50 protein-coding genes and 2 pseudogenes (2 of these 52 running past the window's edge) are annotated in these 57,671 nt (G+C 43.7%); 18 read left to right on the forward strand and 34 right to left on the reverse strand.

Going from position 1 to position 57,671, the window contains the following annotated elements; genetic code table 11:
- The 3 genes from QFZ77_RS28770 to QFZ77_RS28780 form a co-directional block, all read left to right on the forward strand.
- A protein-coding gene (locus tag QFZ77_RS28770) for a DEAD/DEAH box helicase (protein ID WP_307444806.1) crosses the window boundary here: on the forward strand, window positions 1–1,719 show its 3' portion. The gene continues 1,212 nt to the left of window position 1, outside the view; the window shows 1,719 of its 2,931 coding nt (coding positions 1,213–2,931); its start codon lies off the left edge, out of view; it ends in the stop codon at window positions 1,717–1,719.
- A 192-nt stretch (window positions 1,720–1,911) separates the two neighbouring features.
- The gene (locus QFZ77_RS28775) at window positions 1,912–2,496 is read left to right on the forward strand and encodes a CBO0543 family protein (RefSeq protein ID WP_307444808.1); all 585 of its coding nucleotides are present in this window, start codon (window positions 1,912–1,914) and stop codon (window positions 2,494–2,496) included.
- Entirely contained in the window at window positions 2,483–2,965 is a 483-nt protein-coding gene (locus tag QFZ77_RS28780; RefSeq protein ID WP_307444810.1) for a CBO0543 family protein, read from the forward strand. Before QFZ77_RS28775 ends, QFZ77_RS28780 begins: the two co-directional genes overlap by 14 nt.
- A gap of 100 nt (window positions 2,966–3,065) precedes the next feature.
- Here QFZ77_RS28780 and QFZ77_RS28785 read toward each other — a convergent pair whose 3' ends face one another.
- Genes QFZ77_RS28785 through QFZ77_RS38005 form a run of 3 tightly spaced genes read right to left on the reverse strand, consistent with a single transcriptional unit; the run spans window position 3,066 to window position 4,439 of the window.
- Window positions 3,066–3,623, reverse strand: a complete 558-nt coding sequence (locus QFZ77_RS28785; protein WP_307444812.1) for an SRPBCC family protein — start codon at window positions 3,621–3,623, stop codon at window positions 3,066–3,068.
- 41 nt (window positions 3,624–3,664) lie between these two features.
- Complete coding sequence (locus QFZ77_RS28790) at window positions 3,665–4,126, reverse strand: SRPBCC domain-containing protein (protein ID WP_307444815.1); 462 nt, start codon at window positions 4,124–4,126, stop codon at window positions 3,665–3,667.
- Entirely contained in the window at window positions 4,092–4,439 is a 348-nt protein-coding gene (locus tag QFZ77_RS38005; protein ID WP_373462664.1) for an ArsR/SmtB family transcription factor, read from the reverse strand. The genes QFZ77_RS28790 and QFZ77_RS38005 overlap by 35 nt, the downstream gene beginning before the upstream one ends.
- 344 nt (window positions 4,440–4,783) lie before the next feature.
- Here QFZ77_RS38005 and QFZ77_RS28795 point away from each other — a divergent pair, with 344 nt between their 5' ends.
- Entirely contained in the window at window positions 4,784–5,170 is a 387-nt protein-coding gene (locus QFZ77_RS28795) for a TfoX/Sxy family protein (RefSeq protein ID WP_307444816.1), read from the forward strand.
- A gap of 126 nt (window positions 5,171–5,296) precedes the next feature.
- Here QFZ77_RS28795 and QFZ77_RS28800 read toward each other — a convergent pair whose 3' ends face one another.
- Together QFZ77_RS28800 and QFZ77_RS28805 are read right to left on the reverse strand one after the other, a co-directional pair.
- Window positions 5,297–6,325 (reverse strand): DUF3231 family protein, encoded by a 1,029-nt coding sequence (locus QFZ77_RS28800; RefSeq protein ID WP_307444818.1) that lies wholly within the window; start codon window positions 6,323–6,325, stop codon window positions 5,297–5,299.
- A 118-nt stretch (window positions 6,326–6,443) separates the two neighbouring features.
- Entirely contained in the window at window positions 6,444–7,943 is a 1,500-nt protein-coding gene (locus QFZ77_RS28805; protein WP_307444820.1) for an MDR family MFS transporter, read from the reverse strand.
- Window positions 7,944–8,083: 140 nt separating this feature from the next.
- Between QFZ77_RS28805 and QFZ77_RS28810 the strand changes: the two genes are divergently transcribed.
- Complete coding sequence (locus QFZ77_RS28810; RefSeq protein WP_307444822.1) at window positions 8,084–8,740, forward strand: TetR/AcrR family transcriptional regulator; 657 nt, start codon at window positions 8,084–8,086, stop codon at window positions 8,738–8,740.
- Between the two features lie 4 nt (window positions 8,741–8,744).
- Window positions 8,745–9,599, forward strand: a complete 855-nt coding sequence (locus tag QFZ77_RS28815) for an AraC family transcriptional regulator (RefSeq protein WP_307444823.1) — start codon at window positions 8,745–8,747, stop codon at window positions 9,597–9,599.
- 80 nt (window positions 9,600–9,679) lie between these two features.
- Here QFZ77_RS28815 and QFZ77_RS28820 read toward each other — a convergent pair whose 3' ends face one another.
- Together QFZ77_RS28820 and QFZ77_RS28825 are read right to left on the reverse strand one after the other, a co-directional pair.
- Window positions 9,680–11,089, reverse strand: coding sequence for a HEAT repeat domain-containing protein (locus QFZ77_RS28820; protein ID WP_307444824.1), 1,410 nt, complete (start codon window positions 11,087–11,089; stop codon window positions 9,680–9,682).
- Between the two features lie 130 nt (window positions 11,090–11,219).
- A complete protein-coding gene (locus tag QFZ77_RS28825; protein WP_307444825.1) occupies window positions 11,220–12,107 on the reverse strand; it encodes a sugar phosphate isomerase/epimerase family protein in 888 nt (295 codons plus the stop codon).
- Between the two features lie 132 nt (window positions 12,108–12,239).
- Here QFZ77_RS28825 and QFZ77_RS28830 point away from each other — a divergent pair, with 132 nt between their 5' ends.
- The 3 genes from QFZ77_RS28830 (at window position 12,240) to QFZ77_RS28840 (ending at window position 14,788) form a co-directional block, all read left to right on the forward strand.
- Window positions 12,240–13,157 (forward strand): helix-turn-helix transcriptional regulator, encoded by a 918-nt coding sequence (locus QFZ77_RS28830; RefSeq protein ID WP_307444827.1) that lies wholly within the window; start codon window positions 12,240–12,242, stop codon window positions 13,155–13,157.
- A 125-nt stretch (window positions 13,158–13,282) separates the two neighbouring features.
- A complete protein-coding gene (locus tag QFZ77_RS28835) occupies window positions 13,283–13,606 on the forward strand; it encodes a UxaA family hydrolase (RefSeq protein ID WP_307444828.1) in 324 nt (107 codons plus the stop codon).
- A gap of 21 nt (window positions 13,607–13,627) precedes the next feature.
- A complete protein-coding gene (locus tag QFZ77_RS28840; RefSeq protein WP_307444830.1) occupies window positions 13,628–14,788 on the forward strand; it encodes a UxaA family hydrolase in 1,161 nt (386 codons plus the stop codon).
- 53 nt (window positions 14,789–14,841) lie between these two features.
- On the opposite strand, the gene trhA is transcribed toward QFZ77_RS28840, so the two are convergent.
- From trhA to QFZ77_RS28855, 3 genes are all read right to left on the reverse strand, one after another.
- Window positions 14,842–15,486, reverse strand: a complete 645-nt coding sequence (trhA, locus tag QFZ77_RS28845; RefSeq protein WP_307444832.1) for a PAQR family membrane homeostasis protein TrhA — start codon at window positions 15,484–15,486, stop codon at window positions 14,842–14,844.
- Between the two features lie 131 nt (window positions 15,487–15,617).
- The gene (locus QFZ77_RS28850) at window positions 15,618–16,217 is read right to left on the reverse strand and encodes a glycerol-3-phosphate acyltransferase (protein ID WP_307444834.1); all 600 of its coding nucleotides are present in this window, start codon (window positions 16,215–16,217) and stop codon (window positions 15,618–15,620) included.
- Complete coding sequence (locus QFZ77_RS28855) at window positions 16,214–17,308, reverse strand: glycosyltransferase family 2 protein (protein ID WP_307444836.1); 1,095 nt, start codon at window positions 17,306–17,308, stop codon at window positions 16,214–16,216. The genes QFZ77_RS28850 and QFZ77_RS28855 overlap by 4 nt, the downstream gene beginning before the upstream one ends.
- A 177-nt stretch (window positions 17,309–17,485) precedes the next feature.
- Between QFZ77_RS28855 and QFZ77_RS28860 the strand changes: the two genes are divergently transcribed.
- A complete protein-coding gene (locus QFZ77_RS28860; RefSeq protein WP_307444837.1) occupies window positions 17,486–17,659 on the forward strand; it encodes a hypothetical protein in 174 nt (57 codons plus the stop codon).
- A gap of 45 nt (window positions 17,660–17,704) precedes the next feature.
- Entirely contained in the window at window positions 17,705–18,463 is a 759-nt protein-coding gene (locus tag QFZ77_RS28865; protein WP_307444839.1) for a hypothetical protein, read from the forward strand.
- Between the two features lie 315 nt (window positions 18,464–18,778).
- On the opposite strand, the gene QFZ77_RS28870 is transcribed toward QFZ77_RS28865, so the two are convergent.
- The gene (locus tag QFZ77_RS28870) at window positions 18,779–18,946 is read right to left on the reverse strand and encodes a hypothetical protein (protein WP_307444841.1); all 168 of its coding nucleotides are present in this window, start codon (window positions 18,944–18,946) and stop codon (window positions 18,779–18,781) included.
- 522 nt (window positions 18,947–19,468) lie between these two features.
- Between QFZ77_RS28870 and QFZ77_RS28875 the strand changes: the two genes are divergently transcribed.
- Both QFZ77_RS28875 and QFZ77_RS28880 read left to right on the forward strand, forming a co-directional pair.
- Window positions 19,469–20,506, forward strand: a complete 1,038-nt coding sequence (locus QFZ77_RS28875; protein WP_307444842.1) for a DUF3231 family protein — start codon at window positions 19,469–19,471, stop codon at window positions 20,504–20,506.
- A 76-nt stretch (window positions 20,507–20,582) separates the two neighbouring features.
- Window positions 20,583–20,825 (forward strand): annotated as a pseudogene (locus tag QFZ77_RS28880) (hypothetical protein); the annotation flags it as partial.
- A gap of 513 nt (window positions 20,826–21,338) precedes the next feature.
- On the opposite strand, the gene QFZ77_RS28890 reads toward QFZ77_RS28880, so the two are convergent.
- From QFZ77_RS28890 to QFZ77_RS28915, 6 genes are all read right to left on the reverse strand, one after another.
- Window positions 21,339–22,214 carry a hypothetical protein gene (locus QFZ77_RS28890; RefSeq protein WP_307444844.1) on the reverse strand — a complete coding sequence of 292 codons (876 nt, stop codon included), beginning with the start codon at window positions 22,212–22,214 and terminating at the stop codon, window positions 21,339–21,341.
- 379 nt (window positions 22,215–22,593) lie between these two features.
- Window positions 22,594–24,819: a heavy metal translocating P-type ATPase gene (locus tag QFZ77_RS28895; RefSeq protein WP_307444846.1), complete on the reverse strand. Its 2,226-nt coding sequence runs from the start codon at window positions 24,817–24,819 to the stop codon at window positions 22,594–22,596.
- A 95-nt stretch (window positions 24,820–24,914) separates the two neighbouring features.
- Complete coding sequence (gene copZ, locus QFZ77_RS28900; protein ID WP_307444848.1) at window positions 24,915–25,118, reverse strand: copper chaperone CopZ; 204 nt, start codon at window positions 25,116–25,118, stop codon at window positions 24,915–24,917.
- Between the two features lie 17 nt (window positions 25,119–25,135).
- Window positions 25,136–25,468: a metal-sensitive transcriptional regulator gene (locus QFZ77_RS28905; RefSeq protein ID WP_307443690.1), complete on the reverse strand. Its 333-nt coding sequence runs from the start codon at window positions 25,466–25,468 to the stop codon at window positions 25,136–25,138.
- Window positions 25,469–25,571: 103 nt separating this feature from the next.
- Window positions 25,572–25,886 (reverse strand): hypothetical protein, encoded by a 315-nt coding sequence (locus QFZ77_RS28910; protein WP_307444850.1) that lies wholly within the window; start codon window positions 25,884–25,886, stop codon window positions 25,572–25,574.
- Window positions 25,876–26,328: a MarR family winged helix-turn-helix transcriptional regulator gene (locus QFZ77_RS28915; protein WP_307444852.1), complete on the reverse strand. Its 453-nt coding sequence runs from the start codon at window positions 26,326–26,328 to the stop codon at window positions 25,876–25,878. Before QFZ77_RS28915 ends, QFZ77_RS28910 begins: the two co-directional genes overlap by 11 nt.
- Window positions 26,329–26,805: 477 nt before the next feature.
- On the opposite strand from QFZ77_RS28915, the gene QFZ77_RS28920 reads away from it, so the two are divergent.
- Genes QFZ77_RS28920 through cydS form a run of 3 tightly spaced genes read left to right on the forward strand, consistent with a single transcriptional unit; the run spans window position 26,806 to window position 29,286 of the window.
- Entirely contained in the window at window positions 26,806–28,155 is a 1,350-nt protein-coding gene (locus tag QFZ77_RS28920) for a cytochrome ubiquinol oxidase subunit I (RefSeq protein ID WP_307444854.1), read from the forward strand.
- Complete coding sequence (locus tag QFZ77_RS28925) at window positions 28,152–29,180, forward strand: cytochrome d ubiquinol oxidase subunit II (protein ID WP_307444855.1); 1,029 nt, start codon at window positions 28,152–28,154, stop codon at window positions 29,178–29,180. The genes QFZ77_RS28920 and QFZ77_RS28925 overlap by 4 nt, the downstream gene beginning before the upstream one ends.
- Before the next feature lie 4 nt (window positions 29,181–29,184).
- Window positions 29,185–29,286, forward strand: coding sequence for a cytochrome bd oxidase small subunit CydS family protein (cydS, locus tag QFZ77_RS38010; RefSeq protein ID WP_373462665.1), 102 nt, complete (start codon window positions 29,185–29,187; stop codon window positions 29,284–29,286).
- Window positions 29,287–29,330: 44 nt separating this feature from the next.
- Here cydS and QFZ77_RS28930 read toward each other — a convergent pair whose 3' ends face one another.
- From QFZ77_RS28930 to QFZ77_RS28945, 4 genes are all read right to left on the reverse strand, one after another.
- Complete coding sequence (locus QFZ77_RS28930) at window positions 29,331–30,140, reverse strand: substrate-binding periplasmic protein (protein WP_307444857.1); 810 nt, start codon at window positions 30,138–30,140, stop codon at window positions 29,331–29,333.
- Window positions 30,141–30,306: 166 nt separating this feature from the next.
- On the reverse strand, window positions 30,307–31,515 hold the full coding sequence (locus tag QFZ77_RS28935; RefSeq protein ID WP_307444858.1) for a ZIP family metal transporter: 1,209 nt from the start codon (window positions 31,513–31,515) through the stop codon (window positions 30,307–30,309).
- A gap of 21 nt (window positions 31,516–31,536) precedes the next feature.
- Window positions 31,537–32,580, reverse strand: a complete 1,044-nt coding sequence (locus tag QFZ77_RS28940) for a multicopper oxidase domain-containing protein (RefSeq protein ID WP_307444860.1) — start codon at window positions 32,578–32,580, stop codon at window positions 31,537–31,539.
- A gap of 377 nt (window positions 32,581–32,957) precedes the next feature.
- On the reverse strand, window positions 32,958–33,896 hold the full coding sequence (locus QFZ77_RS28945; protein WP_307444861.1) for an NHL repeat-containing protein: 939 nt from the start codon (window positions 33,894–33,896) through the stop codon (window positions 32,958–32,960).
- A 294-nt stretch (window positions 33,897–34,190) separates the two neighbouring features.
- Between QFZ77_RS28945 and QFZ77_RS28950 the strand changes: the two genes are divergently transcribed.
- A complete protein-coding gene (locus QFZ77_RS28950) occupies window positions 34,191–35,135 on the forward strand; it encodes an alpha/beta hydrolase (protein ID WP_307444862.1) in 945 nt (314 codons plus the stop codon).
- A 467-nt stretch (window positions 35,136–35,602) separates the two neighbouring features.
- Here QFZ77_RS28950 and QFZ77_RS28955 read toward each other — a convergent pair whose 3' ends face one another.
- From QFZ77_RS28955 to QFZ77_RS28965, 3 genes and pseudogenes are all read right to left on the reverse strand, one after another.
- On the reverse strand, window positions 35,603–37,072 hold the full coding sequence (locus QFZ77_RS28955; protein ID WP_307444864.1) for a methyl-accepting chemotaxis protein: 1,470 nt from the start codon (window positions 37,070–37,072) through the stop codon (window positions 35,603–35,605).
- 203 nt (window positions 37,073–37,275) lie between these two features.
- Window positions 37,276–39,099, reverse strand: coding sequence for a heparinase II/III family protein (locus tag QFZ77_RS28960; RefSeq protein WP_307444866.1), 1,824 nt, complete (start codon window positions 39,097–39,099; stop codon window positions 37,276–37,278).
- A gap of 114 nt (window positions 39,100–39,213) precedes the next feature.
- Window positions 39,214–39,617, reverse strand: a pseudogene (locus tag QFZ77_RS28965) (LLM class flavin-dependent oxidoreductase); the annotation flags it as partial.
- Window positions 39,618–39,860: 243 nt separating this feature from the next.
- On the opposite strand from QFZ77_RS28965, the gene QFZ77_RS28970 reads away from it, so the two are divergent.
- Window positions 39,861–40,406, forward strand: coding sequence for a hypothetical protein (locus tag QFZ77_RS28970; RefSeq protein ID WP_307444868.1), 546 nt, complete (start codon window positions 39,861–39,863; stop codon window positions 40,404–40,406).
- 135 nt (window positions 40,407–40,541) lie between these two features.
- Here the strand turns inward: QFZ77_RS28970 and QFZ77_RS28975 are convergent, their stop codons facing one another.
- The 10 genes from QFZ77_RS28975 to QFZ77_RS29020 all read right to left on the reverse strand — a co-directional run.
- Window positions 40,542–40,808 carry an aldo/keto reductase gene (locus tag QFZ77_RS28975; protein WP_307449923.1) on the reverse strand — a complete coding sequence of 89 codons (267 nt, stop codon included), beginning with the start codon at window positions 40,806–40,808 and terminating at the stop codon, window positions 40,542–40,544.
- A gap of 209 nt (window positions 40,809–41,017) precedes the next feature.
- Window positions 41,018–41,926 carry an SGNH/GDSL hydrolase family protein gene (locus tag QFZ77_RS28980; RefSeq protein ID WP_307444870.1) on the reverse strand — a complete coding sequence of 303 codons (909 nt, stop codon included), beginning with the start codon at window positions 41,924–41,926 and terminating at the stop codon, window positions 41,018–41,020.
- A 64-nt stretch (window positions 41,927–41,990) separates the two neighbouring features.
- Window positions 41,991–42,671 (reverse strand): GntR family transcriptional regulator, encoded by a 681-nt coding sequence (locus QFZ77_RS28985; protein WP_307444872.1) that lies wholly within the window; start codon window positions 42,669–42,671, stop codon window positions 41,991–41,993.
- A 156-nt stretch (window positions 42,672–42,827) separates the two neighbouring features.
- A complete protein-coding gene (locus QFZ77_RS28990; protein WP_307449926.1) occupies window positions 42,828–47,282 on the reverse strand; it encodes a X2-like carbohydrate binding domain-containing protein in 4,455 nt (1,484 codons plus the stop codon).
- Window positions 47,283–47,378: 96 nt separating this feature from the next.
- A complete protein-coding gene (locus QFZ77_RS28995) occupies window positions 47,379–49,058 on the reverse strand; it encodes an extracellular solute-binding protein (protein WP_307444874.1) in 1,680 nt (559 codons plus the stop codon).
- Window positions 49,059–49,176: 118 nt separating this feature from the next.
- The gene (locus tag QFZ77_RS29000) at window positions 49,177–50,073 is read right to left on the reverse strand and encodes a carbohydrate ABC transporter permease (protein ID WP_307444876.1); all 897 of its coding nucleotides are present in this window, start codon (window positions 50,071–50,073) and stop codon (window positions 49,177–49,179) included.
- A gap of 19 nt (window positions 50,074–50,092) precedes the next feature.
- Entirely contained in the window at window positions 50,093–51,058 is a 966-nt protein-coding gene (locus QFZ77_RS29005; RefSeq protein ID WP_373462668.1) for an ABC transporter permease, read from the reverse strand.
- Between the two features lie 214 nt (window positions 51,059–51,272).
- Window positions 51,273–53,579 carry a helix-turn-helix domain-containing protein gene (locus tag QFZ77_RS29010; protein ID WP_307444878.1) on the reverse strand — a complete coding sequence of 769 codons (2,307 nt, stop codon included), beginning with the start codon at window positions 53,577–53,579 and terminating at the stop codon, window positions 51,273–51,275.
- A 114-nt stretch (window positions 53,580–53,693) separates the two neighbouring features.
- Window positions 53,694–56,072, reverse strand: coding sequence for a glycosyl hydrolase family 95 catalytic domain-containing protein (locus QFZ77_RS29015; protein ID WP_307444880.1), 2,379 nt, complete (start codon window positions 56,070–56,072; stop codon window positions 53,694–53,696).
- A gap of 135 nt (window positions 56,073–56,207) precedes the next feature.
- A protein-coding gene (locus tag QFZ77_RS29020; RefSeq protein WP_307444881.1) for a glycosyl hydrolase family 95 catalytic domain-containing protein crosses the window boundary here: on the reverse strand, window positions 56,208–57,671 show its 3' portion. The gene runs 258 nt beyond the window's last position; the window shows 1,464 of its 1,722 coding nt (coding positions 259–1,722); its start codon lies beyond the right edge, outside the window — the gene reads right to left on this strand; it ends in the stop codon at window positions 56,208–56,210.

A 57,671-nucleotide genomic window follows, 5' to 3' on the forward strand; every position in this document is an offset into this window, starting at 1 on the left:
GAGCAAATCAAGAGACTCATGGAAAGCGTGAACCCGGAAGAAGGTCTGTCCCTGCAGGATATCTTTCAGCTTCACCTGTTAAGTGAATCAGAAAAGGAAAGAACCCAAAAGGAAAGTCTTACGGCGGAGGAAGAAGCGGATAATGAAGAACGGCTGAAGCTGGAAGTCGAGCTGAATGCGCATCTCTTGGCGCTGCTGCGTCAGCTTGGACAGCCTTCGGAATTAAAGGAAATTGCTGTGCCGGAGGGGTTGCGTGCTGAGCTTCGCGGATATCAACGCGAGGGCTTCACGTGGCTGAGCTTCCTTAGGAAATTCGGGCTTGGCGCCTGTTTGGCCGATGACATGGGACTCGGCAAGACCGTTCAATTCATCACGTATTTACTCCATCATAGAGAGGAGTCCGAGCACCCTGCCCTACTTATCTGCCCTACTTCTGTGCTTGGCAACTGGCAGAAGGAGCTTGTCCGCTTTGCTCCAGATTTAACGGTTTTTCTTCATTACGGGAAGGGACGACTAAGCGGCGAGGCACTTTCTACGGTTTTGAAAGAAACTGATATTGTGCTTACCTCTTATACGACGGCTTTAATGGATCAAGAGACTCTGCAGGAAACCATGTGGAGTTCCCTTTGCTTGGATGAAGCCCAGAATATCAAGAATGCCCACAATAAACAATCCGCAGCAATCCGTACGCTCAAAGCTCGGCACCGCATTGCACTGACAGGAACACCTATTGAGAATCGATTGTCCGAGTTGTGGTCGATCTACGACTTTCTTAATCCGGGTTATCTCGGGAATCAACGCGGGTTTCAACATCGTTTTGCGAATCCGATAGAGAAGCACCACGACGAGGAGCGAACAGCACAGCTGCAGAAACTCGTCAAACCTTTCATGCTGCGCCGTAAAAAGAAAGATCCTGCGATCCAGCTCGATTTGCCCGATAAGCTTGAAACGAAAGTCTATATCAATCTGACCGCCGAGCAAGGAGCACTCTATGAGCAATCCGTCAAGGATCTCATGGAACGCATGCAAAAGCTGGAAGGCATGGAACGCAAAGGAGCGATTCTAGCAGCCTTAACGCAGTTAAAGCAGCTATGCGACCACCCTAATCTGCTAACGAAGGAAGCTGATCTATCGGAGGAAACTCTGCTTTCCGAGGAAAACCGCGAAGCCTTCGTGATGCGATCCGCGAAGCTTGAGCGGTTGGTTGCCATGGTCGGTGAACTCAGGGACGAAGGCGACTCCTGCCTAATTTTCACTCAGTATATAAGCATGGGGCGGATATTGGCAGACGTGCTGCGGGCTGAGCGGAATGAACCGGTATTGTATCTGAACGGAAGCACACCCAAGTTGGAGCGCGATAAGATGATCGATACGTTCCAAGCCGCAGATGGATCGGGGCCAGGCATCTTTGTACTGTCGCTGAAGGCTGGCGGAGTCGGACTCAACTTGACCGCAGCGAACCATGTGTTCCACTTCGACCGTTGGTGGAACCCTGCCGTAGAGAACCAGGCCACGGACCGCGCCTACCGGATGGGACAGACGCGCAATGTTCAAGTACACAAGTTCATCTCCCTCGGCACATTGGAGGAACGAATCGATGAGATGCTCGAGAGCAAGATGAGTCTGAGTGAGAACGTGATTTCCACCTCTGAAGGCTGGATTACGGAACTCTCAAACGAAGATTTGAGAGATTTGTTTGCACTTCGTAAGGAGTGGTGAAATCTGCTAATAAAGAATGATAGCCTCCTCAAATATGAGGAGGTTTTTTTATTTCATATTATTTCTGCGCTTGGCTGGGCTGGGAGATAATTCTTCCTGTTTCCCTTTTAGTTTCTCTACAATCACCATTGGAGATAATATATATTTATTTACATGATATCTGTTAAATAATGCGCCAATTGGGAGGTAGTATTGTCAGTTCTGAGGGAAGGCATACTAACTTTGGTTGGCAAACGGTATGAAGATGAGGGTGGATCTGTCATTATGATTCTGGAAAGAAAAATTATTATCCTTGTTTGGATATTGGGGCTTGCAATGGTCATTTTATTCGTTCAACGATCGAATGCACGCCGATTTATTCTCGCCTATTTTACCTCCCAGGCTATCGTTTGGTTTTCCGTAATCCTGCTTATCAAGCTGAGGATCATTTCTTTCCCAGTTCGTGAGTTCCCGAGAGCAACAGATATCGGATTTACGATGACGTATGTACTGTATCCAATATTATGTGGTATCTACATTATCCTTGAGCCGCGGCGCTCGAGGGCGATAAATACCCTCTATTTGCTGCTATGGTGCGCAGCTCTTGCCTTGTTAAATGATATGTTAGCTAAGTACACTCAACTGTTAGATTATAAGTTCCTCGACTGGTTCATGGGCAGCATGTTCTTTATTTTCTTACTGGTATTAACGAATATGATTGTTCGCTGGTTTTATCGAAATGGAGAACCAGAAGCAACTGAAGCTGAATTAGAGGAGGTAAATCATGAGCATGGATAGATGGGTGCTAACTGCCGTGTGGGCTCTATCGTTTGGGCTCATCTTCACCATCCCCCGTCGCAAAGTCCGGCTAGCAGTCGTCTCCTTCCTATTCAAGCAGATGCTCACTTGTCCGATTGGCCTGATGGTTGTAGAGTACAACTTACTGGCTTATCCTGTGGTAGAGCTGCCCGATGTGAGCCGAACCAGCATGACTTATGAGTACTTAGCTTATCCAATTATCTGCATGGTGTTTAACTGCTATTATCCAACTGGCCGGAGCCGTTGGCTGCAGTTTAGTTATTACATTACTTTCTGCATTCCACTCACGATTACGGAAGTCATCCTGGAACACTATACGAATCTCGTACGTTATGTTCACTGGAGCTGGTTCTGTACATGGCTCTCTCTAATGATTACATTCTTATTAAGCCGAATGTTTTGTGTGTGGTTCTTCACTAGGAGGAAGGCGTCTTCATCTAACTTGTAAATCTCGTTAATACTTCATGCCCTTTGGAAGTAATGAGAACAAATAAAAGGGGCTGTCCACAAAAGTAGATAAATCTACTTGAGGACAGCCCCTTAATATTTTAGGCTAGATACTTCTTGAGCGGTTCCCAATAGTTTGTATGCCAGCCTGGAGCCAGGTGAGCTTCTTGTCCTTCAGGAAAGCCTGTATGGCTAAAGATTAGGCGGGTTTCCGCGCCTTGCCCTTCCAATTCGAACTTCACCAGGGAATATACGCCTTCTTCCCAATTCGCGACACGCCACGCTTGAACGATTCGCTTGTTTGGCTCCAGCTCAATATTTTTCCCTACGATCATCCCTCCGAAGCAGGAGAAAGAACCACCAGCCTCCGGAGTTATTTCTGTAGGAGCTCCTCCTGAGACTTTGCTGAACTGTGCAGCATCAGTCAGCGCTTCATAGATGCGGTTCGGGCTTGCTGCGAAAACAACCTCCTGATGAATAGCTGAAGAATCGCCTAATTGCTTGTCTTTTCCCATCAACCATTGTGTAAGCTGCTCCACAGTCATGCTTTTTAACATATCAGCATGATCGTGAATCGCATGATGCCACATCTTCGCTTCTACTTCGTACCGGTTTTCCTCTTCTACTTTGAACCCACAATCGCAAGATAATGTCGTCATTGTCTTCCATCTCCCCATAAGCTTTTTTATTGAAACGTTATTTAATGCATGGCCTTAACCGACCAAGGATCTACACCAGGATCTCCACCCTCAGCCAACGTTTGGAGTCTAGTTGTATAGTGCATCCAGCCCTCTGTGTGGGCGGCGACTTCTTCGACCGGCAAATCGTAGTGAGTTAATAGGAGAACGGTACCTTTGTCTTTAGCTGTGAATTTAAATTCGAGCGTGCTTGAACCAGGTGGAACCACCTTGGACTTCTCCCAGCCCCACGTCATAACGATTTTCTCGTTAGGAATAATCTCTTTATACTCGCCCATCGCAATATCCGATCCATTAACATCGATTCGATATTTCCCTCCGATGCTTGGCTCCAACAGGATATGTCTGCCCATCCAACGAACCATCTTCTCCGGGTCGGTAAAAAAGGAGAATAAGATCTCCGGACGGCAATCGATGAACATCTCTTTCCTAATCGTGTCGCTTGTTTGATTCGTTTGATTCATGGTTACGCTGTCTCCTCTCTTCTTCTTCTGCGGCTTCCTTCAATAGCAGTAGACTATCATCCCAGAAACGGTCAATGTACGCTTTCAGATCAGCAAACCCTTCCCTCCTCATACGATAATACCGCTTGGTTCCCTCTCTCCGAACCACAAGTAGTCCGGATTCCTCAAGAACCTTAAGATGTTGTGATACTGCTGGCGCCGAAATGTCAAAATGGGACGCGATGGAGCTTGATGTAAGCTCTCCATCACGTACGAGATATAATATATCTCTGCGTCTTGGCTCTACTATGGCTTGGATCACTTTTTCGATCATAACGTTAATTTAGCATATACTTAATTAAGTGTCAACTTAACTAATGAAACTATTTAAGTTGACACTTACATAAGTGATTGCTAAAATACGAGTGTCAACAACGACTATTTTACGAATTACGATAAGAATAACTGAACGCCCCATTGGCTTGGGAACTCAGGTAAGACGAATTGCAAAATTCCTGGGTAAGGAAATTCATTATGTACTTAAAGTAGTTGAATATGTACCCGAGCATTCACGGATATCTTCTGTCTCCCCAAGTAAAAAGAAGCATTCAAGGAGATTTGAAGCGGCTTAAGGCTACAACGGAAAAATAACTATCAAATCGAAAGGGTGTTTTCTTTATGTCCATGCCTCGTCCAGATGAGGAGATGAAACAATTTTTCGCTGCCGTTATGCCCAGCGATCCTCATATTCATATTCGTCCAATGTTCGGTAATCTGGCCGGTTTTATTAATGGCAACATGTTCGTTGGACTTTACGGACAGCAAATCTTTATCCGCCTGCCGGAAGATGTGCGTTCTCGTCTTGTCGAGCAAGAAGGAGCATCGTTATTTTCCCCCATGCCAGGGAAACCTATGAAGGAATATGTCACCCTATCGGAGCTGTGGCGGGAAACGCCTGATATCATTACCGCGTGGATCGAGCAGTCTTTACAATGGGTTGCAGCAATGCCAGAGAAGATACCTGTGAAGAAAAAAACGAGCTCGAAAAAGAGTAAAGACGTATAGCAGTAGCCGTACTATCCTGACATACCAAAGACCATCCAGTACGTACATTGGATGGTTTTTTTATTGAAGAAAATAGAGCTGCATATGCCAACGTTGATCACTCTTTATGACCATTTGATTCAGCGCTTATATGGAAAGCAAAGCGTTACGTTCGATCGCACCTGGCATTTTTTCCATCCAATCATTCTTTATCATGAGTTCTGCACCATCGTCTGCATAAGTTCCGATTTCACCTGTAAGCCGAAGATAAACAGTTGTCAAATCCCTCCTCATGCTTGCTGCAAGAGAAGCTCCATAGTTCCCCATTCCTACCGCTGAAAGAAAGACCGTATGATAAAGCATTAGCTTATCGGAAAATGGGGACTCCTTAGAATCCGAAATTTCTGTTTCCCAAGTCACGGGTGCCGGCAGCTGGTCATCGCGTAATAAAGCGCTGAATACTTCGACATGCTTCGAGGAGATATCTCTGCCGCGTACGATATATTCAATGACTTCTTTGTTTTGCGCAACTTGAGAAAAACCTAACATCAATGCTTCACCTATGCTGTTTTTCATAATATTCAAATAAAGGTTCGTAATTTCTACTGCATTTAAGGGTCTACGATCGCCCAGCAGTCCATTTAACCAACTTTCTTTGTGTACATACTCAACTGAATCCGGATACGGAATGAAAGGACTCCTAGTGAGAATTCCTTTAGATTGCAGAATAGCCGTAGATTTCTCCGACAGCTCAGCCGCAGTCTTCAGATTATGTTGAAAGAATGCACGGATATCCTGTCTTGAACTGCTTGCTAAAGCCATTCCGTAAGTAACTGTACCAGCAATGCCCATATGTCTTAGATAAAGTAGCATAAAACCATCTGAAAATAGTCTTGGCGCATTTAGGTTGACATCCTTCTCTGTAAAGGCATGAGGGATAGGGAACTCTTCGTCTTTAAATAACTTGTTGCTAAATTCCATATGTTCCTTTGTCAACCCAAAAGCAAATTCAATGATTGGTTTTACTTCAACATCCTCAACAGTATGCAAGAAATGTTTAAGCACACAATTTACCATACTATCACTTAAATAACCTCCCCACAGAGGCGCGATATCACCAGAAGTTAGTTGAATATGATGCGGATTCTTTTCGAGTTTCCTTTCATCTTGACTCATTGTATTGCCCCCTACTATGATGTTTTACGCTATTAGTTATAATTCCTTAAATACCAACTTCTATGTATAAAAAAAGCCTACCGATTATTCGGTAAGCTTCCTGGACGATAGTTCTTATTTAGTGTAGTCCTTCTAACACGACTTCTTGTTTCACAGCCTCATTAGGCTGTGTCTTGTCACGGCGAAGGAACAAGCCTAAGAATATCCCACAGATCGCAATAATGAGCATCACGTGGAAAGTCTGGCCAAACGCTTCGGGCGCTACAGCAAGCATAGCCTTTTGCTTATCAGCAGGACTGTTTATTAGAATATTCTTTGCAACAATCGATGAGTTCACGCGCGAGGAGAGAATTGTCACCAAGGTAGCTACTGCGAAAGAATTGATAACTTGCTGCATCGCACTAGTTAAAGAAGTAACTCGACTCACCAAATCATGCGGAGCTTTCTTAATCAGATGCGAATTAAGCGGCATCATCATAAGTCCCATACCCGAGCCAGCCATAATAAGCGGTAAAATTAAGTCATGTCCCTCTGTCGTTAGATCGACATGCGAATATTGAAAGATCGCACCTGAAACAAGACTGAGCCCAACAACAACTAACCAGCGAACTCCGATTTTATCAAATAAGTAACCGCCAATCGGCATCATGATGGCCGAAGCTAACGCTTGCGGGAATAACGTCATCCCCGTGTCGAACGCACCGTACCCGCGGGCTTGCTGAAGAAATTGCGGAAGCAGGAAAATGGCCCCGAACAAGCAGAATTGCAGTACCCACTGTACGAAAATACTGAAGGAAAAATCAACGGAGCGGAACACTCTCAGTTCAAGCAATGGGAGTTTGGATTTAAGTTCAACAATGATAAAGGCGATCAATGCGACCGTTCCAATGATGATGCCCCATAGCGTTTTATCGGAAGTCCAGCTTTCAGCACCTTGTGTGATCCCATACGATAATGATGCAAAGGCGATGGGTCCTAGAATCATACCCGGTAAATCAAAACCAGCTACCTTTTTACGAGCGACAGCCGGCAGTTTCCATAGTCCAAAGATAAAGCTGAAAATACCAACGGGAAGATTAATTAAGAAAATCCAATGCCAAGAATGGTACTCAACAAGCCATCCGGATAAGATAGGCCCGATCGCAGGCGCAAGCAAAATGGGCACACCCAGCATCCCCATCACTTGACCAATTTTGTTCGGAGGACTTAGCCGGAATACATAAGCCATAGCAACAGGCATAACGAATCCGCCGCCTAAACCTTGAAGGATACGAAAAAAAATCAACCACTCCGCGCTGTTCGGTGTTGCACATAAGACCGATGCAACGGTGAAAAGAACAACGGAGGTGAGGAATACGTTCTTCGCCCCAAATCGATCTGATAGCCATCCCGCAAGTGGAATGACTGCCGCTGTCGCCAGCATATAACCCGTTACGGTCCACTGAATGGTCGGTAAATCCGTTTTAAAATCCACAACCAGCTTCGACAATGCCACATTCATCGCAGTCGTGTCGAGGATAACCATAAATATACCCGATATGATGGCGATGAGCGGTACCAGAATGCTCGTAATCTTAAACTCCGGCTCCGCTTCGCCAGATGTTATGGGTTGACTCATGTTGTGTTCCTCCTTCACAATATGTATTCCATCGTGCTACAATAGTAACGGACAATTGTCCGCAACATCATATTACGGACAATTGTCCGGAATGTCAATTATTTCTTTTATTAAGGTTCGTTCTTATGGGAGGAGCAGGCATGAAACATCCAGATACCAATGAGAATACATCATTATATAGCCAAGATATGAATGCAATTCCACCTTGCGGCCGACGTGAAGAACGTGATTCGGAGTATCGCCGGCGTATTCTTACGTCTGCCAGAAGCCTGTTCGAAACCAATCAAATTGAATCCGTTACCATGCATCAGATTGCCAAAGAGTCAGGTGTTGGACAAGGTACTCTTTATCGCCGTTACGCCCATATTGGCGAGGTTTGCAGCGATCTGCTTCGTTCAACAACAACCCAATTTCTTGCTTCTCTGGAAGAGGGTCTTGCTGATCCCGCTCCCGAGGTTACAGCTATGAACCAATTGGCGGACACGATCGTGCGAATTGTTGATTTTGTGGACGATAAAGCCTCATTACTTTCCGTTATCAACACTATGTATACGGACAAACGAAGCTTCTATTTACACAAAAAGCCCATTTATATCCGACTTCACAGCATTGTCGCTCCTTTGATCACTCGTGCTGTAGAACAAGGGGAGATTGAACAGATCGATGTCAATTTGACGGTTAACACATTGCTTGCCTCCCTAACGCCAGAACAGTACTTGTATCATAGAGAAATTCTTGGCTATAACAAACAGCAATTTGTTGAGGGCATTTGCCGACTCTTCGTGAAAGGAATATGAGCCTATGAGAATAGAAATGAATCCTAGCCAGCTCACCTTCTGGAAGAAATATATGGCTAAAGCGAAGCTTGATTTATCCTTGGCTGCGTACACCAAGGTACTGAAATCCTGGAACGATGAGAACGCTTCCTGTCCGTTTAATCGCTTGTATTTTATTATCGAGGGAGAAGGCTTTGTAAAAATTGGGGATCAGACCTATTATCCGAAACCAGGTGAACTTTATCTGCTTCCAGCGGGGAGTGATCAAGCTTATGGAACCATAAGTGATCACACTTTCGGAAAATACTGGTGTCATTTCACGGCAAAAATCGGGGATTTGGATCTGTTTCAGATTTTGCAAACATCCGCTTTCATTACGATCAAAGATCCAGAAATTTTACAAAAAAAATTCGAACAACTAATAGAATATAATAAAAGTGAAAAGTTAACTTCCGCTTTTAGAGTCAATGCGATTATAAGTGAATTCATTGCCGAATTCATTGAACAAAGTGAAACCGTCAAGCTAAATCTAGCTTCTACCCCTACTTTCGAGAAAATGAATAGTGTGCTCCACTATATGGAAAAGCATATTGCTGACAACGTATCCATTGATACATTATCCCAAATTGCACACTATCACCCGAATTACTTTATTAATGCTTTTAAACAGTTTACGGGTTATTCACCTATTCAATATATGAACCATTTGCGCTCGGAAAAGGCCAAGGATTTACTCATGATGTCGGAATTAAATGTCTCACAAATTGCCGATTCGCTGGGAATGGAATTATCGTATTTTTCCCGCATGTTTCGAGAACAAACGGGTTTCACACCAACTTCTTTCCGTGATTTGAAGCCGAAAATGATCGATTACAATTGAAACTATGATGAAATGAAACATGGAAACAACGCAAAGAGGGCAAAAGTTAATTTGCCCTTTTTCTCAACCTATTTTGTCGTTTACGGGTAGAAAGCATTAGTCTTTGTCGTTGTAGGGCACCAGCGGGAATTAAGCAGAAACTTAATGAGCGTATTCTTAGCCCGCTCCGAACCGATATAATGCAGAGATTCCGCAGCATGAGCTCGAACATATCTGTTCTCATCATCCAATGCGATTTCCAACTGCGGCACAGCTGCTTCCGCTTGAGAGCCTAATCGTGACAAGGACAAGCTTGCCATGAAGCGAACTTGCGCGTTCTCATCTTGTAAGCATTTACCTAAGCTTGACACGATGTCATTCAGCGGTGTGTTCATGAATCCAAGTGCATCTACTACGGCGCAGCGAACAAGATCAGCTGGATGTTCGAGCAGCTTTATGAAAGTAGGAACGGCTTCTGCCGCTAACCCTCTTAATTCACCAAGAGCAAATATCGCATGTGTAACGATTTCAATATTTTCATGATGCAAAGCTGCAATTAGCCCGTTAACTGCCTCGCTTCCTGAAACTGATAATCCATAAGCGGAAATTCGCGATACTTGGCTATTCTCGCTATTTAATCCTTCGAGTAAAGCGTCCACACCCTGCTGCCCTCTTCGTGCCAGATCATAGGCCGCATTGATCGCTAGTGGTTCAAAACCATCCAGCTTAGCGGCTAACTCCTTAATCTGATCCGGATCAGATTCAGCTGTTCCGGCCAGACTGCCAATTTTACCAGACAGCCAGTTCCAAGTTTCTTCCCACATCAAATCATGCTCGGCTATTGGCAAATGTAAGTTGGCTGGTTTCTTCCATGCTGCCTCTTGATTATTCCAACTAGGTGCTTGCGGCAGCTCTGTACGCATGAATTCAAACTTCAGCATGTAGCGCGGCTGTCCTAACACATTAGGCGTGGAACGATGCCAAATATCATAATGGATCAGCGCAAAGGTACCCGCCTCGCCGCTTGCTAACACTTCCCCTTCTTGTTCATTGGATTCAAAAGTCCGAGTCTGGTAATTTTGCGTGCCTGGCATAACACCTGTCGGTCCTAATTCTACAGGCGTATCCTGTGGAAAATACATAATCATTGCCCAATTGGGGTGGTGATTGCGCATTCTGTTATATCCCCAATAGCTGTCCTTATGCCAGCCTCCAGCCGTTGCTGAAGCATTGAAATGCCCATGTCTATGTGCGTGCATCATATAGTTCGGCCCTAATACACTAGTTAAAGCACCTGTCACAACAGGGTGGTCAAATACTTTTTGCAGCTCACGAATGCGGGGTAGTAAATTATTGCCGGGGTTCCCCTCTTCCGCATAGACCGTGTTTAATTGTGCTAAAAGATTGCTGTGAAACTCGCTCGAAAAGTCAGTTTTGAGTAATAAACATCCATTTGTAATAAATTCTCTCATTTGCTCATCTGTCAATAATAAAGGTGTGTTTTCCTGCATGGCTGTTAGCCTCCTTGGCTTTAATGAATGCGGTAACAATGACCTTATTATAAGAAAGATGTCTCTGACTAAAAATAGACGATCTTAATCAGAGCTAGCACAAAACTAAGATGGAACAAGAAACGACTCATTAAACAGGGTTTGGAATGTAATCTCCGCCACGGCAGCGTTTTAAATAGTTCAAAGCATGCACCTGACCCGTCATCTCGAGCTCATCACGGTAGACAGGATCATGCCAGCCTTCAATGTCGATTGTACCTTGGTAGCCTGCCTGACGCAGAATCGTAATAATATCGGACCAATTCGTGTCCCCAAAGCCAGGTGTACGGTGCCAAACGAACTCTTTGCTCCCATGAACCCCATGTTCCCGAACAATATCCCACGCAATTGTCGCATCTTTGCCGTGGACGTGGAACACTTTATCGACCCATTTACGTAACTGCGGAATCGGATCGATTAAACTAACCATCTGATGGCACGGCTCCCATTCCAGACCAATGTTATCCGCCGGTACGGCATTAAACATTAGATTCCAGGCAGTTGGGTTATGGGCAATGTTCCAATCCCCTGTCTTCCACGTTCCGCCCATATCACAATTCTCGAAAGCAAGTCGCACACCGTGATCAGCGGCTCTCCGAGAAAGCTCACAAAACACTTCCTTGAACTTCGGTATGGACTCATCAATTGGACGATCCGGAATACGGCCGGTGAAACCGTTTACGATATCGGTACCAAATAGATGTGCATGATCAATAAGCCGCTCCCAGCTCGCGAGTGTATCCTTATTATCTCCTGTTCCCGTGAGTGGATTTCCGAATACACCTATCGTAGATATGACGGCGTCGTGCTCTGCCACAAAGTCGGCTACCCGCTTTGCCGTTTCTTTGAGATCGATATTCCCTGTTGTTTGCCAAAAGGATAAACTGTAGGATTCAAATCCGTGCTTGGCAATTTGGGGGATGATGCGAACGGCATCTCCGCCACCAACTAAAGTACCCACTCTAAGCTTCTTATTCATGATTGAATATCACTCCTATATTGGTATAAGATAAATGAATATGATCATTATAACTAGGAATATCAGCAAATTCTCTATCCTATCTTGCTCCAAATAGGTCTTATCTTGATACTTAGGAAAGTGAGGCAGCTCATGACGTACCCCCAAGATTTAATGGAAAAGACACCACTCTGGGATAGCAGCTATCCCATCCGCTTTTACCGAAACCGACCGCAGACGGCCGCAAAAGATGATAACATTCTCTATCTTCACTGGCATGAACATTTCGAGATCATTGATATGCAGGTTGGCAAAGCGATCTTTCATATTGATAGCCGTCCTTATGAGGCCCACGCTGGCGACCTGCTGTTCGTGCCCGCCGGAGCTTTACATGTTGGTTATAATGCAGCAGATGAAGAAATGGAGTACGTCGCTGTCGTGTTTAATGCTTCCTTGCTGCGGGTGATGCATCCGGATCCCGTCCACGAGCGGTATATCCTCCCATTTCTGGACGGGCGAGTTCCAATGCCTGCCAAATTATTTGCCGAGGATGAATTTGCTGCCCCTTACCGTCGACTTATTCGTGACTCTACGGCTGAATTCGAAAATAAAAATGCTGCTTACGAGCTCGTCATCAAACATAACTTTCAACTGCTCTTCGCGCTGCTATCTCGGCAATTTTTACCGGAGAAGTTCATAGATAAACCAGCTCCTGCCCGTCATTCGGAATCTTTCAAGCCGTTAATCCAGCATATTGAATCCCATATTGCCGAGCCATTGTCGGTTGAGCAGGCTGCACGGATGGTAAATCTGAACCCGTACCATTTTTGCAAAACGTTCAAGAAACTAACCGGACGTACCTTCGTAGATTATGTGAACTGGCTGCGAATCAACGAAGCTGATCGTTTACTTCGTGAAACGGAATGGACAGTAACTGAAATCGCCGAGCGAATTGGCTGCGGAAACGCTAACTATTTTACGAAACTGTACAAGAAATATAAGAGTTTTCCGCCATCTGACGTTAGGCGAAGACGGGAGTCCACTATGAAGTCAGTCCCCCCATTATCTTAGTCTTGTGCTAACATGCGTGAGAAAAGTCTCTATTCAATTCCATTCATCTTCCTTAAACTAGAAATGAAACTAAGCTGGATTCTTACAAAAACACTTAGTGCGAGCTTACTCTGAGGAGGGATCTAATGTCACATGACTTCATTCACGGGACAGATAGTCTTGTCATGAGCGAAAAGGACGATGTTGCGACCGTGCTGCGTGATATTCCGAGCGGTGATTCTATTCATTTCTATAAGGGCGCAAGTATGCAAACGCTATCATTGCTTGACTCTATTCCATTCGGACATAAGGTAGCCATCGCATTCATCAAACAAGGTGCCGAGGTCGTTAAATATGGGGATGTCATTGGTAAAGCTACCCAAGATATTCGAGCTGGCGAGCATGTTCATGTCCACAATATTGAAGGTATGCGCGGTCGTGGAGATCTACCGAAAACACATGAATCTTAAACTTGCCAAGGGGGCTGCGATATGACTACTATTATGGGTTATCAGAGAGAGAATGGGGACATCGGTATCCGAAATCATTTAATCATCATTCCGACCGTCATCTGTGCCAATCATGTCTGCAATCGAATCGCACAAATGGTACCCGGCGCGGTCGTGATTCCACATCAGCATGGCTGCAGTCAAATTGGGGATGACAAAAATAGAACCTTCGATGTCTTAGCAGGTACAGGGCAAAATCCTAATGTAGGAGCTGCTATCATTATTAGTTTGGGCTGCGAGGTCATCGATCCCACTGCTCTAGCCGATGCGATTAAAGCGACAGGCAAACCCGTGGAGGTTTTTGATATTCAATCCATCGGCGGTTCGGTTAAAGCCATTCAGCATGGGGCTGAAATTGCCAAAAGATTACTGGCCGATCTGGCCGAGGAGCCGAAGGTTCCGATCCCTTTGAATAAGCTGAAAGTAGCGGTGAAATGCGGCGGCTCGGATGCCACATCCGGATTAGCGTCCAATCCAGCTTTAGGTGTTGCCGCAGATAAATTAATGCATGTTGGGGGCAGTATCGTCATCGGGGAGACGACGGAAATCATTGGCGCTGAGCACATTCTGGCCAGCCGCTGCAATTCGACGGAAACAAGCGACAAGCTTTACGAAGCTATCGAGCGATTTGAAAAAGAGATTGAGCGCATGGGCGCCGATATGCGCGGCGGCAATCCAAGTCCCGGCAACATTGCTGGTGGACTTTCTACGATTGAAGAGAAATCACTTGGCTGTATCAGCAAATGCGGCACGCAGCCTATTCAAGATGTGATTGGTTACGCTGAACATATTCCAGAACATGGCTTATACTTTATGGATTCACCGGGAAATGACATCGAGTGTGTGTCCGGTATGGCTGCAGGCGGCGTACACATTGTCTGCTTCACGACGGGTCGCGGAACGCCAACGGGTTCAGCTGTTGTCCCCGTGATCAAAATTACGGCAAACAAATTCACCTATTCAAACATGGAAGACAATATGGATGTGGATGTGAGCAGCATGCTCGCTGGAACCTTAAATTTGGAGCAAGCTGGCGAACAAATCTGGCAGGAAATTTGCGAAGTGGCTGAAGGAAAACTGACCAAGGCAGAGATACTGGGCCATCAGGAATTCAGCATTAACCGTATCGGTCCCAGCTTATAGATCCAGATATTATGCAGATGTCTGCCTGCCGGACACTAGGCACATTTCCCCCTCTACAAAACGGCAGGCATCACATAAGCATACACAGCAATAAAATGGCAGCTGCTTCCTGCAAGCACAAACAAATGCCAAATAGCATGATGATATCTTAACCTACGCCAAAGAAAGAACGGCACGCCAAAGCTGTAAAATGCGACTCCGAATAATAACCAAGCTAGAGCCATCGAGGGAAGAAGTTCACTTAGTGGCCCTATCAATGAAACCATGAAGCCACCCATCAATAAATACATAAGCAGGCCCCAAGGCATAAACCGCCTTATGATCAAATGAACATAGCGCACGCCTCCGAAAGCTAGTCCCCATATCAACAGCAGCAAAGTGTAACCTAGCGTTCCTTGCAAGGTAATCAGTAGGAATGGCGTATACGAACCCGCAATGGCAATAAAGATAGCCGAATGGTCCATGACTTCAAAGCGTTCGCCCCATTTCTTCGAGCGAGAGCAATGCAGCAGGGTCGAGGACAGATATAGCAGGCAAAAGGATATCCCATAAATCGCATTGCTAACGATATAGGCAAGATCTTCGAACAGAACAGAACGTTGTAAAAGTAAAAAAAGACCGAAGGCACTCAGCGCCGCGCCCAAGCCGTGGCTTAATGCGTTTAACCGTTCTTCCCTCAGTGCTATGCTATCTTCCATTCAGGTTCACTCCTTTCTGCTTAGCTCCTAGTTTTTCCTAACGTGAAGCCTAGTATGTAATCACTCTGCCCTGTTTATGAGAACAAAAAAATGGATCCCAGCATCAAGGCCGAGATCCATTTTTTATTTTTTCATCGCCTCTTTAAATAGACAGCAAGCTCATATCTATGGGTATATGCAAGCAGCAGAAAATTCCCTAACCATACCCAAATGATTACACTCGAATAATCCCTCATATACAAATAGACACCTACCAACAGAAAACCGACAACGACCTGCGAGCCGTCTGCCTCAGTCGATGTAGACTTTCCTCTGTTAATCACCTTGATTGCACTCTGTAAAATGGCCAAAACCACAGCAAAAACAAGCGAAACTTCAAAGCTGGATAATGCACTCCATACGCCGAAGGTTACAGCGATTGCTTTGCCCCCTTTCCTCTTAAGGAATGGAGAAAAGGCATGCCCGATAATCGGAGCCAATGCGATGGAAATGACGGAGTATCCTTGAACATTTTCATTCCGCAATACTAAAAGAAGGATAAGATATCCTTTTAAAAAGTCGAGAATAATACCTACCATACCAAGCTTATAACCAGCTGCCTTCCACAGATTTAGAGCCCCCGGATTCCCGTCACCAACCGTCTTTAAGTTTTTTTTGGCGATAAGGCCAAGCCAGTAAGAAAACATGAAAGATCCTGATAGAAAGGCACAAACCGTCCAAACAATGGTCATTGCCCCCTCCTGCTTCCTACCTTAACGTGCCGTCCTTTCCATGACACATGTCCAAGGAATACGACCTGATAAACGGAATACAGCATGACGAAGATGAAAAATAACGTTGAGAGGACATGCAAAACAGGCATAATGATTCCAAATCTACCAACATGTTTAATGAAATAAAACAACTGAAGCATGTATAAGAGATATCCGATGAAAAGTGGCAGTGCCCACGAAGTGTTGATTAATAGGAAGAAAGTTTCTGAAACAATCAGCCCGACAACCCAAATGGCAACAAGAAGGATCGTGCCCGGACTTAACGTTGATGTGCTTAGGACTGCTCCTTTACCGAAGCCTTGAACCTCGCTTTTGATCCCTTGTGGATACATACGAAAAGAAACCAGGCCTCGCCCGATAAAATTCGTCACTTGAATCCCGGCATTCCTATAGGTGGCCCCAAGGTTCAAATCATCCAACATCTCCGACTTGATGCTTTCATGTCCCTTGATTTCCTCATAATCTTCCCTAGTCGTTAAGATACAAGAGCCATACAGACCTTTTTTCGGATTTTTCTTTTCAAAAGGGGACGTAAAAGCGAATACACCAAGAACATTAAAGATCAGCGCCAGTCTTTCAACAAACTTCTCCGTATAATGGAAGGGAACGACAGAAACGACGCCTCCCGCTTTATTTCTCGCCTTAACCAATGCCTCCAGTGCACGTGGAGCTAAGCGAATATCCGCATCAAGAAAGGCAATTAGATCACCCGAAGCATGCAAATACCCGTTCCATACAGCCCAGTTTTTACCCGTCCATCCCTGCGGGAGACTTGTGTTGCTAATCACAGTAACCCCGTAGCTTTCAGCAATTTCCTTCGTATCGTCCTCCGAAAAATCATCAACAACGATAATTTCAAAGGGTTCCAGGGTTTGTACCTTGAGTGCATGGAGGAGATGAGGCAAATTGCATGCTTCATTCCTGGCAGGGATTATGATAGACAGCTTCACATTTCCCGGAACTTGTTCCTGATTGACGCTGATCACATTTTTTCTAAATAAAAAGAAACCACATAGACATCCGATGATAAATAATACATATATCGTCACCCTCGAACCTCCTCCTTCGATTCCCTCATAACGGATGGATAAAAGTGCTGCCTTTACAAAATGGAGAACAGGTTGTATTGATATATATGAACTTGGGGGTGATTTTAAGCCACAAGCGAACATTTCAGCAATTGTGTTATAATGTTCAATATCAAATTACTGGAGGCACAATGGCATATGAAAATATATGTTATCCTCTCCTTCGATGGCGAAGGAATGGAAAATGTTTATGTTGGCGCAGATGAGGAAAAAGCACTTTCTCTGAAGCCGGCTGACTTTGAAAACGGCGAGGCCCTTTTCGTAGAGATTTGGGAAGACGGGGAGAAAACCGACGATTACCGCTTAGAATAACTAGCGATACATACTTCAAACAAATAATAGAAAGGCGGAGATATCATGGTCCATGCGTTTACCATCCAGCCCCCTACGTATAACACTTTCGAAGACGAGAGCGAGCAGCTCGAACAATGTAAAGAATGGGGCTTGCTTTCAGAGAAAGCAGCGAAAACAAAGGCATTCTTCTACAAGGGGAATGGCTTGAATCTGCCATGCGGCATTCTTGGTTTTGTGGATAAAATGACCGCTGTCATTGAATTCGACAACAAGCAGCTGCACTGTATCCACCCCTCTTACCTGAAGGAAATGCAAGCTGCCAATTACAGCCAGAGGGGTGCAGGAACCGCTGACTCCACAGAGGCGGAAGTCTTAGAGCTTGAGACTTTGCAAGAAGATGCACCAGCTACCGTAGAAGCTAGTATGGAAGCTACAGATGAAGCTAGTGTTGAGGAGCTTGAAGTTAAAAGGGTCCCCAAAGAGCCGAAAAAAGAGAAAGTCAAAAAAGAAAAAGCTCCAAAGCTTCAACTTCCCGAAGAAAAAGTGAAAATGATCGCTACAGTAAAGGAATTTACAACTGTACCGAACAATTTTTCTGATACTGAAGATGAAGTCGTTATCTACGAAGCTGTTTCCATGAAAGAACCAGAAATGGAGATCGGCGAAGCCTGGTCCAGCCACAGTGCCACACTTAAGAAAATGGAACTGGAAATCGGGGACAAGCTATCTTTCGAATGTAAAATTGTAGCAAAGAAGCTCTCGAAACATCCGGTACCTTACAAAATCAATAATCCTGCTAAATTACAAAAGGTAACATCCTGACTTGATATCTTGAAAACATGTAAAGTTGTACTTTGTACAACTTTATTGAATCCATGTAGCGTTATCCTCGCCAATGTTGTAATTAATGCAACAATTCGCATACTTTCCTTTTGACTGCCTCTCGGCAGTCATTTTTGCGTCATCAGAAGATGTGCTTCCGTTCCGATTAATAAATAAGTAGCCAAAAGCACTCCAAACCCTGAATCTTTTGTGCTACACTGGCCCATATGTTCACGCAACCAAAGGATGGGCAATTCATAACCGTGAGCTGACAAAAGAGCAGATTGATTAGCTGGGATCACCATTCAATTCACTCTAATGCATCTTCCTTCTATCTTCCAATTCCTTCTTCAGTGCGTGTTCAACGGATTCTGCAAGGATATCGAACTTCTCTGCAACGGTGTACGTCAGGATCTTTCCACAATGGATGCAGCGCTGCATTTGAATATCTGTGACTTTCGAACAATTGGTGCATTTAATCATCGTATGTAGACCACCTTTGTAAAAATCATAACTCTATTATACATATATACTTCAAAAAGCCACCTATTTACCTAACCAAGTGAACACCACAGGTGACACCCAGACTAACCAGATAACGGTAAGCGATGCTCATACGATCGCTCTTTAAATGTAATTCAGCTTGGAGATCCAAGGGTAGTTCCTCCGGCTTTTGATTTTGAAGTATTTCAATACTGGAATCCACTCCGAAGCAAGAACTAAATCATTGAGCATAAGCTAGACCGGTGTTCATGTTAGTTGAATGGTGAATGTGTTTTGAAGTATTGATACACTACCTTTATTCCATCCTCAATTTCTTCTTTCTCATATGGAATTACCTCATATGATTCATAGACACTTCTCCAGAATTTTCCCAATATTCAGCGTAAGCATCTGTCTATCACCAAATATAACTGCCCTTAGTTTAATAGCAAAAAGAGACCCGGAATATAATTTACAATGGAGGAAAATACTAAACGAAAATTTGATTAGGGAGTTTTTATCATGGAAACGATTAAACCTATTAAAATAAGTTCAACTAAATCGAATACCAGTGAAAAACTAACATCAGCAGAAATGGGTAAACTTTGGGCAACATATCTGGGAAACAGCATGTCAAAATGTATATTAAGCTATTACCTTCAACACGTTGAGGATGAAGATATTAAAACTTTATTAGAGAATGCATTAAAATTAAGCGTAGAATTCATGAAAACAACGGAAGATATTTTCAAGAAAGAAAATTTCCCGATTCCTAAAGGTTTTTCAGATGAAGACGTTAACCTTGGTGCTCCTCGTTTATTTGAAGATGAATACTATGTTCATTACTTGAAATATGCAGCTAAAGCAGGAATGAGTATTTATAACGTAGCCGTACCGCTTGTTCATAGGAAAGATGTAAAAGAGTTTTTTATTTATTGCATGGATTCCACCATGGCTTTGATAGAACAAATCAACGATATATTAATGAATAAAGGATTAATCATTAAACCACCTATTATTCCAGTTCCAGATAAAGTAGAATTTGTTCATCAAGATTTTTTAAATGGTTTTTTTGGACATGTACGACCTTTACACGCATTAGAAATTGCCCATTTGTATGATAATATTGAAAACAATGTAACAAGCAAAGCATTAATCATGGCATTTAGCCAAGTAGTAAAATCGGAAAAAATTCGAAAATTGTTTATAGTAGGTAAGGAAATGACTCATAAACACATCGAACAATATATGGAAAAACTACATAATGAAAATTTACCTTCACCATCGTTTCTTGACCATTTGGTTACAACATCAACATTTTCTCCATTTTCGGATAAGTTAATGCTGTTTCATAAGATTGACATGTTTTCAATGAAAATTAGAGCGTTTGGAAATTCTGCGGCCGTAAACGGAAGACATGATATGGGAGTCCTCTATGCAAAGTCATTACTGAAAATCTCATCATTTGTTGAAGATGCAGCAAAAATTTTGATTGAGAACGGTTGGATGGAGCAACCACCCTATGCGGTTAATAGAGATAAGATAGCGTCTGAAAAATAATTATTCAATGTTCCTGAATATCTAAACATTTTGTGTTCTAAATATTCCATAAGAAAAGGGTAGACAAATGTGAATAGTTCGATCTCATTTTAATGAAATAATCTTGCTTAGTTTTGACGGTGAAATTGGAAAAGCCATTGATCACACTGAATACCAATGGCTTATGTTTTATCCTTGTATATATTTTTTTGCCATATGGGACGCGTATAAAGATGCAGGTGGAGATAAGGAACCATACTCTTTCTTACCGTTTCTTCTTTCAGCATGTTTTGTTTCCGTGGGACTAATGTATTCAGCGAAAATAAAATTATTTGGAATATGATGTGTCCTTAGATCAGCCGCTTAAGCCGGGCATCAATCATCTGACTGCCGTATGTAGTCATCCGAATCCCGGTCCATGATCGTAATGCTTAATGTTTGGGTGATGGTGGTTGAATTAGGCCGTTTTTCTAATAGTAACGCAAGGTATGAGCGGTGATGCCGGTAAGGTTAGAAATGGCTTGAATACTCAAATATTTTTCCATAGAGTAAGTTTACATCTTAGAGTGCGCTCTAAGTCAATAGAGCCACGATAAAAACGATGCAAAAATCACATTTGCATCCGGATTGGCTCGCCGCAGTAACGCTTTTATCCTTGCCATCATTTCGTTAGGATCAAATGGTTTCTCCAAGTAATCCTCTGTGCCAAGGTCGAAACCTTTAAGCTTGTCTTAGCTTTCGACTTAAAAGACGCCTAAACTCCTGGTGAGCGTCTTGTCATTTAATCATTAGCTTTCTTTGGCCACCTATGTATATAAATGCCCAGTTTTCCGAGAAAACTGGGCATTTATCATTACGGTACTTTTACAACAAACGGTACAGTAAATACTTTACCGTTCTGCTGGAATTGTCCCCAAATCTTATATACGCCGCTATGCGGGAACGTCGTCATAAATTTGGCATCCGGTCCTGACGCCTTTTCATCTGTCGGATGCACGTGCAGATAATTTTCTGCATCTTGGGTTAAGATTACGACGTGTCCAACTGCTCCTAGGTAAGGCTGTAGGTCTGTTACAGGCTGCTTCGACTGAGCGTCTTTAATATTGAAGTTCAAGTTTAGTTCCATGCCTGCCATAAGGTGATCAATCGAAAGCGTTACTTCCTTACCGTCCACCACTTTAGTTAATGTTGCATCAGGTTCTATTGATTTTTGAGCAGGCAGTTCTCCTTGAACCGTAATCCATTGGCTCTTACTCATGGCTCCCATACCCGTAGGAGTGATATCGGCGATCACCTTGAATTCACCTGCAGTCGGAAATTGTGTGGTAATGGTAAACTCACCGTTTCCTTTGTAATCGGGGTGAATGTGGTTAAAGTAAGATAAATCTTTGCTGACAATGATAAAGTGCATCTGTTTTTCATGTACAATATCAAATTTATCAATCGATTTGCCGTCTTTATCCTGAATTTTAATCGTAATCGTTGAATCTTGGTTCGGCATTGTCTTATCACTAGAAAGCTTAAACTGCGCTTGGACATTTCCTGCTTGTGTGGAAGCTGCCTCTTTTGCCATGCCGCTATGATCCATTCCCGCTGTACCGCCTTGCGTGGCATTATTCGTTGATCCTGACGTCCCGCTATGCGAAGAATGGTCCATCGAACTGCCTGATTTTCCACATGCCGTCAAGAGCGCGGCTGTAAGTAAAATTGAAATCGCTACTTTTTTCATGATTTCCTCCTATTGTTCTTAAGGGGCCCCCTCAAATAATGTCTAAACTCTTATCGAAGCAATTCGGGAAGAATGACCGCTTTGCATCTCTACAGATGTTCCTTCACCAACCTGACTTTCCATTCAGATGGTTCCTCCATGTGCTTCCACCTGTTTTTTTACAATCGTTAATCCAATCCCACATCTTCATTCATACCAATCCCAGTATCCGATACAATAATAACCACCGCGTGTTTCGCTCGTTCCGAGCGCACAACCCGCATAGCCGATTTTTAAGGGGTTGGCGTTTCGATCCCTGAGATCGCTTTGTTTAATGCTTCAGCCATTTCAAGCCCTGCATCTTCTGCTCCACGGCAAAAGTTACACGCATGAATGCCGATTATAACTTCACTCTCTGCAAGCGTAAGGCGTTTAACACAACGGATACCGAGCTTAGTGCCATAGCAGCACCGGCTACCCAGGGTGCCAAAAGTCCAAGTGCCGCAATCGGAATCCCGAGCGTATTGTAACCAAGTGCCCAAAACAGGTTCTGTTTAATGTTCGTCATTGTTTTACGGCTCATATAAATGGCGTCTGTAATGCTTGTAAGTTCTCCGCGCATCAGTGTCACGTCTGCTGCTTCCATCGCAATGTCAGTGCCGGTGCCGATAGCTATGCCGACGTCTGCAGTTGCAAGAGCAGGAGCATCGTTGATACCATCACCCACCATGGCCACTATCTTTCCTTGTCCTTGAAGTTTCTTCACTTCTTCGGCTTTGCCTTCCGGAAGAACTTCCGCGAGAACATGATCGATGCCAACTTGCTGCGCTATTGCATGTGCTGTTCGTTTGTTGTCACCTGTCATCATGATGACCTCGATGCCCATTTGTTTTAAGCGAGAAACTGCTTCTTTTGATGTGTCTTTGATCGTATCCGCTACGGCTACCATACCTGCGTACTTATTATCCACCGCTGCGAGCATAGCGGTTTTACCTTCCGATTCGAGCTTTTCCATAGCAGTATCTGCTTTACCGAAATCGATGGCTACACGCTGCAGAAGCTTACGGGTTCCTACTAACACTTCCTTGCCTTCTACGATGGCTCGAATTCCGTAGCCGGGAATGGCTTCAAACTGCTCTGTAGCGGTAAGTATGATACCTTTAGCAACAATCCCAGCAACAATCGCCTCAGCAAGCGGGTGCTCTGACTGTTTTTCGGCTGAGCCGATTAGTCTAAGAATTATATCTTCTTCATCCACGTTTTCAATTTGAACGTCTGTAAGTTCCGGTTTGCCTTTAGTTACCGTACCCGTTTTATCAAGCACGATGATTTGCACTTTTTGCATCGATTCTAAATGTTCCCCGCCCTTAAACAGGATGCCAAATTCCGCCGCGCGACCGGATCCGGCCATAATCGATGTCGGTGTTGCAAGACCTAAAGCACAAGGGCAAGCAATGACAAGGACAGCAATAGCTTTTTCCAACGCAGTTGCAAACTCACCAGGAGCAACCCAGATATACCAAATCAGAAATGTTACAACAGCAATTCCTACAACAATCGGGACAAAAATACCCGAAATCACATCAGCGATACGTTGAATAGGCGCTTTAGAGCCTTGGGCTTCTTCTACAACTCTAATAATTTGAGCAAGAGCTGTCTCTTTACCAACACGAGTTGCTTTAATTTTTAAGCTGCCGTTTTTATTAACTGTAGCGCCAATAACGGTGTCACCAGCTTTTTTCTCAACAGGGATACTTTCCCCAGTTAGCATGGATTCATCAACAGCGGACAAACCTTCTACAACTTCACCGTCGACTGGAATTTTCTCACCCGGTTTTACAAGAACAATATCCCCAATGATAACTTCTTCAACCGGTATAGCCATTTCTTCACCATTCCGAATGACTAACGCTGTTTTCGCTTGAAGCCCCATCAATTTCTTGATGGCTTCAGAAGTTCGTCCTTTCGCCAACACCTCAAACAGTTTACCTAAAATAATCAAAGTAATAAGAATTGCGCTTGTCTCGTAATACATATCTGGCGCATGGTGATGGGCATCAGCAGAAGCTGCCCACTGCAGCGTTAGGTATAAACTATAGAAGTACGCGGCTGATGTTCCGAGAGAAACAAGCACATCCATATTGGCGCTTTTATTACGAAGGGCTTTGTATGCCCCTACGTAAAACTGCCAGCCGATAATAAACTGTACTGGTGTGGCAAGCACAAGCTGCACCCAAGGGTTCATCAAGAACTCTGGTAAGTAAATCCACGATGTAAATGTAAAGTGGCTCACCATTGCCCATAGAAGTGGTAACGAAAGGATTGCCGATACCGCTAAATGTATTTTCTTGTGGCGTATCTCTTTTTGCTTATAATCGCCCTTCGATGCTTCTTCTTCTTTACGCATGGCTTTGTATCCCAGTTGATCAACTTTGTTAACCATATCGCTTACAGAAATTTCGGTAGCGCTAAACTCAACATGGGCAGTTTCTAATGCAAGGTTAACAGTTGCTTTACTGACCCCTGGCATTTTATTTAAGCCTTTCTCAATTCGTGTTGCGCATGCCGCACATGTCATACCCGTAATTTGCAGACTTGCCTGTTGCTGTTCTAATGGTTTCTCCATTTCATACCCTCCTACACCTATATACCCCTGTGGGGTATATTTTTTTCAAAAAAAAAGGTGTTACATTGGAGCCGCATGAAGCGGCTCAATTATCTTTATTTCGCAACGTCATAGCCTTGATCTTCAATTGCTTCTTTAATGACGTCCAAAGAAACTTGAGACTCATCGAAATCTACAGTTACGGATCCACCACTCAAATCAACTTTGCCGGAAGCACCAAGTTTCTTAACTGCGCCTTCAACGGAATTCACGCAATGACCGCAGGACATACCCTCAACTTTGAGTGTAACTGTTTGCATTCCTAATCTCTCCCTTATTATTTCATCAATTTATTCATGGTAACCATGAGTTCTTTAATAACCTCATTATCGCCTTCTTGAATGCGTTCGATCACACAGCTGTTTAGATGATGCTCGAGAAGCAGTTTCCCAACACCGTTTAAAGCTGACTGAACCGCGGCGATTTGATTTAACACATCGTCACAATACGTATCCTTCTCAATTAGACCTTTCACACCGCGAATTTGTCCTTCGATGCGATTGAGCCTAGAAATTAAATTATTTTTTGTTTTATCAGAATGATGACTTTTTCGATCACTGCCCGAATGACAACTGTCCTCATTTAATTCTTGTTTATCATGTTGTTCCATTGCCTTTCCCCCTCACATTCAAAATATACCATACCCCCATACCCTATATCAAGCCCTTTTTAAGATTTTTTTCCATAAAAATAATTGGGTCTGCCTATAGAGATTACCAGCCAAACTTCACAAGTGTATACATGATAAAACCTAATGAAATCGCGGCAGAGAGAATAGTCATAATAACCACCCAGGGTACCTTAGACTTGTGTTTAAATAAACGATACATCGATACAAGCATCGTTATAATGGTTACAATGATCATGATACGTCTAATCCATAATGCTGCTGACATTGTCGCCATCATATTCGTTGAGCCGCCCAAGAGAAGTAAAATCCCCATATGAAGCCAGTGATGGGATGAAGCCAGAAAAGAAAAAATAAGCGATAATATACTTGTAGCTGTTTGACTTTTTTTATATTTCATCCTGTGTCCCCTTGTTTTTTAATAGAGCTTCTGTAAATTTTTCAAATCCCTGATGAACCAGTTGTTGATCAGCTTTTGTCATGTGTTGCAAAACATTTTGATAAAATCGAATGGACTGCTGACGAACCTGCTCAATTGTCCGTTCACCTTTTTCCGTAAGAGAAATTAACATTTCTCTTCGGTTTTTTTCGTTGATTTCACGGCGTACAAAGCCTCCTTTTACAAGCCCATCAACAAGTCGGCTTACTGAACTTCGTTCTAGATGCAGCCTATCTGCTAATTCACCAAGTATTAGAGTGGAGCTCTCCACTTCTTGTAGAGCATATACCTGTGATACTGAAAGTTGAAATCCACATGGGGTTACGGTTTGTTCTAATAAACCAAAAAGCCTAATAAATTTTTGTACATTCAATCGAAGTTCCAAAATATCGTTTATTTCCAAAATAACCAACCCCTTATGTGTATAATACATATATTGTATTGTACACATAAAATCCGATAATGGAAATAAAGTGTAATGAAAATACAGATTATCCCCCATGTTGGTCAAGTGAATAGCATCTTGTGATATGTTTGACGGTAGTTCAGTTTCTCTTGTTCGATGAATCTTGTCTTAGCGAAGAGGATTGCAGTCATGACTTCTTTGGTTACCCACTACTATATTTTCATAACGTTAATAAAGTTGTAATACTTTGTTCAAACCGTATTCACATATTATGTGAAAAAAATCACATACGTGGAGTAAGATAGAAATATATAGCAAATCAAATTGAAAACAGAAGGTGATCCACTTGAACCAATCTCGCAAACATGAAAAACGATTGATGTACCTGATGTTCATTGTTGCTTTTGTCATGCTGCTCTCTTTTATCCGCAAGTTTTTTTGAACATATGAAAGTTACAAAGGAGATGAGTCCATATGCCTATCTACGATTCCGTATTTTATAGCCGCCTACTCACTGAGACCACACTGGCATTTCATATCATTTTCGCTACCATCGGCGTTGGCGTTCCGGTCATGATTATGTTAGCTGAATTAGCCAGCATTAAACGTAAAGATCCCTATTATGCGTTGCTGGCACGAAGATGGGCTCGGGGATTCGTGATCACCGTTGCTATTGGGGTGGTTACTGGTACTGCAATCGGGCTTCAACTCAGCCTATTGTGGCCGAAGTTCATGGAGATTGCTGGGCAAGCCATTGCGCTTCCGTTATTTCTGGAAACTTTCGCCTTTTTCATCGAGGCTATCTTCTTAGGCATTTATTTATACACATGGGAACGATTAAAACCTAAACATCATCTATTACTATTAGTTCCTGTTGTAATTGGCTCCTCTGCTTCAGCATTTTTTATTACGACTGTGAATGCATTTATGAATACGCCGCAAGGCTTCACTCTAAAAGATGGCTTGATTACGAATGTACAGCCGATTCTAGCTATGTTTAATCCATCCATGCCTACCAAAGTGGCACATGTACTTTCCTCAGCCTATATGACCAGCGCATTCATCTTGGCTGCTATAGCGGCCTACTCCCTTCTAAGGAAAAAAGGGGACACTTTATATGCTAAGAAAGCTTTAAAGCTAACCGTTACTGCTGGGCTCGTGTTCGCCATAACTACGGCAATGATCGGTGATTTATCAGCCAAATTTCTAGCTCATACTCAGCCTGAAAAACTTGCCGCAGCCGAGTGGCATTTTGAAACAACAAAGAATGCACCGCTCGTACTTGGTGGTATTTTGACTGAAAATAATGAGGTTAAATATGCGTTGAAAATTCCGTATGCACTAAGTATCTTGGCAGGTGGAACTCCAGGAACTGAGGTCAAAGGGCTGAATGATATTCCGAAGGATCTCCGACCTCCTTTATACGTACATTATTTCTTTGACGCCATGGTTGCTATAGGTATGTTTGTGATTGTCGTCGCCATTAGTCATATGTGGTACGCACGCAAAAAATCCCGTAAACCTTATCCGAGATGGCTTCTAGCGATTATCGTTGTGTGTGGTCCTCTTTCCATGCTAGGCATCCAATGTGGATGGTTTTACGCGGAGGTTGGTCGCCAACCATGGATTCTGCGTGGATATATGAAGGTAGCAGATGCCGCTACAACTTCACAAGACGTGGATACGATGTTACTACTGTTCTGTTTACTCTATATCGTTTTAGCACTGACCGCAGTAAAAGTATTATCCAAACTTTTCAGAAAAAACGATGTTGCAGATGAACTGATTGCACTTGGTATTTTCGGGGGGAGGACCAAAGAATGAGTCTAGAACTTGTTGGAATAACTGTTTTGTGGATCTTTTTATACGGATATTTAATTGTGGCATCCATTGACTTTGGTGCGGGTTTCTTCAGTTACTATTCGGTTATTACGATGAAACAGCATATCATTCATAAAATCATTGAAAGATATTTATCTCCTGTCTGGGAAGTTACTAATGTATTCTTAGTTTTCTTCTACATCGGTATGATTGGTTTCTTCCCTGAAACGGCACGTTATTATGGGACCGCGTTACTTGTACCTGGCAGTTTGGCTATCATATTGTTAGCTATAAGAGGAGCCTACTACGCTTTCAGCAACTATGGTTCCAAGGATAACAAATGGTACATGCTGCTCTATGGAGCAACTGGCTTGCTCATCCCTGCAACCCTTTCTACAGTGCTAACCATTTCTGAGGGTGGAATCATCGTTGAACAGAACGGCATGATCAATCTAGATTGGAGTAAGTTACTTGGGAGTCCTTATACTTGGTCGGTCATCTTGCTGTCGCTAGTCAGCGTTCTCTATATTTCGTCCATGTTCCTTTCCTACTATGCCTATAGGGCAAAAGACTATCCCGCTTTTGGAATTTTACGAGGCTATGCTCTTTTCTGGAGCGGACCTACTATTCTTGCAAGTCTGCTTGTCTTTTTCGCCATAAACCAGCAAAACCAAGAACATTTCCGCAACATGCTTAACCTGGGATGGATGTTCGGAGCATCATTTCTCTGCTTTTTAGTTGCCGTCTACTTCCTTTGGAAACAAATCAAGCTAGGTCTAGCGTTTATTTTGGTACTTTTGCAATTTGCTTTTGCTTTCTTTGGTTATGGTAAGGCCCATTTACCGTATCTTTTATTTCCATACATCTCCATTCACGAAAACTTTACGAATCAAGCCATGGGAACTGCGCTAGTCATCGCCTTTATTGCAGGGCTTGTTATTCTAATCCCATCTCTGTTTCTGCTTATGCGTCTATTTCTTTTTGATGCTGATTATGTACAAGGTAAATTTATAAAGAAGGGTGATTAAACCTATGGAAAACTTATTAATCCAATATGCTCCACCGATATTTGTTCTATTTTCACTTGTTTTTATGATTCTGTGGGTACCAAGAGCTAACGACGTGAAAGAATAATCAGTAAGGCAAAGAAGTCGACTATACGCTAGTCGACTTTTTACTTATGATTCATTTTCGATATCATCTTCCATGTCGTCTTTGAGCTTTTTAGGCATTTTTTCTGGTTTACTTCCAAACCACTTCGTGTAGAGAGCTTCATAAGTTCCATCCTTGGATACTGCTTGAATAGCCTTATTGATCCTTCCCATGTACATGTTCCGCTTTTTAGCAACGATTGCGTAGCTATCTTTGTTGAAAACTTCTCCTACTTTTTTAGCTTTTACATCTGCTGTGTTTTGCAAATAATCTTGAATACTGTGCTCTTCAAAAATGACTGCATCAACGGTTTTATTTTTCAAATCATCGTAAGCATCAGAGATATTCGCATAGCTCCTAATTTTGATCCCTTGAATTTCACTCGCAAAATGATAAGCTGTCGATCCGTTCCTTGTTGCCACCACTTTCTTGGCCAAGTCATCTTTGCCTTTGATTCCCTCGTTATCTGATGCGGTGAGTATCGCTTCTCCCGATTGAAAATAAGGATCTGAATAGTCTAATTTGTTCTTGCGGGCATTCGTGATGGTCATTCCGGCAATTGCGAGATCCACATCACCAGATTTTACACTTTTGTTCAACTCACCGTATTCCATGGCTACCCATTCATATTTTATTTTCGCCTTTTTAGCAATGGCTTGCCATAATTCCACTTCAAAGCCTTTCTTCTCATCCCCCTCTGTATATGTGAAGGGACGGGTGTTTTTCTCGATACCGACTTTGATCGACTCATCTTTCGAACATCCTGTGGAAGCCAGTGTTACCAAAAGAACGACCAACAGAGTGATCCCCTGCTTGCTTCGAACTCGTATATTCATTGCCTTTTATGCCCTCCTTATCAGGTAAACAACGGTATTATTTGTAAATTGTTAAACGGTTATGCAGATAGGGCAGCATATATTGTGCAAGTTGTCTTTCAGCTGTATGAAAAAGACCAATCCGCAAAATCGCGGATTGGTCTTTTATCTTCTTCTAACAATTATTTTAAAATTTAACCATGAGAGCTGTCACATACATAATAAGAATTCCTGCAGTGAGCCCTCCAAAATTCAGCCAAGAAACAGGAGAAAGATTTCTTTTCTCGGATTCTTTAAGAATCATTTTGGATATGACATAAATAACCTGCAGTATGGCACCAGCGCCAATGCCGAAGAATAGCGCGGCTAATGTATCGTTAAAAATAAATCCGCCTACCCAAGTTCCAATAATGGCGGGTCCACCGGCGATCAATGCTAAGGTGACAAAAGTCTTCCAATTCGGACGATCATTAAGCAGTGGGGCTGCGATTCCGACACCCTCCGTGATATTATGAAGAGTAAACCCGATGATTAAGAATGTTCCTAAAGCAGCTTCTCCGACCGCAAAAGCGGATCCAATGGCAAGCCCTTCGCCAAAATTATGAAGACCAATACCTGTGGCGATTTTGCCCGATACCCTTCTTCCTTCCAAAGCGCTGCTATTTAGCTTGCGTTCATTAGACTGATCCACCGCTATTAAGAAGAGACAACTGAGCAGTGCACCAAACCATACCAATCCGGTACCTTGAAATACACCTGGAGCCTCTGAAGCCATTTCAAATCCTTCTTCAAACGTATCGATCACAAGAAAGAACAATAATCCTATCGTTAATGCGAGAATAGCATGCATCCCTCTAACTGAAAATCTACGTAAAAATGGATACCACATGAGTCCTAACCCGATAGGAACAACCCCCACGTAGAATCCTATTAATGCATATTGCCAAAAAAGTTTACCATTTGGTTCAGGTGTTGCAGCTGCAGCTGCAACTTCACCGGTAAAAATTAATCCATTTGAGGTGATTAGTTTAACTTCATGTGGATCACCTTGCACCCATGGGTAAGGGATTTTGACTGTCCCTTGTTCAAATCTTTGTAGTGTGTCACTTGGTGAGAAATCCGCATTCCAAAAGGCTCCATCCACTACGACTTGGGCGATCGCGATTTCCTCCGGTCCTGAATTAAGCACCTTAAGTTGGATTCCTTCATCATTGAGCGTTATTTTCTCCACATTCAGAACTTCAATAGGAGCAGCAGGCTCATTTTCGATTCCTGTTCCCACTTTTGCTATGGTTGTGATAATTGCAATTAGCAAAATCAGGGGGAGAATTCCCCATAACATAGCTTTAAATTTGTTTGTTGAACCCTTATTTTCGGTTTGAACATTATTACTCATCGTACACTCACTCCTCCTTTCTTATTCAGCTATGAAGAAGCCCATCCAACCGAGCTCAGCAAATTCACTTTGATGGGCATGAAACATGTATCGTCCAGGTGCTGGGAATACAATTTCTAATATGCCTCGTTCTCCCTGACATTGCATAATAGTATCTGTAAAACTAGGACGCGCTTCAGGATCCGCACCGGTTGCATAATAGTTAAAAAAGTTCGCATGAAGGTGAAAAGAATTAATGGGATCAAATTCAGTCAGATTGCTGAGATAAATACGTACGAGTTCCCCAACTTTCACCTTAATTGGTTCTTGCTGATAGGCAAATGCGTACCCATTCACCGTGTAGACTTCATTTTCTCCATCTAGGTCAAGATCAAAGCCGTTCATAAGCATATTGAATTCTTTTGCAGCCGCTCTTGGCTTTTTCGGATCAATGATGAAGTTGCCATAAAGTCCTTTATGAATATGTCTGGCGAGAGGAGCAACATGACAATGGTAAACATGCATACCAGCAGGCTTTGCTTCAAACTCATATGTAAAAGTACCACCTGCATGAATGGCTTCCAGTCCGTCCATGTTGGTAGGATGCATACCATGAAAATGGATCGAATGCGGATGGCTCGTTGCATTGGTAAACTTCACTCGAAGCACATCCCCTTCTGTACAACGAATAGTGGGGCCTGGTATCGTGCCATTGAATGTCCAACCGGGAAACTTGATCCCTTTCGCGATCTCAACGTTAGTTTCATACGATGAAATTTCATATTCTCGTAACGTTCTTCCATTAGGAAGCATACTTACCTTTCCATAATCAAATGCTGTGAGTGCTTTCTGTGCTGCTTTAAAACCTTCAGTCACTTCTGTGCTCGGAACATAACCATGCTTCATACCATCATGCAATTGTTCTTTCATAGCAGAATGAACGCCATGCTTATCCGCGGCTAATGATGATTTGCCAAATAAGGATGATGGATTCAGTAAAGCACTGCCAATGACAGCAAAAGCCCCAGCGGTTCCCATTTTCAAAAGATTACGTCTTGATACCTTATCAACTGGTTTACGGAACATCGTTATGCCCTCCTATTTTATATTGCTTGTTTGCAATTTTTTTGTACAAGGGAAACTTTTTGAGCAAATTTTTTTTGTTTCCAATGGGACAAAGAGTTTACCAAGGGAAAAACCATTTGACTTCACTATAAGCCCATATACATTTTTTGTAAACCTATTTTTTCCTTTAAAAATACCGTTATTTCTATTCTTCACAAAAGAATGCTTTAGCACATAAAAAACTACTTCTGAAAGGTTTTACTCAGAAAAAGTTAGCGTATCTTAAGGTAACGTAAAATTAGCCGGCGTTTCTAGTCGATCAGCACAAAAATAAGCCACTCTTGGAAGAGTGACTTTAAACCGTGCATGTTAAGTAACACGATGATGATTACAATCAATTACCTGCGAGCGAGCTTGGTCAAGCGTCCATCCGAAATCCACTCGGCCACATACACATCTCCACGCGAATCGACACAGATGCCATGCGGAGAACTGAATTTGTTTGCGCGATAGTAAGCTTTATCTAGATTAGGCCATCCCTCCTGAGATTTAGCTTGACGATCCTCACCCAAATGCGTAACTAATCTATCATGTTTATCGAATACCGTTACACGGCTGTATAAGTCCGGAAAATACATTTCATCCTTGTAGAAATAGAAGCTGCAAGGCATATCCATGTCATGGTCAAAAGTGCGTTTGAATTGCCCATCGAGTGTAAACACTTGGATCCTATGATTGCCTCGATCCGCAACATATAGTTCCGGTTCTCCGCGTCGCAAATCAACGGAAATACCATGTGGACAAGCGAATTGCCCAATTTCGGAGCCTTTTCCTCCCCATGAGCGAATATAGTCACCAAGTGCATTATATTGATGCACCCAGCTTTGACCATAACCATCTGAAATATAAATATCGCCATTTGGCCCCACAGCCACATCCGTTGGCACAAATTTGCGTTCAGCATCATAAATCTCAGGCAGATCTGGCGTGCCGATCGTTAACAAATGTTCGCCGGTTAATGTTGTTTTAACCATAATCCCTTTGGCCGTGTCAGTCACATAAAGGAATTCGCCACCTGCTTCCTTGTGCAGATAAAAGCCGTGCGCACCTCCTTCGAATTCTTCGCCCCATGCATTCAAATATTTCCCATTGCGGTCAAATACCACAACGGAAGGCGTTCCGGTATGGAACAAATAAAAACGATCCGCTTCATCAACTTCAATTCCGTGTGTGTAACCTAGTGTGACATTCTCGGGCACTTTGGCCCAATTGGGAATAACTTCATAGTTATGTGATGTATTACCTGCTTGAAGGGCACTCAGAGATAGCGCTTCCAATTTATACACATCCTTTTTCTACTTATTTCCTTTCATAATAACACTTAATTATTGCTGTATACTAGTTCAATGTTGAAAGCCAGAGGAGAACAGTAAGATCTTGCTCAAAGTGAAAAATAACATAAGAATCTTTCAAAGGTGGATACAACCATGTCAATCTGGGCAACCTATTGAGTGCCTTTTCGATGGAAGAGAGATTCAAACTTAGGTTCAACGTTTACATAGTAGTATGCATTTGAAACAACAATCAATGATGTTAATCCATACATGAACACTTCAAAGGAGGAACTATCCATGCCAAACAAAATTCATCTTGAAGCCGCAGCGCAGAAATTCGCAGAAGATACTGCAAAACCCCCATTTCTCTTCGATCTAGGTCCTGTAAATGGGCGCGAGACTGTTGACAAGGTGCAATCTGAGCCTGTCCATAAAGAAGCTGTCGACATACAAGATCTTACTATCGCAGGTGGCCCGAGCGGTGAAGTATCCGTGAGAATTCTGCGACCAAAGAAATCACCGCCGACACTCCCTGTTATCCTGTATATCCACGGTGCTGGATGGGTTTTCGGAAATGCACATACGCATGATCGCTTGGTCCGCGAGCTTGCAGTTGGTGCTCAGGCAGCCGTCGTATTCCCCAACTATAGCCTTTCGCCTGAGGCCAAGTATCCAACAGCACTGGAGGAGATCTACGTTGTCCTTCAATGGATAGCCAACCATGCAAAAGAGTACGGCTTCGATGCGGAGCGTCTCACTATTGCAGGTGATAGCGTTGGCGGCAATATGGCCGCAGCCATTACGTTGGTCGCCAAGGAACGCAAGGGCCCGACCATCCACAAGCAGCTGCTGTTCTACCCTGTAACCGATGCATCCTTCGATACGGATTCTTATGAGCAGTTCGCAACGGGATACTTCCTACGTCGTGATGCGATGCAGTGGTTCTGGGATCAATACACGTCCGATCCCCGCGAACGAGCGGAGGTGACGGCATCTCCGCTGCGAGCTACGCTCGAGCAGCTCAGCTGTCTTCCGCCCGCGCTGATCATCACGGGCGAGGCCGACGTGCTGCGCGATGAAGGCGAAGCCTACGCGAACAAGCTTCGCGAAGCCCGCGTGCCCGTCACGTCCGTGCGCTTCCAAGGCATCATCCACGACTTCGTGATGCTGAATGCCTTGGCCGACACGGCTGCCGCGCGCGGTGCCATGATGCTCGCCAAAGCTTGGCTGCGAGAATCATAACAGTTGCCTGCGGTGCAAGCAGGCCAACACGAATAAATAGAGACACAATCCACTAATGGATGTGTCTCTGCTTTTTTTCATAGATGAGCATCGTTCTGCATAGCTCCTCGAAACCGCATTTCCCCACATATTTTGCGTAGAAGCAATGATTTACTACCCCTACATGGGTTGACGAAAAGCAATGTTGTATTCTATACAACAATAGGCTAGCTAATTCACGACATCCCTGCGATTGTTGTAAAAAATACAACATTTTCTCGCAAAAGCAGCTCCAAAGTATGAAATAAGGTGAAATTGTTGCACAAAATACAACATTGATAACTTTTTGAGAAGAAATCATCGACATTGTTGTACAGTGTACAACTTTTGCTCCTAATCGCTGCGAAAAACAGACGCAAAGGCTCCCTTATTGCCTCTCTCCTCTAAACAGAAACCTAAAAACCAGAAATACAAACACTATGAATCATTTAATGCCGGACCTGCTCCATCCATTCCGTAGCTACATCAACCGCTTGTTTAAAGCACTCTCGCCCGCGGCTAATCAGCGCTTGCTTCGCTTTATCATATTCTCCTTCCAGCATCCATGCTGCATTTTGATCCTTGATCACGCCAAAAGCATCCCATGCAGAGCGCAACGAGGAGAAGTATTTTCGATCACTCGCCTCTTTCAACTTACTTTCCAGCTCTTTCATACATGTTTGTAAAAGTACCTCTTGTGCCACTTTTTTCTGGTACCAATCGTTTATTTTTTCTGAATCCCTGGCTTCAATCAACGAAACCATGATCGCTCGCATGCCTGTCGCACATTCCATCCACATATCCAAATCTTTCTGCAAGGCATGAGAGTGCTGGATTGAAGGCAATTTAAATTGCGAAACTACCGAGCGTAAGGAAAGACTGCTCCTTGTTGCTTCTTGAATACTTTCATTCATCCCCAAGATATTCTGAAGCTGAACATCAGCAGCAGCCAAAACTTCTTCGCTCCCAGCAGCTACTTGTTGAATCATTGCTGACGTTTGATTAATCGAGTTTGCTATAGACAATGTATTGCTGGTAACACCTTCTAAGCGACCATCTACTCCCTGCATATCACCTAAAAGTTGACCAAGAAACGTCTCCATCATTTCATACTTACTAACCGCTCCTTGCAAAGTGTGCGCTCCTGTACCAACCGTGTCCTGCATCTGGTGAATCGAACCCCGCAATCCATCTGCACTAGAAGTAACCGTTTGGATAAGTTCCTGTATGTTAACCGTTTCCTGCTTCGTCTGAATGGCCATTTTCGAAATCTCTTGAGCAACGACCGCAAATCCCTTTCCCTGCTCTCCCGCACGTGCCGCTTCGATATTCGCATTCAAAGCTAACAATTGGGTTTGCTGAGAGATATGTTCGATTAAAGTGGTCATATCTGCGATTTTCTCAATAGCTTTATTCAATTCATCCATTTTTACATAGATTTGCGTACTATCCTTGGAGATTAGCTGCATTTGTTCCATCGCAACACTCATTTCCACTCTGCCGGAGCTCACTTCTCCCAAAAATTGAGTCGATGATTGGACGATCGCACTGTTGCTATCTTTAACTCCCTCAAGAAAGGTATGTATAGGATGGATTTGGTCTGATATGAACTGGGCATGTTCGGAGGCATCCTGCATACCTTCAGCCATTTCACGCATCGTAGCCGTTATTTCTTCTACCTGTACAGTAATCAGAGTTGACCTCGCGCTCGTATCCTCCATCTTATGATAGAGCTCACTCGACGATTTATCGACGATTCGGATGAGAGATTTCAAACTGCGAATTGTTTTTTTCAACGTACTGATTAATGATCTCTCACCAACAACAGGGGCACAGCTCATACTAAAATCACCTGTAGCCATTTTTAATAAATCTCCATGAACCTTTTCATACGATGATGAATGAAATAGTTTGAACAAAGTGATTCCTCCTTTTTACACATAAAAAAGCCCACCCCATTACAGAAACTGTAACGGATAGGCTTCGTTGCCGACTAGAACAGATAAGAAAACAATGTTAGATTCTCTACGTGATCACGTCTTTGTGATGGTTCGATTATATAAAAATTGTTGTTCTATGTCAATATATGTAACATTACCATTACATCCATTGAAATTCCTTATTAAAATACAGGCTCTAGAGTCACAGATATGACCTGCTGTCTGGCCGTATCCACACTCTTCAGATCAATCAGATACACTGTCTCGGAATTCCCAGAATGGTCCAAGTGTTCAGCTGTCTGGATCGTAGCATCCAACAACCGAGCTTCATACACAAGACGAAGCTTCTGACCTTCACTCGCGCTTAAAATGATTTCCCCCTCCTTACCAACTTCTGGCGGATAAAGAGAGATGAAACGCTCAGTAATCGATGTAGGAAATTCCGTGAATTCATAACTATCAGTTATCGTTAATTTGCCCTGCTGCTTATCCAAATCGAACAATCGCTCCAATTTGTGCAGATGCGGTACGTCATAAGCTTGCTGCAGATCCAACAGGAACCGATCTCTTCCATCTTGAATACCCACTTCCACTACCTGCGAACGATACTGCTCTCCCTCGCTTTGAAAACAGCCATTGATGATAGGAACGCTATGCCCAGATGAGCTGTTGCAAAGAATCGAATAGCGCTCGTCGCCAAAATATTGTCTTGTATATAAACCAGCACCAAGATCCTCCAACCACCTGACGCCGTCCACTACCCAGACGAAATGTCCGATATCATTATGATTATGCGGCTCCGCATTATGTCCGCCTTTAGCTGCAAAGCTGATGAGTTTACCGCCTACCTGACACCGGCTCACCATCCATTCGGCTTCTTGAAGGAACTCTGAATGAAGCGGCAGCCCTTCCCTTTTTTCCAGCAGCGCATAGTCCGTCCAAGCCAAATCACGTAGTGCCGTTGCGAAGCGGCCGCAGTGATCAATTGAATTCGAGCGATACGTCAGCGACGGGATGCGGAGTTGTTCAATCCTTTGACATAGACGGCTGAATAAGCCAGTCTGAATGCCGCTCGTACGCGAGCAATCGGAGAAATTCGCCACATGATTCTCCTGTAGAAAGCAGAATTGCGGGAACTCCGCAATGCGCTGGGCTTTCTTTTCATCCAGAAGCAGATCGACCTGTCCACCTGTACGCTGCTTCAGCAGCTCTGCAAAATATACGTAATAACCGAAACCATAGTACCAGTAACCGAGACCTTCGAGACACGCCCCCTCTTCGGTGAACCCTTCAAGGAAGCACTCCATCGCTTCAAAAACGCGATTTAAGACAGGCATCAGGATTCTCGAATCCTGAATCATATAAATAGCAGCCATTCCGATGCTTCCTGCGCATACAGCCGACCAGTTGTTCGTTGCTGTCTCCCACCCAAACACTTGCTTGAGCTGCATATACGGATTCAGAACTCTTTGCATAACCTCGTGGCGTGCGCGTTTAACAATGAGTGGATCTAGTCGATCCTTGAACAGATGACAAATCTCGCTCAATGCATGGCCCGTCTCGGAAGCGAACAAATCTACATGCCTTGGCGCCTCATCTTCTGCTTTGGGATCTTGAACATCCAGGTGCGCAGGCAAGCACCATGTATATTCATCGCATATGGCCCAGATGATGTCCTCGAGTGCAGGAATGAATGCAGCATCATCTTCCGTTAAAGCAGCGATTGCAAAAGCAGCAAGCCGGCGACGGCGATCAAAATACAGCTTCTCGAACTCTTTTCTTGAACCATTTACTTGAAATAATCGAAATGCGCTGAAGGGCAGCGCCTCTATGGGCTGTGTGAGAAATTGGTCAGCCAACTGCCGGATTTCTATCCGGTGGGCAGCCAGCAGCGGATTGTCCATACCTGAGCGAATATCCACGGATCGAGTTCTGACTTCTTCAAAAAGGGAAGCATGTTCCGCCTCCGCTGCTTGCAGCGCTTCCAACAATAATCGACTATTCAAGTGAACACCTCTTTTGGGTTAGTTATCTTTAAACCCACTATAATGAATAAGGTGTTAATCGTCTAGTTCATGAATTTACTTTTTCGAGTAAAATATTAACCTTTTTCGGGCCTCATTGGATGAAAAGATCGGCTCTCCATGTTTCGCAGCCAACTCCGTGGATCGTGTACTTGATGCGCTGCCATGCCATACTGGGATTGGCTTCTGGAAAGGTCTTGGTTCGGTAGTGACATTATGAAGTGCTGGACGGTACCGCCCTTCCCAAGTGACATTTTCCTCATGCCATAAGCGCTTCAGGAGTTCATATCGTTCAGCAAGAGATTCCCATTGTTTTTCCTCGGTTATTCCAAATAGCGGGTAGTGGCGAGAATCATTCCCTTTACCAATGATCATTCCAAACGCCCGCCAGAAAGATGATCAAGTGTGGCATAGTCTTCGGCCACACGAACAGGATCTAACACACTTAGTACCGTTACCGTGGTTAATAAACGTATACGTGAGGTTCGAGCAGCAATGGCTATATTAATGGATTTATTACTTGGATAAATTTTAACATCTCATGGATTCAGCGTCTAATAGGTTCTTTCTATCCAACCTTTCAATCATTCTATATGGAGTCGATCTATTACATTTAGAAAATTTGCAATTTCTAACAATTTCGTATATATTTTTATATTGCTGACTTAAAAAAATATTATATATTTCGGATGATTTTACAAAATTAGTCTTATCCGAATAATGAAATGAAGAGGTGCACGATAATGACATTGAAAAAAACAGCAGCAGGAATTATTTTACTAACCGTTATGGTGACAGGAGCAGCTTGCTCTTCCGATCAACCGAAATCATCGCCAAGCCCCGCAGCTACAACAAACACGACGGCTGCTCCGCAAGCAACTGCCGAAAGCCAAGATGCCGTTAATATGAAAGGCTATATAGCTGCTAGAATCGCTCAGGAAAAAGTGGACTTCCTCTTTGCGGAAGCCAAATCCAGCGATGGCGCGTTTATACTCAACCCTAAAGCTGCAGACGGCAAAGAAAAAGCCGTGAAATTTCTTTCCAGCTACTTCGATACAGCAATGGTAGATAAACTAACTGCGCATTACCTAACCGATCAAAAAGCGGATAATGCTATCGTAACCAACAAAAAATCTTTCTTCACTTCGAACATTCTTGCAACGAAAAAAGAAGATATTACGTTTGACGCGTCGAATTCGAAAGATCAAGTTAAGTTCACTACCAAAGACGGTGTAACGTATACGACGAAAAAAGTGAACGACAAATTCGTTGTCGCTGCGGTTCAATAAGTAATAACACATCTGATCCAGGCTCATGATTTGGTGAGTGTCAAAAAGTACCGTCAGGGAAGTTTCGATCCCTGACGGTACTTTTTTTGTTCCACGCTATACTGCAATAACTAACAGACTTCACACATTCGCACCTTATCTTCCAACTAGCTCGAATTGAACGCCGCTCGTTATCGTATCAACTTCTTTCAACTCATCCAAGCTAAGCTTTTCACCGATGACAGGCAGCGAATCCGTAATATGCTGCGGCTTGGAAACCCCCAAAATCGCTGATGTGATTCCTTGTTTACTCAAAACCCAATTCAGTGCAAGCTGAGCGAGTGTCCAGCCTCTGCGCTCCGCGACTGGCTTTAACTGCTCCACGATGTGGAAATTACGTTCCTGTTCTAACAGCGTCTTGATCCGCTGCTCACCGGCTTCTCCGCGAGTTCCAGAGTCTGAGAAGCCGGAATACCGCGCTTATAGCGAGAGCTCTGCGAGCCGAAGCTCGTCGATATAGTCCGAGAAGCCGGAAATCGACTTCTCGGTAGACCGTCTCGCGCGTCCGTGCTGATTAAGCTCGGAAAACGCGCTTACTTGGGACCCTCGAACAATAAGCGCGGAAACCGCCCTTACAGCACGATCTTCCGAATTTGCTTGGTGATCTCTTCGCCTCTTCTGAAGGCTAATTCCAGTGGCAAAGCCTCCTTTTTGCTAGGATTGGTATGACCTACATGTTCTTTCCATGCCGATCCTAAAAGCTGTTGACGCTGCAAAATCAATTGAAATAAGTGCGATTTATCAGGTTGTTCTACGAAATCTGGCATCTGTTCCAAAGTAATATGAAATAATCGACTTAAAAGCGTTTTAGCGATCACCCAATGACCATCTGAGTTGGGATGAATACCGTCACCGGAACGATAGCTGGGGTTCATTTCGCGTTCTTGTTCTCTATGCTGAAGAAGTGGGTCGTAGATATTCACGACTTCATCCGCCGTTGAATCCAGCGATAGCAGCCAATTCGCATAGTATCTAACGACATCATTGTAGCGTGCATATGGCTCCTTGTAGCTGTAGTCTTTCTTACCATCGGGCAAAAGAACATTATCGTTCATAGATTCGGGATCAAAGGGCGGAGGCGTCATGACGATGGCTTTTGCACCGCTTTGATGGATCATCTGAATGGCTGTAAGTATGCCATTTTGATAAGCTTGAAACCGTTCTATAGAAAATGGCGCATAGATGCCATCATTCATTCCGTATCCCACAACAACCCAATCCGGCTTGCTTTCTTCTAATGCCCTTGCTAATCGATCAAGGATACAGGGACGTGGAAATGGATGGTCGGCCTCCGTTAATCCAGAGGCAGTCTCACTGCTTATGCCAAGGTTTATGAATGTAAAAGGAATGTCAGGCGTATGCTGCTCAAAATAAGTATCCAAATAAGTAATAAACGTCCCTTCATCTGTAATACTGTCCCCAAGAAAAATAATTCTTTTACCGCTAGTCAACTGTGATTCCTTTCCTTCGTTTGGAGTCATCTCAACTCTCCTTTTATCATATATCATGTATGATAATTGCCGCAATCCCCGTGATAAAATTCGACTAGTTACTACCTGCTTTCGTAAAGTGAGCATTCGTCCTTAAGCGGGAATTAATAATATGTTTGGACATGGCATCGGATGCGCCTTCGGGATCTCGCTGCTTTAATTTCTGTAAAATAGCATTATGTTCCGACCATTCCTCATTCGTGGTATTTAAATCTAAATTTAATTGGATGTAGGTTAAATATCTTTGAATCTGTTCAATATAACCCCTGACTAAATTTTGCAAATTGGTATTCTCGCAATAGGCAAGAATAGTACCATGTAAAGACATATTCAATTCCTTAATTGTCCCCAAACCGTTAGTAGATCTCGGTGATTGCTGAGTTTGAAGGGAATTCATAGTTTCTTGCAGCCGCTCCAGTATATCATCTGGTATAAGAAGCGCAGCCTTTTTAACGGCAAGTGGTTCAAGCTGCAGTCTAATTTCAAATAATTCGTCCAACTCTTTGACACTCATCATATTCACAAACATTCCTTTAAAAGGAATGACATTCAGATACCCTTCCGATTGCAATCTGGAAAGGGCCTCACGAATCGGAATGTTGCTTACTTCTAAAGCGCGCGCTAATTGATCAATGTTAATTTTTTCACCGGATTTTAATTTATGAGTTAAAATGTCTTCTTTGACAATCCGATAAATTTCTTCGGTTAAATTAACACGACTAATTTTACTGCTCATGTGATACCCTCACCCTTTTTACACTCAATATATCATGTATGATTGAGGGTTATCAAATGATAAATATCGAGCCCTCCCATGATAACAAGAAGGGCTCGATATCTCAGATATCTATGGCATAACTCTTAGAATCTGTTCACCACGAGGGGTGGATATTTACTTCTGCTCACCATCATCGTGATCATCCTGGTCATCATCTTCATGATCATTCTGATTCTCGGATTTCTTACTTGTAGTAAATGTAACTTCAGCCCCATAGCTCGTTCCCGCTGAGTTGGTCGCGTAAGCTCTGGCATAATACGTCGTATTTGATTTCAATTTCTTTATTTTCTCACTAAACTCGCCTAATCCTGAGCCAATGGTAACTTTGGTTGATCCGGAACCGGTAATTGTAGGCGTTGGTGCTGTTGAATATACAATTCCTCGCGATGTGACAGCAGTACCTCCATCAGCCGTTACATTCCCGGCAATTGTTGCACTTGTATTCTTGACTTTAGAGACCCCAGTCGTTGTTACAGCAGCAGTTGACGGAACCTGCGCAACCGTAAAGCTTAATTTATCCAGCAGCATGTAGCTGCCTGATTTTTTCACGACTTTGATCGTGTGCACGCTGTTTGAAAGACCGGAAATACTGTACACCGTTTGCTGGACTAACCGCGTCGCATTAAACGTGTTCACCGTTTGTTTGAAAACATCATCCACGTAAACGTCGATTTCCCCCTGTGAAGCATCTTTTTCCGTAATAACAGCAATTCCGGTTCCTTTAAATGTGTATTTGAAATAATCGTTGTTCGTTTCTGTAAAATGCACGTCATTCTGATAATCCCCACTGAAGACGAACGTCAGATTCGTAGTTCCCACCGGCTGCGCTGCAAGGTATGCCTTCTTGATCGTTAACGTATTGCCTACTAATGTGTAATCGGTGCCTGGCACTAGGGTAGTTCGGCCATTGTCGATTCGATCAAGTACATACTCGCCCAGTGACAACGTTGTACTCACATCCGCCTGTGCAGTTATCTTTTTGTCAAAACTGCCTGTATCAGGACTCATCAGATCGCCTACAAGTATCGTTAATTTATCCAGCAGCATATAGGATCCCGATTTCTTCACAACTTTAAGCGTATGAGAACCACTTGGCAATCCTGTAATGCTGTACACCGTTTGCTGTGCTAATCGACTGGCATGATAAGTACTCACGGTTTCCTTGAATACATCATCTACATAAATATCGATATCGCCCTGCGAAGTATCCTTCTCGGTGATCAACGCAATGCCCGTTCCCTTGAAGACATATTCAAAATAATCATTGTTCGTCTCGGTGTAATGAACGTCGTTCTGATAATCCCCGAATACTCGATTATTGCTATATCCCCATGATCCAGAATAATGAATCGCAGCATTGTCATCATTGATGCTAGCCGTGGCGCCATGGGATGTGGGAACCGTCTGTTCTGTCATTTCCGACGCTGCCGACGGAGTCAACTGGATGGTCGTTATAGATGGTACTACTTGAACCGATTGTGCTGACACCTGTCCATATACACTTCCCGTAACAGTGCTGCCCGCAGCTGATGGAGTCACGCTCAATTTATCCAACAGCATATAAGCACCTGATTTCTTCACTGCCTTGATGGTATGCGGACCGTCCGGCAGTCCCGCGATACTGTATATGCTTTGTTGAACTAACCGGCTATCATTAAATGTACCCGCCGTTTGTTGGAACACGTTATCTACATAAATATCGATATCGCCCTGCGAAACATCTTTCTCGGTAATCAATTCAATGCCCGTTCCCGTAAAGGCATATTCAAAGTAATCGTTGTTGGCCTCGGAGTAATGAACATCATCATGATAATCTCCAAGTCCCCGATTGTTGCTATACCCCCAAGAGCCTGTGTAAACAATTCCCGGATCGTTATCGTTAACAGAAACCGGCGTAATCGTCACCGAGCTGTCGCTTACTTTAATTGGAAGGTTCTGGGCAGCTCCCCCACTGAAGGAGAAAGTCAGATCCGTCCAACCAAGGGGTTGAGCCGCAAGGTATTCCTTCTTGATCGTTACGACGTTACCTGATAACGTGTAGTCGGTACCCGCAACCAATGTAGTTGCTCCGTTAGCCATGCCGCTGAAGGTATAACTGCCAGGAGTCAGTGTTATCGTTACATCTGCCTGTGCCGTTAACTTTTTGTCAAAGCTTCCCGTAACAGGATTAATCAGATCAGCGACTAGAACGCGCAATTTATCAAGGAGCATGTAAGAACCTGATTTTTTCACAACCTTGATCGTATGAGGACCGCTTGATAGTCCAGATATTCCATATACGGGTTGTTGGGCTAAACGACTCGAATGGTACGTGCTAATCGTTTGTTTAAATACTCCATCCACATAAACATCTACATCACCTTGTGATGAATCCATTTCTGTAATGAATTCAATGCCCGTTCCGGTAAAGGTATACTCGAAGTATTCGTTATTCCTTTCGGTGAATTGCACATCATTCAAATAATCACCAAGCCCTCGATTCGTACTTCGCTGCCATGCGGTCGAATACGTAATCCCCGAGTCGTCGTTATTGATGGCAATTGATCCGCCTTGAGAAGTGTTGCTTACAACAATGGCGAGCGTCTGCGGATTTCCGGCGCTGAAGGAAATAAGCAGGTTCGTTGTCCCGAGCGGTTGTGTGGCTAGGTATTCCTTCTTGATAGTTAACGTATTGCCAGATACCGTAAAGTCAGTGCCTAATACAAGCGATGTTCCATCACTCGTTATAGCGCTCAACTGATTACCATCCAGTGTCATCGTAGTCGTAACATCCGCCTGCAGCGTTACCTTCTTGTCAAAATTTCTAGTTGACGGAAGAATCGTGCTGTTCTTAGGCGAAGTATCACTCACTGCAATGGCCAGAATCGGTCTAGCTCCGGCGCTGAAAGTGAAAGTAAGCTGCGTAGTTCCGACTGGTTGAGCAGCAAGGTAACCTTTCTTGATCGTGACCGAGTTGCCTGAAACCGTATAGTCGGTGCCTAGCACCAAGTCTACACCGTCATTTGATATACCACTTAGTGTATTTCCATTCAATGTCATCGTTGTTGTAACATCGGTCTGAGCGGATAAATTCTTATCAAAGTTCCCGGTTGACGGGCTAATCGTACTGTTCTGTGCTAATGAGTCGATCACGGTGATGGCAAGATTCTGAGTAGCACCCAGTCCCCTGTTGCTGTTTCGCTGCCAATCGCCCGTGTAGGAAATTCCCGTATCATCATCATTGATGGAGGAAACGCCTCCTTGCGATGTAACCTTCAACAAACGAGAAGCATGTGGAGCTAGTTCCCCCGAACTGAAGCTGGAGTTAAACACGCCTAGTTCGCTATGACTCCATAAATCACGTACAGAGGCTGCACCGCTTAAACCGATATCGCTCCAATTGACGTTCACCGTCGCGTTCGAGCTTCCCAGGTTAAACAGTCCTACGGTATAGGTTCCATCACCGTTGTTCGCATACCAGACCTGCTGCTCGGTTGCGAGGGATACGGGATGTGCCGGCTTACCGGCCTGATTGACGGCGATTGCCTCATCGTTCGTCAACAGCTTAATACCGAACTCGTCCAGATTGGTTAAGTCATTGCCTGTATATAATTGGGCCGACGAGATAGCCCAGAACGTCATGGCTGTCTGCCGCTCATCCGGTGTAATGCCATCCATGGCGCCGTTACCGATATTCAAGGAATCGAAATTATTCCATCCGCCCGGACCTGCGTGGCGCCACCATTCTCCAGCTCGCGGAAATAGCCTCGCGATATTAGCCCAATTGGTTAATCCCGCTTTTCCACAATAACATTCAATATCCCAGTCGACACGCCATCCATTCGCGTACTTCTTCCAAGTGTCAACGTAGTTAATATCCAGCGCCCATGAAAGCTCGAACCAAATATGGTGCGGGGCGAGTGCCTGGGACCAGGCTTTGACATCACCGCGAGCATCAATAGACGTATCATTATGTCCGGAGCCCGGAGTCACGCTATCGAATTTCACGAAATCAATACCCCATGAGGCAATCTCATCGGCAATGGAGTTGATGTAGCTCTGCGCACATGGTTTAGAAAAGTCAATTTTATAGCCTATATTCCAATAATCCGACGTAGTTAATGGTAGTACCACGATGTCCTGTGCATGACAGGAGGTACCATAGATTGGCAAGTTGGCGTCATACGCTTGCGGTGACATCCCCGGTATAAAATAGAGACCAAACTTTTGCCCATTGTTATGTACATGATTGATGACCTCACTAAGACCATTCGGATACAAAGTAGTGCTTGGTTGTGGGCGTCCATATTCATCCATGCTCCCATTCCAGGCTGCATCTACGTTGATATAATTGTAGCCATGGGGCTGCAGAATCGCATGCATAGCGTCAGATTGCGCCATAATCTGTGCGGCTGTAATCCAATTTCCGTTGTTATACACTTGCATGCTGTAGCTGCTCCAGCCCATGTATGGCTTTTGCGCTAATCCATTATCGGCTGCTTGTACGAGTTGTCCCTTCGGAATAAAGACAGCAAACAAAGTGATAAAGAAAATAAAAACCAGAAGCCATAATCTAGTTTTCTTAATCATATATCCCACATCATACATCCCCTTTAGCTTTAATTCGTGAAAAAAGCCAGGTGCTTTATTTCTAGAACAAACACCTGGCCATTTCTTCATCAATCGTTATTTTTTGATTGCTGCAGTATCGTACGCTTTTTGGAGAATTTCAAGGTATCTACCAACTTTCAAGTTTTCGAGACCTTTCACATAAGCATCCCAATCTTTGGTTAAGTCCTTATTTCCTGTAATAAATTGAAGTGCACTTTGCTCAATATAGTTCTTAATGTTGGTTTGTAGAATGCTCGCTTCGTCTGTGAGTGCCGGATCAATCCAAATTGCCCACATCGGGAATAGTTCCTTCGGTTCATGACCTTGATACAAGAGCGTCGCATCGTACAGCCTGCGTTCGTAGTTGGCTGAGTCGTAAATATCCGTCCCTTGCACGAAGCTATCTCTGTACTCCTTCGGCTGGTAGAAGTGTCCCATACCGCTCCATCCGGCATTATGAGGAGGCTGCCCATCTACAGCTGGAATCGATGCAATTAGTGGTGTAACTCCCTTGCCTAGAGCCACTTCGCCATCTTTCGGTTTTCTCCAATCGATGCCTTCCATACCTGATGCTGCATTCGTTTGTCCTTCTGTCGTATACATATAATCAACCATTTTGATCAACGCGATTTGCGATTCTTTACTTGCCTTATTCGTAAGAACGAATTTCGCACCCGGAGTTAAACCGCCTCCATCATGCGTTGCGAATGAACCATGCGGTCCTGTAAGCGGAGGTACGGGATTATAATCAGCTGAATTTTTGTTTCCTTTATCAATGTTAACGAAGATGGCTGGATGCATGCCCGCGCCTGCACCTAGAATTTGTCCGCCAGCGTTCTCGCCAATTTTCTTAAAGGCTTCGGCATTTTGTGTAAAAGCACCTGGATCGATCAAGCCCTCGTCGTACAAGGATTTAATATAGGTAAGTCCTTCTTTCCATTCCGGCTTATTGGCCGCAGTATCCACTTTACCGTTAACTAAGTTCAGATAATTACGGTCGTCATTATAAATGAAGCCGTTCATCAGGAACGGAATGACATGTACGCCGAAATCCTCAATCGATCCGCTAAGCGGAACTTCGTCTGCTTTGCCGTTGCCATTTGGATCGTTCTTCTTGAAAGCTTGAAGCACTTTCTTGAAATCTTCAGTCGTTTTCGGCATTTCGAGGTTTAATTTCTTCAACCAGCTTGTATTGATCCACATTTTGTTCGGGTAGGAACAATGGAAACATTGCGTATAGGAGCCAAGTCCGTATATTTTTCCATCTGGCGCTGTGATGAAGCTTTTGAGCGTTGAATCCTTCTCCATCGCCTTTTTAATATTGGGCGCATACTGGTCGATTAAATCATTCAATGGAAGTAGAACACCCTGCTTACCGAACTTGAGAAGATCGGCTTGTGAGAATTGGTCGATCCACGTTGTTAACATATACGCCTCTGGATAATCGCCACTTGCTAATGATATTTGCCGCTTTTCCTTGGCTCCATCAAAAAGGATGATTTCAAACTTAAATTTTGCGTTGAACTTGCTTTCCAAATGTTTCGTGAAAAGATTGGTATTCAAATCAATGTTATTATCCTGTTGGGCAAATACGCTAATTTCGACGGGTTTTGCCTCTGCTTGTGTTGCACTTGGCGATTTAGCCCCCGCGGTGGGTTTCGCCGATGCCGAAGTCTCCTCTTTACTCGAACATGCGGCAAGAACCATACTGAACATCAAGATGAATACCAATGTACTGACCGATCTTCTTTTCAATTGTATCCGCTCCCTTTTTTTGAATGGACTAGCTTTCTTATCGTTTAATCCTTAGTGCTCTGTTTTTTGTCAATCACCCCTTTCAATTCTTCAATAGGACATGTTATCCCTCTTTCCACTACCCTTTTACAGAACCTACCAACATCCCCTGAACAAAGAAGCGCTGCACAAACGGGTAGATGATGAGTACTGGAAGCGTTGCCACGATAATCAGACAATATTTCAAAAGCTCGGCCAACTGCTGTCTTTCTACCAGCTTCAAGGCATCTGTGGCATTGGAGCTATTGTTAAGAATGATAATGCTGCGCAAGATGAGCTGAAGTGGGAACAGATTGGCGGTTTTGAGATAAATAAGGGCATCGAAGTAAGCGTTCCATTGACCCACAGCGTACATTAAGAACAGAACAGCTATAATCGGTTTCGATAACGGAACCACGACGCTCCACATGAACCTGAGATCGCTGCATCCATCTATTGCACTCGCATCAATTAATTCATCCGGAATCGAGGATTGAAAGAACGTTCTCGCAATGATCACTTGCCATACCCATATCGCGTTTGGAATCAATAAGGCCCATCTGGTATCGATTAGCCCCATCTGCTTCACAACCAAGTAAGTAGGAATCAATCCGCCGCTAAATAACAACGTGAATGTAATTAGCATCATCAGCATATTTCTTCCGAATAAAGTTTTACGTGATAATGGATAAGCAATCATGATCGTAAGCGCTACACTAATGATCGTTCCGGCAGCCGTATAAAATAAGGAATTAGCATAGCCTGTCACAACCTTCGGATTTTCAATGAGCGTTGCATATCCCTTCAGGGAAAATTCTACCGGCCAGAGCCACACACGGCCTGAAGTTACCGCCGATGGACTGCTGAACGAGCTGCTAAAAATATAAATAAGCGGATATAAGACGACAACTAAAAGGAGGCTCAGTATCACGTAGATGCTAATCAAAAATAGTTTATCGCCAACCGATTCTCTAATCGTTGTTTTCATCGTATTCATCGTTTGGTTCCTCCATTATTTACCAGATACTCGTGTTCGATAATCGTTTTGCTACCATGTTTACACTAACAAGCAGAATTAAATTGATAACGGAATTAAACAATCCAACCGCTGTAGCAAAACTATAGTTCGCGTTCAATAAACCTATTTGATATACATAAGTGGCAATCACTTCGGAATTTATCTTGTTCAGCGGATTTTGCAGCAGATAGATCTTTTCGAAGCCAAGCGACATGACACTCCCTACATTCAAAATGAAAACAATCGTGATGGTTGGCATGATGCCGGGCAAGTCGATATGGCGGATTTTCTGAAACCGTGAAGCGCCATCTACCTTGGCTGCCTCATAAAGCGAAGGATCCACTCCTGCTAACGCAGCCAAAAAGATAACTGCCGAATAGCCTGCCGTCTGCCAAATATCCGACCACACATAAATCGAGCGAAACATGCCGGGTTCCCCGAGAAAATTGATAGATCCCAGTCCGAAATGATTCATCGCCACATTAACGAAGCCTAGCCGTGGTGCTAGAAAAAGCATGATAATCGATACCATAACGACGGTGGATATAAAATAAGGAGCAAACGAAACCAATTGAACAAACCGCTTAAATTTGCCGTTGCGTATTTCATTAAGCGCCAAGGCCAACAAAATTGGAATAGGAAACCCGACGACTAACAAGTATCCGCTGATGAGGAGTGTATTTTTAATTAACGTCCAGAAAATCGGATTATCAAAAAACAACTTAAAATGTTTGAATCCCACCCATGGGCTTCCCCATATCCCTTTAGTGACGTTGTAATCCTTAAAAGCAAGGACGGCATTCAACATAGGATAGTATTTAAAAATAAGGAAAAACAAGGCTGGCGGAATGACGATAAGATACAGTTGCCAGTGTTTTTTAAAACTCTTTGCCGCTGCTGTAAGGAGGCCACCACGCTCTTTTGGTGCCACTCTGCTGCGTTCAATTACAATTCCTTTTTCCAAAATGCTCCCCCCTAAACTTCTCATGCAGTTATGATAGCGCTTTCTATATGGCTGATTATAGGGGGCTATTGCGGCCCTCGTATAGGTACAATTGCGTCGTTTTGCGAACAAATAACCCGAATTCAGCGGACATTTTTCCTATTCGAACGGCCATTTTTCCCGCTACAGTCATATAAGACAGAAAAAATCCTAACCGCCTCAGCGATTAGGATTTTTATTCTTCTGGAGACTGTCTGAACGAGCTTGGCGATACGCCCATCACTCGCTTGAACGCCCTTCGGAAGGAATGTGAACTGTTATAGCCAACATGAGAAGCGATTTCATCCACATTATATTGGTTTCTTTTTAAAAGAATCGCTGCGTGGTCCATTCTAATTTTTTCCAAATGATCGGATAAATTCGTCCCCGTTACCTCTTTAAATAATTGGGAGATGTATTTTTCTGGACGCTCAACAATCTCAGCTATCCGGTATAGGTTTAGATCGGGATCTGAATACTTTTCAGCGATATATTCATTAATTTGCTTCACTGTTTTAATATGTGCATCGTTCTTTTTACTCGTGATGAGGCCGCACATGGCTGAGATAATCTCATTGATTTCACGCGAAATCAGCTCGATGGCTTCCGTGGCCTGGATGCTAATAATCCGATTTTTAATTTTCTCGAACATAGGGGATTCCATGAGAGCCTTCTGGTCGAGTAATTTAAGCAGCGTTCCTTTCACTTCTCCAATGAACTGATGCTTCATCTCCACAGATAGCTCTCGATTTTCCGTATTTTGCTCGATCATCGACTTGACGATCCGCTCGGCTTCATCCACATCGCCTGCCCTAATCGTACTAATTAATCGCAGCTCCACATCGATTGGATAATAATACGTATTACTCTCAACTCGGGTATCACTGTACCAAACGATTCCTTTTCTATTCATATATACGGCGTATTCCAAGGCCTGCCTGGCTTGTTCATAGGAACGGCTGATCTCCATGACAGAGGAAAAGGGATCGCTTAGCGCTGCAGTAATGGTAATTCGATAATCGGTAAAAGCCAGATGGGCGAGATTAGCCACGAGTTGTTCGATATCTTCCTTACCAACCTCTTCACCTTCATCCTTTTCACCTGACGTAAATAGGGTTACGATGCGATCTGAACCCAAATCAGTCATATGAACATGCAGGTGGCTTCCTGAATCAATTAAAATCTGTTTTAGGATGAGTCTGGCCGCATTCAGTTCGTTGAGAATTTCTACGCTTTCCATGCCGGAGTAACCATTGATTTGCAGAATACCCGTATATCCGGCATTCATATTTAGCCCAGTGTCAGCCTGCGCGGCAGCAGATATCAATTCATCCCTCGATTGAAACTCTCCCGCAATTAACCTTTTATAAAAGGCATCGCGAATTAATGGCAGCTGCCGATTAAGCTCAGACTCAAGGCGCTTGTTGTTGGTAATGATATTGGATATATTACCCTGCAAGAAATCATATTCATTGCGCTCTGACGTTGCTTCCTTGCCAAACTGCTCTTTCATTACACTAAGCAGCCTATTGATCGGGGCTGTATTTCGATAAGACAGCATAAAACCAACAAAAAGCCCGATCAGTAGAGCAACACCAGTCACCGACCAAGTGATGTACTTAATTTTATTCGCATTCTCCATTAAAACGTGCTTTGGAATGCCCGTGCTGTATACCCACCCTGTTGATTTGGATTGAATCCTTATCACGAGATCATCTGCATAGAATTGACTGACTTTCCCTTTATCGAAGCGGCTATCCGCGGATAATTGATCCATTTCCTGTTGACTGATCCCCTGTAAGCTAATGGTATGTCCTTCTGCGTCGCTAATATGCATCCAACCGCCGTTCGGATCTCTTAAACCAGACAATACACTGTTGATGGTTTGTTCATCAATAATGGTGACAACCGTGGCCGGTGAAGAATCACTAAAGCTGTCTAATGGGAGCGATTGCATAAAGGTGATAACTGAGGTTTGCGTTCCGTTATTCACAAATGGGCTCAGCGGCATGATTTCGCTTCTATGCGTTTTTTCTAGTACCGTTTTTTTCCATTCGTCTAAGGAAAGATTGCTGTAATGCGAAGTCTGATAATAATGCTCAGGGCGAAAAAAAGCATTGCCTGGTGTCACAACGACGTTAAAATTAGTCAAATAAATATAAAAATGCTTCAAAAAGTCATTCGTTTGGCTGTAGGCCTTAATATCTCTCGTTATTTTCCAGATCCCATACACATTTGCTTTATCATCTACCAATTTTTCGTTCAAAAGGACACTCAAGTCTTGGTTTAAAGCCAGTTGTCTCGTAAAACTTTCAACTTCGGCCATTCTGCGTTCCAGAATCTCTTGACTCTTTTGAAGCTGCGTCACATTATTCTCAATGGAAATCGATTGTGTGACCGTGATCGAAGTACGGTATGACATATAGCCCGCTATACTGGGGATGATCAAAATAACGATATAAGAGATCAGAAACCTTCGAAATAATCTGGAATACTTGGGCACTGGCAATTCTCCCTTCCATTTTGGAGGTTTCGGAATACGTTCTTTTACAAGTTAGCATGATTCTTCAACAAAAAAAACCCCTAGTCGGGTCTTTTCTGATATTTCATAAAAGGTTTATAACTTAGCTCTGATTAAACGAATATGCTCACCCTTGACGGTATTCACCGTGATGATGTTCCCTGTCAGCAGTTCTTCCCCTCTACTGTGTATGCATCTAACACCCTTTTCCCAAGGGCTATAGATCTGAAGCCGGGAGCCAGCCTCACTATATATATCTATCCATAGGACATCCTCCCGATTAGCTGCAGCGCTTACAAGAAAGCCCCCAACCGCACGCAGCGTGGAAAACTCCGTATATTGCTCTATGTCCCAGTTAGGGAAAAAGCGAAGGATGCCGTTATAGCTTTGCATCAAGCACTCATTGATAACAGCGGGCAATGCAAAATTTTCAAACCATATGCCCATCGATCCCATATAATCAAAAGCCGTTGTATCCGAATACCGTCCACCGGATTGCAGTAGTTTATCTGTGCATGTTCCGTTTGGAAGCAGGCAGTATTTGATTTGACGTTTAAAACGCTCCAGATCAAGCTGACCTAATCGGGCTCCGGCAAGATGATAGAAAACAAGATCGTTTCCTCCTTCATTTCGGTGATTCTTATAGGAATTAACGGCGATCTCGTATTGATCAGGCGAAGTATGCAAGCCGTGGTCTTCTCCTGGGAAAATCGTTGAAACCCCGTTAGGGACATTATACACGACTTCGGGATCTTCACCCGGAACGGAAACGAATACTTTACCCCTCTGTGACTCCGCCGTCGGATAGTCAGGGAAATTGTGCAAAACCTCGTGGACCTCAGCGAGTAGCTCAGCTTCTTCCTCGTTTCGCTCAAGCACGTCGCACGCCTTGGTGAAAGCGTTGAACAGAAACTTCGTTAATGTCAAATCGACGATACAATCGCTGTTTTTCTTGAAGCCGGGCGTTAACTCATACAATTCTGGCACGACGGTTGGGAAAATATGATACCGGTCATCGCCCCATTCCTCTCCGTGTGCTTCTGGACGTTTCATATAATCGACCATAAACAATACGGCTTCTTTCATAGGTGTGAAGGCACGCTCAGCTAGAAACGATTTGTCCATCGTATACAAATAATGCCACCAAAGGCTCTGCACAGTCCATGGTGTTTCACATATTTCCCAGCCCCAGTGCGGCACTGGGTATGGCATGATATTCATGTCCACTGGGTAAGCGGAATGCGGGTAATAAGCACCGCGAAGGCCGTAATATTCTTTCGCCCACTTTCGGCTGATAGGGAGAATATGATCAACCATGTTCACATAGGCCAAATGTTTATCTACATGGTTACTAGAAAACGCTACCCAAAATGGCTGCTGTGTATTGTAATTCATATGATAATCGCCATGCCAATCAGCACCAATCAAGCCATAGCTCCAATTAGCAAACAATCCTGGGCAAGTGGCTTCTGGTTTCACAGCGCAATGGAAAAAGTATAAATTCCGATACCAGACTTGCTCTAGAAATTCATCCTGCAATGTTACGCCCGAACGTAACCAATAGTCGTTCCAACTATCCAACGAACCAGACAACGCATGGTCAAAAGACTCATTTGTCGGTAGATCAATCGGCTTTATCTCATGACTAATGACAGAGTCAAGTCCTTCTTCTAACTGGATGCAAACTAGGAAACCTGATTCTTTACCCAGCAATACTTCCAGATCATGACCACACTCTTGTACCGTAATCGATGGTGAGATCCTCGCTGATAAGCGGAACGCACGGTCGCGAGGATGCCCATCTCGCATCTCTTCTTCTAGGCAGGAGAAGGGAAGCGTTTGGTGGAACGCTAACTGCATGTTGGAAGCATCGGTTGTAGCTCGGAATGCAGGAATCTCTTTGGGTGTGGAAGGATCTGGAATTAGCTTCAATCGATTGAAGAAAGTAGCAGCCTTCCCAGCTTGATCAGAATCCTTCATCGCCACCCATAGACGATCAGCTTGCTGGTCGACAAAAACCTGCAGCGTGGTCGAAGCCCCTTCATTCAGGAAATGGATTTCGCATATCCCACAATCAATATGCAGCGAATGTCCTAGTACTTCTGTAGTCCGTGGGTCGAAGCCTAGCAGTAGAGAGCCGCACGGCATCGGCCTAGGATATGGGAAGCTGTAGTTCTCGCTTGTCATCGTGACATAATCGCGGTACCATTCTTCATCGCTTAATGAAGCATACGTGTCTGGGATGTCCTTCAGTTTGGCGAACAAGCTTTCAAAGGTTCCTATTTGTTCTTGATTATTTTCGGCGATCCGAATATCCCATACGTTGTTATGTCCAAAATGGATAAGTACCGAATCGGGTCGAGTCGTTACGACTGCCCCCAACCCCCCGTTTCCCAGTAATGCCCCTTCAAAAAAGGTTGCTGCCGGACGATCGTAAATAATGGCGTGTTTGCGTGCTTGTTCTTGTGAATTCAATACTTCAACCTCCCGAATTGCAGCCCATGCAAAACTGTACCTTATCTATTTGATAGCGCTTACCACACGACTGATTATATAGATTCAGGGCATTATCGCATAGGTACAATTGGGTCGTTGACCATACAGATTTCCTTATTCCTTCTGAGTCACGTTCAACTGCTTGTCGATGCTATAGACGTTATCTGGCGTTAGAACGAGCGGAACGCTTTGTTCACGGTAACGCAGAAATGTTTGACACGCTGAGAACGCTTGAATAGTGGCCTCCATCAACTCACCGTTCTCCCAGACGATATCAACTTCTATATTTCCTTTGGCCCGCAGTCCTGAAACTTTACCTGTATGCCATTTCTTAGGCAGGGCGGGAAGTAAATTAATTTCTCCAGCATGACTTTGCAGCAGCATTTCGGCTATCGCCGCTGTCCCTCCAAAATTTCCGTCAACAACAAATATGTGTTTCTCCGCTCCGGCAATCCCCGGTTTGGAAAAAGTTAATAAGTTATCGAAGCTCAATTGACCGATTAAATGGGTTAAATGCTTATAGGCATGTTCGCCGTCCTCTAGTCTAGCGAAGCTCGCTGCAAAAGAGGCGACCGTGAACTCAACATCTTCCAACGCCTCGCGAGACATACGATTTTCTAAGGTGGTTCTTGCAGCGGCACTCAGTTCCGGAGTGCCTCTTAGGGTGATTTGGTTACCCGGATGTAAACTGATTAGATGAGATAGGTGACGATGATCCGGCTGTGCTTCTTTATAATCTTCCAGCCATTCCTGCAATTGTCCCCGGTTGCCAATACGAAGGGGTGGCAGCTTAGCGATGGCTTGCTTCAGCTTGGTTTGCACATCGAAATCCAATTGCAGCGTATCGGCAGCCTCCAAGCAAAAGACGAATAAATCACGAACCAACACTTGATCGAGTGTTGATCCCATCGACAATTGATAAACGTTGTCTTCGATATAGAAGCTATTTTCCGGTGAGTTAGAAGGGCCAGTTACAAGCCACCCATATTGTGGATGCAGCGTCATGTAATCGAGGAAAAAGGCGGCGGCTTCTTTCATCACAGGATATGCTTGCTGCGCTAAGAACTTACGATCTAAGCTAAATTCATAGTGCTCTCGCAGTTGGCTTGCAATCCATAAGCCGCCTGTAACGTTCAGTCCCCATGAAGTTTCCCAGCCTGGAGCCGTAAACCCCCATGCATTTGAGAATACGTGAGCCACCCAACCTTCGCATCCATAAAAGTCATGCGCTGTCGTTCGGCCAGCTTGCGATAACATCTCCAAATAATTCATTAAAGGGATATGACATTCTGCCAGATTGCTGACTTCCGTTGGAAAATAATTCATTTGTGTGTTGATGTCCAGGTGGTAGTCGCAGCTCCATTGCATACGATTGGCTTCGCCATCATTCCAAATGCCCTGTAAATTTAGAGGCAAAGGAGAATCGGCACGTGAACCGGAAATCATCAAATAGCGGCCATATTGATAAAATAAGGCAAATAATTGCGGATCATCATCTTGTCCGTTCTGGAAAAGACGAATTCTTTCATCCGTTGGTAGGTGGGACACGTCTGAATGACCTAAGTCCATGCTCACTCG

The sequence above is a fragment of the Paenibacillus sp. V4I3 genome (genome assembly GCF_030817215.1).
Taxonomy (GTDB): domain Bacteria; phylum Bacillota; class Bacilli; order Paenibacillales; family NBRC-103111; genus Paenibacillus_E.

What these genes read in the sequence shown, in the direction of transcription:
- QFZ77_RS28780 (WP_307444810.1), top strand. Translation starts at nt 2,483, where the DNA reads ATGAGCATGGATAGATGGGTGCTAACTGCCGTGTGGGCTCTATCGTTT.
- QFZ77_RS28785 (WP_307444812.1), bottom strand. Translation starts at nt 3,623, where the DNA reads ATGACGACATTATCTTGCGATTGTGGGTTCAAAGTAGAAGAGGAAAAC.
- QFZ77_RS28790 (WP_307444815.1), bottom strand. Translation starts at nt 4,126, where the DNA reads ATGAATCAAACGAATCAAACAAGCGACACGATTAGGAAAGAGATGTTC.
- QFZ77_RS38005 (WP_373462664.1), bottom strand. Translation starts at nt 4,439, where the DNA reads ATGATCGAAAAAGTGATCCAAGCCATAGTAGAGCCAAGACGCAGAGAT.
- QFZ77_RS28795 (WP_307444816.1), top strand. Translation starts at nt 4,784, where the DNA reads ATGTCCATGCCTCGTCCAGATGAGGAGATGAAACAATTTTTCGCTGCC.
- QFZ77_RS28800 (WP_307444818.1), bottom strand. Translation starts at nt 6,325, where the DNA reads ATGAGTCAAGATGAAAGGAAACTCGAAAAGAATCCGCATCATATTCAA.
- QFZ77_RS28805 (WP_307444820.1), bottom strand. Translation starts at nt 7,943, where the DNA reads ATGAGTCAACCCATAACATCTGGCGAAGCGGAGCCGGAGTTTAAGATT.
- QFZ77_RS28810 (WP_307444822.1), top strand. Translation starts at nt 8,084, where the DNA reads ATGAAACATCCAGATACCAATGAGAATACATCATTATATAGCCAAGAT.
- QFZ77_RS28815 (WP_307444823.1), top strand. Translation starts at nt 8,745, where the DNA reads ATGAGAATAGAAATGAATCCTAGCCAGCTCACCTTCTGGAAGAAATAT.
- QFZ77_RS28820 (WP_307444824.1), bottom strand. Translation starts at nt 11,089, where the DNA reads ATGCAGGAAAACACACCTTTATTATTGACAGATGAGCAAATGAGAGAA.
- QFZ77_RS28825 (WP_307444825.1), bottom strand. Translation starts at nt 12,107, where the DNA reads ATGAATAAGAAGCTTAGAGTGGGTACTTTAGTTGGTGGCGGAGATGCC.
- QFZ77_RS28830 (WP_307444827.1), top strand. Translation starts at nt 12,240, where the DNA reads ATGACGTACCCCCAAGATTTAATGGAAAAGACACCACTCTGGGATAGC.
- QFZ77_RS28835 (WP_307444828.1), top strand. Translation starts at nt 13,283, where the DNA reads ATGTCACATGACTTCATTCACGGGACAGATAGTCTTGTCATGAGCGAA.
- QFZ77_RS28840 (WP_307444830.1), top strand. Translation starts at nt 13,628, where the DNA reads ATGACTACTATTATGGGTTATCAGAGAGAGAATGGGGACATCGGTATC.
- trhA (WP_307444832.1), bottom strand. Translation starts at nt 15,486, where the DNA reads ATGGAAGATAGCATAGCACTGAGGGAAGAACGGTTAAACGCATTAAGC.
- QFZ77_RS28850 (WP_307444834.1), bottom strand. Translation starts at nt 16,217, where the DNA reads ATGACCATTGTTTGGACGGTTTGTGCCTTTCTATCAGGATCTTTCATG.
- QFZ77_RS28860 (WP_307444837.1), top strand. Translation starts at nt 17,486, where the DNA reads ATGAAAATATATGTTATCCTCTCCTTCGATGGCGAAGGAATGGAAAAT.
- QFZ77_RS28865 (WP_307444839.1), top strand. Translation starts at nt 17,705, where the DNA reads ATGGTCCATGCGTTTACCATCCAGCCCCCTACGTATAACACTTTCGAA.
- QFZ77_RS28870 (WP_307444841.1), bottom strand. Translation starts at nt 18,946, where the DNA reads ATGATTAAATGCACCAATTGTTCGAAAGTCACAGATATTCAAATGCAG.
- QFZ77_RS28875 (WP_307444842.1), top strand. Translation starts at nt 19,469, where the DNA reads ATGGAAACGATTAAACCTATTAAAATAAGTTCAACTAAATCGAATACC.
- QFZ77_RS28890 (WP_307444844.1), bottom strand. Translation starts at nt 22,214, where the DNA reads ATGAAAAAAGTAGCGATTTCAATTTTACTTACAGCCGCGCTCTTGACG.
- QFZ77_RS28895 (WP_307444846.1), bottom strand. Translation starts at nt 24,819, where the DNA reads ATGGAGAAACCATTAGAACAGCAACAGGCAAGTCTGCAAATTACGGGT.
- copZ (WP_307444848.1), bottom strand. Translation starts at nt 25,118, where the DNA reads ATGCAAACAGTTACACTCAAAGTTGAGGGTATGTCCTGCGGTCATTGC.
- QFZ77_RS28905 (WP_307443690.1), bottom strand. Translation starts at nt 25,468, where the DNA reads ATGGAACAACATGATAAACAAGAATTAAATGAGGACAGTTGTCATTCG.
- QFZ77_RS28910 (WP_307444850.1), bottom strand. Translation starts at nt 25,886, where the DNA reads ATGAAATATAAAAAAAGTCAAACAGCTACAAGTATATTATCGCTTATT.
- QFZ77_RS28920 (WP_307444854.1), top strand. Translation starts at nt 26,806, where the DNA reads ATGCCTATCTACGATTCCGTATTTTATAGCCGCCTACTCACTGAGACC.
- QFZ77_RS28925 (WP_307444855.1), top strand. Translation starts at nt 28,152, where the DNA reads ATGAGTCTAGAACTTGTTGGAATAACTGTTTTGTGGATCTTTTTATAC.
- cydS (WP_373462665.1), top strand. Translation starts at nt 29,185, where the DNA reads ATGGAAAACTTATTAATCCAATATGCTCCACCGATATTTGTTCTATTT.
- QFZ77_RS28930 (WP_307444857.1), bottom strand. Translation starts at nt 30,140, where the DNA reads ATGAATATACGAGTTCGAAGCAAGCAGGGGATCACTCTGTTGGTCGTT.
- QFZ77_RS28935 (WP_307444858.1), bottom strand. Translation starts at nt 31,515, where the DNA reads ATGAGTAATAATGTTCAAACCGAAAATAAGGGTTCAACAAACAAATTT.
- QFZ77_RS28940 (WP_307444860.1), bottom strand. Translation starts at nt 32,580, where the DNA reads ATGTTCCGTAAACCAGTTGATAAGGTATCAAGACGTAATCTTTTGAAA.
- QFZ77_RS28950 (WP_307444862.1), top strand. Translation starts at nt 34,191, where the DNA reads ATGCCAAACAAAATTCATCTTGAAGCCGCAGCGCAGAAATTCGCAGAA.
- QFZ77_RS28970 (WP_307444868.1), top strand. Translation starts at nt 39,861, where the DNA reads ATGACATTGAAAAAAACAGCAGCAGGAATTATTTTACTAACCGTTATG.
- QFZ77_RS28980 (WP_307444870.1), bottom strand. Translation starts at nt 41,926, where the DNA reads ATGACTCCAAACGAAGGAAAGGAATCACAGTTGACTAGCGGTAAAAGA.
- QFZ77_RS28985 (WP_307444872.1), bottom strand. Translation starts at nt 42,671, where the DNA reads ATGAGCAGTAAAATTAGTCGTGTTAATTTAACCGAAGAAATTTATCGG.
- QFZ77_RS28990 (WP_307449926.1), bottom strand. Translation starts at nt 47,282, where the DNA reads ATGATTAAGAAAACTAGATTATGGCTTCTGGTTTTTATTTTCTTTATC.
- QFZ77_RS29000 (WP_307444876.1), bottom strand. Translation starts at nt 50,073, where the DNA reads ATGAATACGATGAAAACAACGATTAGAGAATCGGTTGGCGATAAACTA.